The organism is Kitasatospora sp. NPDC008050 (assembly GCF_042957465.1).
GTDB lineage: Bacteria > Actinomycetota > Actinomycetes > Streptomycetales > Streptomycetaceae > Kitasatospora.
The window spans coordinates 133,439-190,366 of sequence record NZ_JBIBIJ010000013.1; the positions used below are offsets into that span (position 1 = coordinate 133,439).

Genomic DNA, 56,928 nt, shown 5'->3' on the forward strand with positions numbered 1-56,928 from the left:
GTTGGACGCGCCGTCCTGGTTCACCGCGCTGCCGCGCACCACCGCCAACACCTCGTGCCCGTTGCGCCGGGCATCCGAGAGCCGCTCCAGCACCAGCACGCCGACACCCTCGGACCACCCCGTGCCGTCCGCCGCCTCCGCGAACGCCTTGCACCGGCCGTCCGAGGCCAACCCGCCCTGCCGGGTGAAACCCGAGAAGCTCATCGGGGTCGAGAGCACCGTCACGCCACCCGCCAGCGCCAGCGTGCACTCGCCGGACCGCAGCGAGTGCGCGGCGAGGTGCAGAGCGACCAGGGAGGACGAGCAGGCCGTGTCCAGCGTGACCGCCGGGCCCTCCAGACCCAGCGCGTAGGAGATCCGGCCCGACAGCACGCTCGCCGTGAGCCCGGTCGTGGCGTGGCCTTCGACGTCCTCCAGGGAGTTCATCACCACACCGACGTAGTCCACCCCGGCTGTGCCGACGAAGACACCGGTCCGGCTGCCGCGCAGCGTCACCGGGTCGATGCCGACCCGCTCGAAGGCCTCCCACGAGGTCTCCAGCAGCAGCCGCTGCTGCGGGTCCATCGCCATGGCCTCACGCGGCGAGATCCCGAAGAACTCCGCGTCGAAGGCACTCGCGTCGACGAAGCCGCCCTCCAGCGCCGCGCTGCTGCCGTCCCCGTCACCGGCCAGGGCCGCCAGGTTCCAGCCGCGGTCCGTGGGGAACGCCGCGACTCCGTCCCGCCCCTCGGCGAGCAGCTGCCAGAGGTCCTCCGGGGAGCCCACCCCGCCCGGCAGCCGGCACGCCATGCCGACGATGGCGATCGGCTCCTGCTTGCCCGACTCGACCTCCAGCAACCGTTGGCGGGTCTGGTGCAGGTCCGCCGTGACCCACTTGAGGTAGTCAACGAGCTTGCTGTCGTTCGGCATGGTGGAGAGGAACCTTCCTGTGGTGGTGAGGACCGGATCAGCGGTCGCTCAGACGGCCGAGCTCGTTGTCGATGAATGCGAGAACCTCGTCCGCGCTCGCGGACTCCATCCGTTCGGCGACGCTGCTCGCCGAGGTGTCCAGCTCGTTGCCCTGCAAGCTCTCCAGCATCCGGCGCAGGCGGACGGAGAGCGCGGCCTTGGTCACCTCGTCCGGCACCTCTGCCGTCAGCGCGGCGCTCAGGCGGTCGAGTTCCGTCAGTACTGCGTACTCGTCGGCCGCGCCGTGCTCGTTCAGCAGACCGGCGAGCAGGTGCTCGGCGAGGACGGCGGGGGTCGGGTAGTCGAAGACCAGGGTGGCCGGCAGGCGCAGCCCGGTGACCGAGGTCAGCCGGTTGCGCAGCTCCACAGCCGTCAGCGAGTCGAAGCCCAGGTCCCGGAACTCGCGTGCCGGGTCGACGGACTTGGCGGAGGCGTGCCCCAGGACGGAGGCGCCCTCGGTCCGGATCAGGTCGATGACAGCGCGAAGGCGCTCGCCCTCCCGCATGCCGCGCAGCCGGGCCGCGAGGGCCACGGACGTCGCGGCCCCACCTCCCCCGCTCGCCGCCGTCCGCCGGGTACCCCGGACCAGGCCGCGCAGCAGCGCGGGGACCGGCCCCTGCATGCGCACGGCGCCGGAGGCCCGGCCGATCGCGACCAGGTAGGGCTCGTCGGTTGCGGTGGCGGCGTCGAGGAGGGCCAGGCCCTGCGCGACGGTGAGCGGCGGGACACCGGAGGCAGCGATCCGCCGCATCTCCGCCTCGGAGAGCGTCCCCGTCATACCGGCGGACTGAGCCCAGGCACCCCAGGCCAGCGACTGCGCCGCCAAACCACGCGAGGCACGGAACTGCGCGAGCGAGTCCAGGAAGACGTTACCCGCCGCATAGTTCCCCTGACCCGCACTGCCCATCACCCCCGAAACCGAGGAGAACAACACGAACGCCGACAGGCCCAAGTGCTCCGTCAACTCGTGCAGATACCAGGCCGCATCCACCTTCGGCCGCAGCACACCCGACAACCGCTCCGGAGTCAACGAGGTCACCACCCCGTCGTCCAGCACACCCGCGGTGTGCACCACCGCCACCAGATCACCCACCTCTGCCAGCACCCCGGCCAACGCCCCACGATCCGCCACATCACACGCGACCACCGCCACCCCCGCACCCAACCCCGACAACTCCGCCCGCAACCCCACCGCACCCGGCGCCTCCAACCCCCGCCGAGACACCAACAACAACTTCCGAACCCCGTGCTCGACCACCAGATGCCGGGCCACCTCACGACCCAGACCACCCGTCCCACCCGTCACCAACACCGTCCCCGGCACACCCCACACCGACACCCCCGCATCACCGGCCGCCAGCCGAGCCAACCGACCCACCCGCACCACACCACCACGCACCACGAACTGCGACTCACCGGCAGCCAGCAGCGGAGCGAGGCCCTCCAACAGGCCCGCCACCTCCGCCTCCGTCTCCTGCTCGACATCCACCAGCACGAACCGCTCAGGATTCTCCGACTGCGCCGACCGCACCAGACCCCACACCGCACCAGCCGCCAGATCCCGCACCACCTCACCCGCCCCAGCCGCCACCGCACCACGCGTCACGAACACCAACCGCTCCCCCGCAGCCCCCTCCCCCGCCAGCCACTCCTGCACCAACCCCAGCACCCGCACCGTGAGTTCATGCACACCACCCGGAACCTCCAGCTCCGCCCCCGACACCGGAACCACCACCAGCGACGGCGACTCACCACCCGGCACCCCAACACGCACCACCCCGGACGCGGCCGGACGCGACACGGCCGGCACCCACTCCAGCCGCAGCAACCCGTCGCGGCTGCCATCGGTGGCGGAGCCAACCGTGGCCGCTGGTGCGGACAGTGCGAGCGACGCGACCGACAGCACCGGAGCACCGTCGGCGTCGACCGCCGCCACGGCGACCGAGTCCTCGCCGAGCTTCACCACGCGGAGCCGGAGCACGGACGCACCGGTCGCATACAGCTCCACCCCGGCCCAGGCGGAGGGCACCAGGCGCTCGCTGTCGTCGACTCCGGCGAAGCCCACGGCCTGCACGGCCGCCTCCAGCAGAGCCGGGTGCAGACCGAACGCCCGCGCCTCGTCCGCCCGGCCGGACAGCGCCGCCTCGACGAACACCTCGTCACCGCGTTGCCACACCGACCGCAGCGTCCGGAATGCCTCTCCGCTCTCCGTCGGCTCGTAGAAGCCCTCCAGGTCCACCGCTCGGGCATCGTGGGGCGGCCAGACCGAGGCGTCGAAGGCCGATGCCGGCAACGCGTCCGGGGCCATCTGCGCGTCCGGGGCCAGCGCGCCACTGGCATGGCAGATCCACGGAGCGTCCGGCGCGCCGTCCGGGCGCGCGTAGCACCGCAGCGCACGGAGACCGGCCTCGTCGGGGGCTGCGACCGAGACCTGCAGCACGGTGGCCGCGTCCTCGGAGAGCAGCAGCGGCTCGGCCAGGGTCAGCTCCTCGACCCGGTCGCAGCCCACCTGGTCACCGGCCCGGATCGCCAACTCCAGGAAGGCGGTGGCCGGGAGGGCCATCGCCCCGCCGAGCCGGTGGTCACGGAGCCAGGGCTGAGCGTCGACCGACAGTCGGCCGGTCAGCAGCACGGCCTGCGTGTCGGCCACCGAGACCGCCGCCCCGAGCAGTGGGTGCTCGGCCGGGGTGAGACCCGCACCGCTCACATCGCCGCTCCGTGCGGCCGGGACGGGCCAGTAGCGCTCGCGCTGGAAGGCGTAGGTGGGCAGACCGACCCGGCGGGCGCCGGTGCCGGTGAAGAACGCGGTCCAGTCGACGGCCACACCCGCCACGTGCAGGCGGGCCAGGCCCGTGACCAGAGCCGCCTCCTCACCGGTGTCCTTGCGCAGCACGGGGACGGCCAGCTCCTCCTGATCGAGCGTCAGCTCGGTCAGGCCGGTCAGCACCCCGTCGGGGCCGAGCTCCAGGAACGCCGAAGCGCCCGCGTCGGCCAACGCCCGCACCCCGTCCGCGAAGCGGACCGTCTCCCGGACATGCCGCACCCAGTACTCCGGCGAACACACCAGCTCGGGCGACGCGATGGCACCGGTCACGTTCGACACCAGCGCGATCCCCGGCGCGCCGAACGACAGGCCCTCGACGACCGCGCGGAACTCCGCCAGCATCGGATCCATCAACGGCGAGTGGAAGGCGTGGCTCACCGCGAGACGCGTGGTCCTGCGACGCTTGCTCTCGAAGTACGCGCGGATGGTCTCCACCGCGTCGCCGGCGCCGGAGACGACCACGGACGACGGTCCGTTGACGGCCGCGACCGAAACGAAATCCCCGAGCAGCGGCAGGACTTCGTCCTCGGTCGCCTGCACCGCCAGCATCGCGCCACCGGTCGGCAGCGCCTGCATCAGGCGACCACGCGCGGCCACCAGCACACACGCATCCGCCAGCGAGAAGACCCCGGCGACGTGCGCGGCAGCGACCTCGCCGATCGAGTGCCCGGACACGAACTCCGGCCGGACGCCGAGGGATTCGACCAGCCGGAAGAGCGCCACCTCGACCGCGAACAGGCCCGTCTGAGCATGCACCGTCCGGTCCAGCAGTTCGGCGTCCGTGCCCCAGACCACCTCGCGCACCGACGCGAACCCCGGCTCCGCGCAGACCGCGTCGAAAGCTTCGGCGAACACCGGGAACCGGGCGTACAACTCCCGCCCCATGCCGAGGCGCTGCGCACCCTGGCCCGAGAAGAGCACGGCCGGCGAACGCTCGCCGCGCCGGCCGCGCGCCACCTCGACGCCGTCCAGGAGCACCGCCCGGTACTCGAAGGCCGTGCGCCCCGCCAGCGACAACCCCACGTCGAGCGGCGACAGTTCGGTCAGGGCAGCAGCCCGCGCCAGCTGGGCGTCCAGGGCCGCCTCGGACTTTCCGGACACCACCCATGGCACTGCCGGAACCACCGGCACCAGCGACGCCACGACGCCCTCCGCCGCCGCCTCCACGACGGGCGCCTGCTCGACGATCACATGCGCGTTCGTCCCGCTCAGCCCGAACGAGGAGACGCCCGCTCGCCAGGGCCGGTCCACCGCAGGCCACGGGGTCGGCTCGGTCAGCAGGGCGACCGCGCCCTGGACCCAGTCGACGTGCGAGGACGGCGCGTCCACGTGCAGCGTCTTCGGCAGCACCCCGTGCCGCATCGCCATGACCATCTTGATCACACCGGCGACACCGGCCGCCGCCTGGGTGTGCCCGATGTTGGACTTGATCGAGCCCAGGTGGAGCGGCCGCTCCCGCTCCTGACCGTAGGTCGCCAGCAGCGCCTGGGCCTCGATCGGGTCACCCAGCGGCGTCCCGGTCCCGTGCCCCTCCACCGCATCGACATCCACCGCCGCCAGGCCGGCACCGGCCAGCGCCTGCCGGATCACCCGCTGCTGCGAGGGCCCGTTCGGCGCGGTGAGGCCGTTGGACGCGCCGTCCTGGTTCACCGCGCTGCCGCGCACCACCGCGAGCACCGGATGCCCGTTGCGCCGGGCGTCCGACAGCCGCTCCAGCACCAGCACACCCACACCCTCGGACCACCCCGTGCCGTCCGCCGCCTCCGCGAACGCCTTGCACCGGCCGTCCGAGGCCAGCCCGCCCTGCCGGGTGAAACCCAGAAAGCTCATCGGCGTGGAGAGCACCGTCACGCCGCCCGCCAGCGCCAGCGAGGACTCACCGCTGCGCAGCGACCGGGCGGCCAGGTGCAGCGCGACCAGGGAGGACGAGCAGGCCGTGTCCAGCGTGACCGCCGGGCCCTCCAGGCCGAAGGTGTAGGAGACCCGTCCCGAGATCACGCTGTTCGCAAGTCCCGTGCTGGCGTGGCCTTCCACGTCCTCACGGGAGTTCAGCACGAGCGAGGCGTAGTCCTGGCCCGTGCTGCCGACGAAGACACCGGTCCGGCTGCCGCGCAGCGTCACCGGGTCGATGCCCGCCTGCTCGAACGCCTCCCAGGACGTCTCCAGCAGCAGCCGCTGCTGCGGGTCCATCGCCAGCGCCTCACGCGGCGAGATCCCGAAGATGTCCGCATCGAACTCGGCCAGCCCGGTGAGGAATCCACCGCGCCGGGTCGCGCTGACACTGCGGCTGTCCGCACCGGCACCGCCGAAGAGCGCGGCCAGGTCCCAGCCCCGGTCGGTGGGGAAGTCCACCATCCCCTCGCGACCGTCGAGCAGCAGCTGCCACAGCTCTTCGGGAGTCTCCACGCCACCTGGCATCCGGCAGGCCATTCCGACGATGGCCACCGGCTCGTCGATCTCCTGCGGAACCCCCTCATGCGTGTTCGACTCCCCCTGCTCGTCGAGCAGTTCGGCGAGCAGGTGCTCGGCGAGGACGGCGGGGGTCGGGTAGTCGAAGACCAGGGTGGCCGGCAGGCGCAGCCCGGTGACGGAGGTCAGCCGGTTGCGCAGCTCCACGGCCGTCAGCGAGTCGAAGCCCAGGTCCCGGAACTCGCGCCCCGCGTCGACGGCCTTGGCCGAGGCGTGCCCCAGCACGGACGCGGCCTCGGTGCGGACCAGGTCCGCGACGAAGCGGTCCCGCTCCCCGTCCCGCAGTCCCCGCAGCCGGGCCGCCAGGGCGGCAGCCGTGCCGGCCCCGCCCACCGTGGTCGCCGACCGCCGCCGCGCACCACGGACCAGGTTGCGGAAGAGCGAGGGCACCTCGCGGTGCGGCTGCGCGGTTCCAGTGAGCCGCCCCAGGGGCACCAGGAAGGGCTCGTCGGTTGCGGTGGCGGCGTCGAGGAGGGCCAGGCCCTGCGCGACGGTGAGCGGCGGGACACCGGAGGCGGCGATCCGCCGCATCTCCGCCTCGGAGAGCGTCCCCGTCATACCGGCGGACTGAGCCCAGGCGCCCCAGGCCAGCGACTGCGCCGCCAAACCACGCGAGGCGCGGAACTGCGCGAGCGAGTCCAGGAAGACGTTACCCGCCGCATAGTTCCCCTGCCCCGCACTGCCCATCACCCCCGAAACCGAGGAGAACAACACGAACGCCGACAGGCCCAAGTGCTCGGTCAACTCGTGCAGATACCAGGCCGCATCCACCTTCGGCCGCAGCACCGCCGACAACCGCTCCGGAGTCAGCGCGGTCACCACACCGTCGTCCAGCACACCCGCCGTGTGCACCACCGCCACCAGATCACCCACCCCCGCCAACACCCCGGCCAACGCCCCACGATCCGCCACATCACACGCAACCACCGCCACCTCGGCACCCAACCCCGACAACTCCGCCCGCAACCCCACCGCACCCGGCGCCTCCAACCCCCGCCGGGACACCAACAACAACTTCCGAACCCCATGCTCGACCACCAGATGCCGGGCCACCTCACGACCCAGACCACCCGTCCCACCCGTCACCAACACCGTCCCCGGCACACCCCACACCGACAACCCCACATCACCGGCCGCCAGCCGAGCCAACCGACCCACCCGCACCACACCACCACGCACCACGAACTGCGACTCACCGGCAGCCAGCAGCGGAGCGAGGCCCTCCAACAGGCCCGCCACCTCCGCCTCCGTCTCCTGCTCGACATCCACCAGCACGAACCGCTCAGGATTCTCCGACTGCGCCGACCGCACCAGACCCCACACCGCACCAGCCGCCAGATCCCGCACCACCTCACCCTCCCCAGCCGCCACCGCACCACGCGTCACAAACACCAACCGCTCCCCCGCAGCCCCCTCCCCCGCCAGCCACTCCTGCACCAACCCCAGCACCCGCACCGTGAGTTCATGCACACCACCCGGAACCTCCAGCTCCGCCCCCGACACCGGAACCACCACCAGCGACGGCGACTCGCCACCCGGCACCCCAACACGCACCACCCCGGACGCGGCCGGACGCGACACGGCCGGCACCCACTCCAGCCGCAGCAACCCGTCCTGCGCGGAAGTCCGCCCTCCCGACCGGACACCCAGCGTGAGCGATTCCACCGAGAGCACCGGCGCGCCCTCGACATCGACCACCGCGAGCGAGACCGCATCCTCACCGGCCCGGACGATCCGCGCCCGCACCACCGGCGCACCCGCCGCATGCAGCGACACACCGCCCCACGCCACCGGCGCCAGTTCGCCGCAGACCTCCCCGAGCACCACCGCCAACAGCGCCGGATGGACGCCGTACCGGCCCGCGTCGCGCGCGGCCGCACCCTCCAACGCAGCCTCGACGAAGGTCTCCTCACCCCTCCGCCAGACCGACATCGACGCACCGTCGGACACGGCGACCGCACCGCGCGGCGGCCATACCGACGCGTCGAAGTCGGCGATCCGCTCCCCCACCGCCAGGGTTCCCGAGGCATGCTCGGTCCAGGGGCCGTCCAGCGCCCCCTCGCCGCGCGAGTAGAAGCTCAGCGTGCGCGCACCCGTCCCATCGGGTGCGCCCACCCGCACCTGGACCATCACGCCGTCGCGCTCCGGGAGCACCAGGGGTGCGGTGAGCGACAGCTCCGCGACCCGGTCGCAGCCGACGTGGTCGCCCACGCGGATGGCCAGCTCCAGGAAGCCGGTGGCCGGGAAGGTCACCTCGCCGTCCACGGCGTACTCCGCCAGCCATGGGTGGGTCCGGGAGGAGAGCCTGCTGGTGAACACCACCGCGTCGGACCCGGCCAGCGGGATCGCCGCACCCAACAGCGGGTGCTCGGCATTGAAGAGTCCCACGGCCGTCACGTCGCCCACGGCCGGCGCCAAGGTCGGCCAGTGGCGCTCGTGTTGGAAGGCGTAGGTGGGCAGGTCGACCCGGCGCGCGCCGGTGCCGTCGAAGACCCGGGCCCAGTCGACGGCCACGCCCGACACGTGCAGCCGGGCCAGAGCCGTGACCAGGGCGCTCTCCTCGGCGCGCCCCTTGCGAAGGACCGGTTCCGCCACCGTGTCCTGGTCCAGCGTCAGCTGCACCAGGCCGGTCAGCACCCCGTCGGGGCCGAGCTCCAGGAACGCCGAGGCGCCCTCAGCCGCCAACGCCCGCACGCCGTCCGAAAAGCGAACGGCCTCCCGGACATGCCGCACCCAGTACTCCGGCGAACACACCAGCTCGGGCGTCGCCAGCTCACCCGTCACATTCGACACCAGCGCGATCCCCGGCGCACTGTACGACAGCCCCTCGACCACCGCACGGAACTCCGCCAGCATCGGATCCATCAACGGCGAGTGGAAAGCGTGACTCACCGCGAGACGAGCCGTCTTCCGCCCCTGCGCGGCAAATCCCTCAGCGATCCGCAACACCTGCGCCTCGGCACCGGACACGACCACGGACAACGGACCGTTGACAGCCGCGATCGACACCACCTCACCCAGCAGCGGCAGCACCTCCTCCTCGGTCGCCCGCACCGCCACCATCGCACCACCAGCCGGCAACGCCTCCATCAACCGACCACGCGCAGCCACCAACGCACACGCATCCGCCAACGAGAAGACCCCGGCCACATGCGCGGCCGCCACCTCACCAATCGAATGCCCACCCACGAACTCCGCCCGCACACCCAACGACTCGACCAACCGGAACAACGCCACCTCGACCGCGAACAACCCCGCCTGGGCATGCACCGTCCGCTCCAGCAACTCGACGTCCGCGCCCCAGACCACCTCCCGCACCGACGCGAACCCCGGCTCCGCACACACCGCATCGAACGCCTCGGCGAACACCGGGAACCGGGCATACAACTCCCGCCCCATCCCCAGACGCTGCGCGCCCTGCCCCGAGAACAGCACCGCCAACGAACGCTCACCGGCCCGCCCCCGCGCCACCTCCACACCGTCCACCAGCACCGCCCGGCACCAGAACGCCGTCCGCCCCGCCAACGACAACCCCACATCCACCGGCGACCGCCCGGCCAGCGTGGACACCCGCCCCAACTGCGCGTCCAACGCAGCCTCCGTCCGGCCCGACACCACCCACGGCACCACCCCCGGCGCTGCGGCAACCTCCGTATCCACCTCCCCGACGACCGGCGCCTGCTCCACGATCACATGCGCGTTCGTCCCACTGATACCGAACGAGGACACCCCGGCCCGCCGCACCCGACCCACCTCGGGCCAAGCCCGCGCCTCCCGCGTCAGCAGCTCGACCGCACCGGCCGACCAGTCGACGTGCGAGGACGGCGCGTCCACGTGCAGCGTCTTCGGCAGCACCCCGTGCCGCATCGCCATGACCATCTTGATCACACCGGCGACACCGGCCGCCGCCTGCGCATGACCGATGTTCGACTTGATCGAGCCCAGATAGAGCGGGTGTTCGCGCTCCTGGCCGTAGGTCGCCAGCAGCGCCTGCGCCTCGATCGGGTCACCCAGCGGCGTCCCCGTCCCGTGCCCCTCCACCACATCGACATCCGCCGCCGTCAGACCGGCACCGGCCAGCGCCTGCCGGATCACCCGCTGCTGCGAGGGCCCGTTCGGCGCCGTGAAGCCGTTGGACGCACCGTCCTGGTTCACCGCGCTGCCGCGCACCACCGCCAACACCTCGTGCCCGTTGCGCCGGGCATCCGAGAGCCGCTCCAGCACCAGCACACCGGCACCCTCGGACCACCCCGTGCCGTCCGCCGCCTCCGCGAACGCCTTGCACCGGCCGTCCGAGGCCAACCCGCCCTGCCGGCTGAACTCCAGCAGGGAGCCGGGCGTCGACATGACGTTGACGCCGCCGGCCAGCGCGAGCGAGCACTCGCCGGACCGCAGGGACTGCACCGCCCAGTGCAGGGCGACCAGGGAGGACGAGCAGGCCGTGTCGACCGTGACGGCGGGGCCTTCGAGCCCCAGCTCGTAGGAGATGCGGCCGGAGGCGGCGCTGGCCGCGATTCCGGTGCCGATGTCGCCGGTGGCGTCGTCCAGGCCCCGGACCAGGAGGTAGGCGTAGTCCTGGCCGTTGGTGCCGACGAAGACACCGGTCCGGCTGCCGCGCAGCGTCACCGGGTCGATCCCGGCCCGCTCGAAGGCCTCCCACGAGGTCTCCAGCAGCAGCCGCTGCTGCGGGTCCATGGTGACGGCCTCGCGCGGCGAGATGCCGAAGAAGTCGGCGTCGAAGCCGGCCACGGAGTCGAGGAAGCCGCCGCGGCGGCTGACGCTGGTGCCCCGTTCGTCGACCCCGGCCGTGCGGAGGGCGTCGAGATCCCAGCCTCGGTCGGCCGGGAAGCCGGACATCGCGTCGGTGCCGGCCGCCACCAGCTCCCAGAGGTCCTCCGGGGATGCCACCCCACCGGGGTACCGGCAGCCGATCCCGACCACGGCGATGGGTTCGGTCGCCGCGGCGACGAGGCTCCGGTTCTGGCGCCGGAGCCGTTCGGTCTCCTTCATCGAGGACCGGAGGGCTTCGACAACCTTGTCGGTGGGTGTGGTCATGGTTCCGCTCCGTCAGTCCTGCTCGTGGTCAGAGGTGTGCTGCAGGGCCGCCTGCACCAGGTCCTCGACGTCCATCGCGTCGATCGACTCGTCGAAGGCGTCCTCGGCCCCGGAACCGTGCCCGGCGCCCTGCCCGGAACCGTGCCCGGCGCCCTGCTCGGTGTCCTGGGTGGCGGCCAGTTTCAGCAGCGGTTCCAGCACTCCGATCCGGCGCAGTTGGGCGACGGAGACCGAGGCGAGCAGGGTCCGGATCCGCGCCTGGTCGAGTTCCTCGACCTGCCCGGGCTGCTCCTCCCGGCCGCCCGGCAGCAGCTCCCGCAGGATGTGCTCGGCCAGTTCGGCCGGTGTCGGGTGGTCGAAGACGAGCGTCGCGGACAGGCTCAGCCCGGTGGCGGCGTTGAGCTGGTTGCGCAGCTCCACCGCCCCCAGCGAGTCGAAGCCGAGGTCGCGGAACGCCTTGTCCGCGCCGACCAGGTCCGCGGTCGGGTGGCCCAGCACCTCGGCCGCCCGGCCACGGACCAGCCGGAGCACGACCGCGGATCGGCGGGCCCGGGAGAGCCCGGCCAGCTCCTCGCGCAGGGCGGGCCCGGCCGACGGTCCGCCGTCACGCGGTCCGGCCCCGGAAGCCGGCAGCCCGGCCTGGCCCGGGAGTTCGGCGAGCAGCCGGCTGGGCCGCACGGCCGTGAACGCGCGCAGGAACACCGCCGGTTCGACGTCGGAGACGACCGTCGTCGGCTCGGGGTCCATGACCGCCTGCCGCAGCGCCAGCACCGCCAGGTCGGGGTCGAGCGGCCGGATCCCGGTCCGCTGGGCCGCGCCGGCCGCCCGGTCGGTGGCGGCCATGCCGTCCCCGCCCCAGGCGCCCCAGGCGATCGAGGTGGCGGCCAGGCCCTGGGCCCGGCGCCGCTCGGCCAGCGCGTCCAGCACGGCGTTGGCCGCCGCGTAGTTGCCCTGCCCGGGGTTGCCGACCGCCGCGGAGGCGGAGGAGAAGAGGGCGAACACCGCCAGGTCCTGGTCCCTCGTCAGTTCGTCCAGCAGCAGCGCGGCTGCGGCCTTGGCCCGGAAGACCGGTTCGAAGCGGGCCGGGGTGAGGCTGTCGAGCACGCCGTCGTCGACCACGCCGGCCGCGTGCACGACCGCGGTGAGCGGCGCGTCCGCGGGGACGGCGGCGAGCACGGCGGTGAGCGCGTCGCGGTCGGCGGCGTCGCAGGCCGCGATGGTGACGCGGGCCCCGGCGGCGGTCAGCTCGGCCCGCAGCTCCGCCGCCCCGGGGGCGGCCGGGCCGCGCCGGCCGAGCAGCACCAGGTGCCGCGCGCCCTGCTCGGCGAGCTTCCGGGCGACGTGGGCGCCGAGGGCGCCGGTGCCGCCGGTGATCAGGACGGTGCCGGCCGGGTCCCAGGTGCGCACCGGCGCACCGCCGGCGGGCAGTTGGCCGAGGCGGCGGCCGTAGAGCGCCGAGGGGCGCACCGCGACCTGGTCCTCCCCGTCGGGGTTCGCCAGGAAGCCGGCGAACCGGGCGCCCGAGCGCCGGTCGAGCTCCTCGGGCAGGTCGATCAGACCGCCCCAGCGCTGCGGGTACTCCAGTGCCGCGACCCGGCCCAGGCCCCAGACCCCGGCCTGGCGGAGGCCGGTCACCGGCTCATCGGGCGACACCGCCTGCGCGCCCCGGGTGACGCACCACAGGGGTGCGGCGATCCCGGCGTCGCCGAGCGCCTGCAGCAGGGTGGCCGTGCCGGACACGCCCACCGGCGCCGTGCCGTCCGCCGGTGCGGCAGCGGAGACGGAAACGGAAACGGCAGCGGCAGCGGCAGCGGCAGCGGCAGCGGAAACGGCGGGCGACTCGTCGAGCGCGAGCAGCGAGACGACTCCGGCGAAACCACCGGCCTCCTCGGCCGCTTCGCGCAGCCGCTTGGCCAGGGCCTCCCGGTCGGTGTCGGCGTCGGCCGTCAAGCGCACGGTGTCGGGCCCGAGCAGGCCGACGGCCGCGGCGATCCACTCCTCCTCGGCGCGCTCCGCCGGGATGACGGCGAGCCAGGTCCCGGACAGGGCACCGGCGTGCGCGCCGTTCAGCGGCCGCCAGCCGATCCGCTGGCGCCAGCCGTCCACCGTGGCCTGCTCGCCACGCCGGCTGCGCCAGTCCCGCAGGGCGGGCAGCACCTTGGCGAGCGCGTCACCGTCCACGTCGAGGGTGCCGGCCAGGGTGTCGAAGGCCTCGGCGCCGACCGCGGTCCAGAACTCCTCGTCCTCGGAGCGGACTTGAGTGGCGGTGTCGGCCTCGGCGGCCTGCAGCCAGAAGCGCTCGTGCTGGAAGGCGTAGGTCGGCAGGTCGACCCGGCGGGCGCCGGTGCCCTCGAAGACCCCGGACCAGCGCGGGTCCAGGCCGTCGGCCTGCAGTCGGGCCAGCGCGGTGAGCACGCAGGCCTCCTCGCCGCGGTCCCGGCGCAGGGCCGGTACGGCGAGCACGGGCCGGTCCGTCGGCTCGGACTCGGCGCCGAGGCAGTCCGCCACCATCGCGGTCAGGGCGCCGTCCGGGCCGAGTTCGAGGAACCGGGTCACGCCGTGTGCGGCCAGGGCGCGCACGCCGTCGCCGAAGCGGACGGTCTCCCGGACGTGGCGCACCCAGTACCCGGGGGCGCCGACCAGCTCGGCCGTGGCCGGCTCACCGGTCACGTTGGACACCAGCGGCACGCTCGGGGCGTGGTAGGCCAGGCCCCGGGCGACCCGCTCGAAGTCCTCCAGCATCGCGTCCATGTGTACGGAGTGAAATGCATGGCTCACCCGCAAACGCCTAGTCTTGCGCCCGGCCGCCTCGAAGTCGGCGGCGATCCGCAGGACCTCGGGCTCGTCACCGGCGATCACCACGGCCTGCGGGCCGTTGACCGCCGCCAGCGAGACCCCGCCGGTCAGGCGGGCGAGCGCCTCCTGTTCGGTGGCCCGGACGGCGACCATCGCGCCGCCGGCGGGGAGCGCGGCCATCAGCCGGGCCCGGGCCGCCACCAGGGAGCAGGCGTCCGCCAGCGAGAACACCCCGGCCAGGTGGGCCGCCGCGATCTCGCCGACCGAGTGCCCGGCCAGGAAGTCCGGCCTGATGCCCCAGGACTCGACGAGGCGGAACAGCGCCACCTCGATGGCGAAGAGGGCGGGCTGGGTGCAGCCGGTGTCGTCGAGCAGCGCGGCCTCGGCCGTGCCGGCGGGCGCGAACAGCACGTCCCGCAGCGGGCGGTCGAGCAGCGCGTCGAAGTGGGCCAGCACCGCGTCCAGGGCCTGCCCGAACACCGGGAACCGGCCGTACAGTTCCCGGCCCATGCCCACCCGCTGAGCGCCCTGCCCGGAGAACAGGAAGGCGGTCCGGCCGCGCCGGGCCGCCCGGCCCCGCACCAGGTGCGCCGCGCCTCGGCCGTGGGTGAGGGCGGTGAGACCGCGCAGCAGCTCCGCGCGGTCGCCGGCCAGCACGGTGGCCCGGTGCTCGAAGGCCGATCGGGTGGTGGCCAGCGAGTGCCCGAGGTCGGTGACGGCCAGGTCGGGGTGTGCGGCCAGGTGGGCGACCAGCCGGCCGGCCTGGGCACGCAGCGCCTCGGGCGTGACGGCGGACAGCGTGACCGGCAGCACCGCGGGGGTGACCGGAGCCGGCTGCGTCGCGGCCTCGGGCTCGGTCGCCGGGGCCTGTTCCAGGATCACGTGCGCGTTGGTGCCGCTCGCCCCGAAGGCCGAGACCCCGGCGCGGCGCGGCCGGTCGGTGGCCGGCCACGCGGTCTGTACGGTGAGCAGTTCGACCGCGCCCGCCGACCAGTCGACGTGCGAGGACGGCTCGTCCAGATGCAGCGTTCCCGGCAGCACGCCGTGCCGCATGGCCAGCACCATCTTGATCACACCGGCGACGCCCGAGGCGGCCTGGGTGTGGCCGATGTTGGACTTGATCGCGCCGAGCAGCAGCGGACGCTGCGGGTCCCGGTCGCGGCCGTAGGTGGTCAGCAGGGCCTGGGCCTCGATCGGGTCGCCGAGCGTGGTCCCGGTCCCGTGCGCCTCGACGGCGTCCACGTCCGCGGCCGTGAGGCCGGCGTTGCCCAGGGCCCGGCGGATGACGCGCCGCTGTGACGGGCCGTTGGGCGCCGTGATGCCGTTGGACGCGCCGTCCTGGTTGATCGCCGAGCCGCGCAGCACCGCGAGCACCTGGTGCCCCTGGCGGCGGGCCTGCGAGAGCTTCTCCAGGACCAGCACGCCGACGCCCTCGGACCAGCCGGTGCCGGTCGCCGAGTCGGCGAAGGCCCGGCAGCGCCCGTCCGGCGAGAGCGCGCCCATCTCCCCGAACTCGATGAAGCCCACCGGGGTGGACATCACGGTCACCCCGCCGGCCAGCGCCATCGAGCACTCCCCAGCGCGCAGCGCCTGGGCGGCCAGGTGCAGCGCCACCAGCGAGGAGGAGCAGGCCGTGTCGACGGTCACCGAGGGCCCTTCGAGGCCGAGGGTGTAGGAGAGCCGACCGGACAGCAGGCTGGCCGACTGGGCGGTCTGCACGTGGCCGAGCTGGCCGGCGGCGGGCCGGTAGTCGCCGCTGCCGCCGCCGATGAACACACCGGTGCCGCCGCCGCGCAGGCCCACCGGGTCGATCCCGGCGCGTTCCAGCGCCTCCCAGGCGGTCTCCAGCACGATCCGCTGCTGCGGGTCGACCACCAGCGCCTCGCGCGGCGCAACACCGAAGAAGGCGGCGTCGAAGTCCGCCACGTCGTAGAGGAATCCGCCGTGGCGGGTCACGCTGCGGCCGCGCCCGTCCCGGTCGCCCCGGGCCAGCCGGTCGAGGTCCCAGCCGCGGTCGGTCGGGAACGAGCCGATCGCGTCGACCCGCGCGAGCAGCAGCTCCCACAGGTCCTCGGGCGAGCGGACGCCACCGGGATAGCGGCAGCCCATGCCGACGATCACGATCGGATCGTCGGCGTCGTCGGCCGAGCCGGGCTCCGCCGGGGCTCCGCTCTCCTGCTCTTCGGCGCCGAGCAGTTCGGCCCGCAGGTGGGCGGCGAGCGCCGCCGGGGTCGGGTAGTCGAAGACCAGCGTGGCCGGCAGGGCCAGACCGGTGGCGGCCTTGAGCTGGTTGCGCAGGTCGACGGCGGTCAGCGAGTCGAAGCCGAGGTCCTTGAACGCGTGAGCCGCCGGGATGTCGCTGGTGTCCGGGTGGCCGAGCACGGCGGCCACCTCGGTGTGCACCAGCGACAGCAGCGCCTCGGCCTGGTCGGCGGTGGAGCGGGCGAGCAGCTCGGCCCGCAGGGTGCCGGCGGTGGACGCCTGCTCCCGCGCGCCGTCCGCCGCCCGGGCCAGGGCCGCGCGCGCCTCGGGCAGCTCCGCGAGGAACGGGTTCGGGCGGCCCTGGGTGAAGGCCGGCGCGAACCGGTCCCAGGCCACGTCGACCACCGTGGCGGTGGGCGCGCCGTCCGTGACGGCCCGGCGCAGCGCCGACAGCGCCCGCCCGGCGTCCATGACGGGCAGTCCGCTGACCCGCAGGTGCTGGGTGAGGGAGGCCGGGGTGTTCTCCGCCCAGGCGCCCCACGCGACGCAGAGGGCGCTCGCCCCCCGTGCGTGGCGGCGCTCGGCCACCGCGTCCAGGTAGGCACTGGCCGCCGCGCCGGCCTCCTGGCCGCGGACGCCCCAGATCCCGGAGATCGACGCGAACAGCACGAACGCGTCCAACGGCCGGTCCCCGAGCGCCGCTTCCAGGTTGTCGACACCGTCCCTCAGCCGGGACAGCTCGGTGCTGTGGCCGGCGTGGACCACCGCGGTGAGCGGGAGCCGTTCCGGGACGGCGGCGAGGATCGCCGCCAGCGCCTCGGGGTCGGCGGGGTCGCCGGTCGCGAGGGTGAACCCGACTCCACGCTCGGCCAGTTCGGCGGTGAGCGCGGTCGGCTCGGCGGCCTGCGGGTCGGCCGGGCCGAGCAGCAGGACGTGCTCGGCGCCTTCGCCGGCGAGCCAGCGGGCAACCTGCCCGCCGAACCCGGCGGCTTCGCCGATCACCAGCACGGTGCCGTGCGGCCGCCAGTCGGTGGCCGCCGGGTCGCTCGCGGCCCGGACCAGCCGCCGGGCGAAGACGCCGGAGGGGCGCAGCGCGAGCTGGTCCTCGGCGTCGCCGCGGGCCAGGGCAGCGCACAGCCGGCCCGCCGACCGCTCGTCGAGCTCCTGCGGCAGGTCGATCAACCCGCCCCACAGGCCGGGGTGTTCCAGGGCCGTCACCCGGCCCAGGCCCCAGACGGCGGCCCGGGCCGGGTCGGCGGGTGCATCGGAGCGCCCCACCGACACCGCTGCCCGGGTGGCGCACCACACGGGAGCGTCCAGGCCGGCCGCGGCCACCGCCGCGGCCAGCGCGTCCGGCCGGGCCAGGCCACCGGGCAGCGGTTCGTCGGCGGTGGCGAGCAGCGACAGCACGCCCGCCGCGCCCGTGCCGAGCTCCACCAGGCGGGCGACCAAGGCGTCGTGGTCGGTGGGATCGGTCTCGACGCACACCGCGTCCGCGCCGAGCGCGGTGACCAGGGCGGCCGTCCACGCCTCGCCGGCGCGGCCCGCCGGGACCAGCACCAGCCAACCCCCGCTGCGGGGAGCCGCGGTGGCCGCCGGAGCGGCCAGCGGCTGCCAGACCACCCGGTAGCGCCAAGTGTCGACGGTCGAGTGCTCGGAGCGCTTGCGGCGCCAGGCGGACAGGGCCGGGAGCAGCGCCGACAGGGCGCTGCCGTCGCCGAGTTCCAGCGTGGCGCCGAGCGCGTCGAGGTCCTCGCGCTCCACCGCGGACCAGAAGGCACTCTCCACCGGGTCCGCGGCCGCGGTCGGTGCGGGCGCGCGGTCCGGCCAGTACAGCTCGCGCTGGAAGGCGTAGGTCGGCAGGTCCACCCGGCGGGCGCCGGTGCCCTCGAAGACCCGGGCCCAGTCGGCCGCCACGCCCGCGACGTGCAGCCGGGCCAGGGCGGTGACCAGCGCGGCTTCCTCGGCGCGGTCCTTGCGCAGCACCGGGGCGGCCACCACCTGCTGGTCCAGGTTCTGCTGGACCAGGGCGGTCAGCACCCCGTCGGGGCCGAGCTCCAGGAAGGCGTTCGCACCAGCGTCGGCCATCGCCCGCAGGCCGTCGGCGAAGCGGACGGCCTCCCGGACATGGCGCACCCAGTACTCCGGCGAGCACACCAGCTCGGGCGTGGCGAGGCCGCCGGTCACGTTCGACACCAGCGGTATCGACGGCCGCTCGAAGGTCAGGCCCGCCAGCACGGCGCGGAACTCGGCCAGCATCGGCTCCATCAGCGGCGAGTGGAAGGCATGGCTCACCCGCAGGCGGGTGGTCCTGCGGCCGCGCGCCGCGAACTGCGCGGTGACACGCAGGACCTCGGCCTCGGCGCCGCCCAGCACGAGGGACTCGGGGCCGTTGACGGCGGCGATCGACACCAGGTCCCCGAGCAGCGGCAGGACTTCGTCCTCCGTCGCCTGGAGAGCCGCCATCGCGCCGCCCTCGGGCAGCGCCTGCATCAGGCGGCCGCGCGCGGCCACCAGCGCGCAGGCGTCGGCGAGTGAGAGGACGCCGGCCACGTGCGCGGCCACGACCTCGCCGATCGAGTGCCCGGCGACGAACTCCGGCCGGAGGCCGAGGGATTCGACCAGCCGGAAGAGCGCCACCTCGACGGCGAAGAGCCCGGCCTGGGCGTGCACGGTCCGGTCCAGCAGTTCGGCGTCGGTGCCCCAGAGCACCTCGCGCACCGACTCGAAGCCCGGCTCCGCGCAGATCGCGTCGAAGGCGTCCGCGAACACCGGGAAGCGGTCGTACAACTCCCCTCCCATGCGGAGGCGTTGCGAGCCCTGCCCGGAGAAGAGCACGGCGGTCGAACGCCGTTCGGCCACCCCGCGCGCCACCTCGGCCCCGTCCAGCAGCACCGCCCGGTGCCCGAAGCCCGCCCGCCCGGTGGCCAGCGAGTAGCCGACGTCCAGCGGCGAGAGCTCGCGCACCGCGGACACCCGCGCCAGCTGCGCGTCCAGCGCCGCCGAGGACTTGCCCGACACCACCCACGGCACCACCGAGGGCACCGCCACGGGCGGCTCGGCCGGCTCCTCGGCGCCCGGGGCCTGCTCGACGATCACGTGCGCGTTGGTCCCGCTGACGCCGAAGGCGGACACACCCGCCCGGCGCGGCTCCCCGGTGCGCGGCCACGGCCGCGCCTCGCGCAGCAGCGTGACAGCGCCGCCGGACCAGTCCACGTGCGAGGACGGCTCGTCCACATGCAGCGTCCTGGGCAGCACGCCGTGCCGCATCGCCATGACCATCTTGATCACCCCCGCGACACCGGCCGCCGCCTGGGTGTGCCCCAGGTTGGACTTGACCGCACCCACCAGCAGCGGGCGCTCGCGCTCCGGCCCGTAGGCCGCGATCAGCGCGTGGGCCTCGATCGGGTCGCCCAGGGTGGTCCCGGTGCCGTGGGCCTCCACCGCGTCGACCTGCCCCGGTGCCAGGCCGGCGTCGGCCAGCGCCTGGCGGACGACGCGTTGCTGCGCGCGCCCGTTCGGCGCGGTCAGCCCGTTGCTCGCACCGTCCTGGTTGACGGCCGCGCCGCGCAGGACGCCCCAGACCTGGTGGCCGTTGCGACGGGCGTCGCAGAGCCGCTCCAGCACCAGCACGCCCGCGCCCTCCGACCACGCCGTGCCGTCCGCCGCATCGGCGAACGCCTTGCAGCGGCCGTCGGGGGCCAGCCCGCCCTGGGCGGTGAACTCGATGAACGCGTCGGGGCTGGACATCACCGACACGCCGCCGGCCAGGGCGAGCGAGCACTCGCCGCTGCGCAGCGTGCGCGCGGCCAGGTGCATGGCCACCAGGGCGGAGGAGCAGGCGGTGTCGACGGTGACGGCCGGGCCCTGGAGGCCCAGCAGGTAGGAGAGCCGTCCCGACATCACGCTGGCCGCGTTGCCCGTGGCCACGTGCCCCTGGACGTCGGCGGTGCCGCGGCGCAGCACCGAGGTGTAGTCCTGGCCGTTGGTGCCGACGAAGACGCCGGTGGCGCTGCCGCGCAGCGAGTCCGGCACGATGCCGGCCCGCTCCAGCGCCTCCCAGGAGGTCTCCAGCAGCAGCCGCTGCTGCGGGTCCATCGCGATCGCCTCACGCGGCGAGATCCCGAAGAAGCGGGCGTCGAACCGGCCCACGCCGTCCAGGAAGCCGCCCTGCAGGGTGGCCGAGGCGCCGTGCCCCAGGACGTCGAGGTCCCAGCCGCGGTCGGCGGGGAAGGTCGAGATCACGTCCTGCTCCCGCATCAGCACCTGCCACAGGTCCTCGGGGGATTCCACCTGGCCGGGGAAGCGGCAGCCGATGCCGACGATCGCGATCGGGTCGTCGTCCACGGCCCTGGGGGCCGGTGCGACGGATTCGTGGCCGGGCCGCGAGCCGGGCAGCGAGCCCAGCGGTAGTGAGCCCAGCAGTTCGGCGAGCAGGAACTCGGCGAGCGCCCGCAGGTTGGGGTGGTCGTAGACGAAGGTGGTGGGCAGGCGCAGGCCCGTGGTGGCCGTCAGGGCGTTGCGCAGTTCCACGATGGTCAGCGAGTCGAAGCCGAGGTCGGTGAAGGCCTGGTCGGCCTCGATGGCCGCGGGGTCGGCGTGGCCCAGGACGGCAGCCACGTGGGCGCGCACCAGGTCCTGGACCAGGCGCCCGCGCGCCGAGCCGGTGAGCTCGGCCAGTCGCCGCCGCAGCTCGGACTCCTGACCCGTCGTCGCCTTCCCGGCTGTCGGGCGGGACCCGCGCAGCTCGGGCAGGTCGGCGACCAGCGGGTTCGGCCGCACGGCGCTGAACACCGTGGCGAACCGCTGCCAGTCGATGTCCGCCACGGTCACCACCGGGTCGTCGGACCCGAGCGCGTGCCCGAGCGCGGCGAGGGCGAGTCGCGGTGCCATGGGCGCGAATCCGCCCCGGCGCACCCGCGCCTCGACGCCCGCGCCCTCGGCGGCCATGCCGGCCTGGGCCCAGGGGCCCCAGGCGATGGAGGTCGCGGGCAGGCCCTGGTCCCGCCGGTGCTGCGCGAAGGCGTCCAGGAACGCGTTGGCGGCGGCGTAGTTGGCCTGCCCGGCGGCGCCGAAGGTGGCGGTGGTGGAGGAGAACAGCACGAAGGCCGACAGCTCGGCCTCGCGGGTCAGCTCGTGCAGGTGGACCGCGGCGTCGAGCTTGGGGCGCAGCACGGCCGCGAAGCTCTCGGCGGTCAGCGAGTCGAGGACACCGTCCGCGACCACGCCGGCGGTGTGGAACACCGCGGTGAGCGGCAGTTCCTCGGGGACGGCGGCCAGCACGGCCGCCAGTTCCTCGCGCTCGGCGGTGTCGCAGGCCACCACGGTGACCTGGGCGCCCAGCGCGGTGAGGTCACGGTTCAGCTCGTCCGCGCCCGGTGCCGCCGGGCCGCGGCGGCTGACCAGCAGCAGGTGCTCGGCGCCCTGACCGGCCAGCCAGCGGGCGACCTGCCCGCCGAGGCCGCCGGTGCCGCCGGTGACCAGCACGGTGCCGGTGGGGGTGAACGCCCGCGCCGCGGGCCGCTCGCCGACCGGCTGGTGGGCGAGCCGGCGGGCGAAGGTGCCGGCGGGCCGCAGGGCCAGCTGGTCCTCGCCCGCGCCGCCGGCCAGGGCGGCCGCCAGTCGGCGCACGACGCTCTCGTCGACCGTCTCCGGCAGGTCGACCAAGCCGCCCCAGCGCTGCGGGTGTTCGAGCGCGACGCTGCGGCCCAGGCCCCAGACCGCGCTCTGCGCGGGGTCGGTGAGGCGGTCGGCGCCACCGGTCGTGACCGCGCCGCGGGTCAGGCACCACAGCGGTGCCTCGATCCCGGCGTCGCCGAGCGCCTGCACCGCGGTGACGGTCGCGGGCAGCGCCGCCTCGCCCGGCGGGAGTGGGGCCAGCACGCCGGTGAACTCGTGGCCGGCGGCGCCGAGTTCACCCAGGCTCGCGGCCAGCGCGGCCCGGTCCCGGCCGGTGACCGCCAGGCGGACCGAGCCGGCGAAGAACGAGTCGAGCCACTCCTGGCCGACGGCCTCGCCGGCCGGGAGGAGGAGCAGCCAGGTCCCGGCCGGGCGCCCGGTGGGCGCGCCGCTGAGCGGCTGCCAGGTGACCCGGTAGCGCCAGCCGTCCACGGTCGAGCGCTCGCGCCGCCCGCGGCGCCAGGTCGACAGCGCGGGCACCATCGCCCGCAGCGTGTCGTCGTCCAGACTGAGGTCGGCGCCGAGCGCCGACAGGTCGGCGCGCTCCACCGCCGACCAGAACTCCGCGTCCGCCTGGTCCGGTTGGCCGGCGGTCCGGACGGCGTCGGCCGTCGGCCAGTACCGCCGGCGCTGGAACGGATAGGTCGGCAGCTCGACGCGGCGGGCGCCGGTGCCGGCGAGGACCGCGTCCCAGTCCAGCCGCACACCGTTCGTGTACAGGCCGGCGAGTGCGCCGATCAGTGTCGGCTCCTCGGCGCGCCCGGCCCGCAGGGCCGCGATCGCGGTCGACCGCGCCGCGTCACCGAGGCCGAGGGTCTCCCGGGCGGCGCCGGCCAGCACGCCGTCGGGGCCCAGCTCCAGGAAGGTGGTGGTGCCCTGCTCGGCGAGCAGGCGCACGGCGTCCGCGAAGCGCACGGTGCGGCGGACCTGGTCCACCCAGTAGTCGGGCGAGCGGAGTTGCTCGGCGGTGGCGAGTTCACCGGTGACGGTGGAGACCAGCGGGATCACCGGCGCGTGGTAGGTCACCGTGGCGGCGACCTCGGCGAAGGCGGCGAGCATCGGGTCCATCAGCGGCGAGTGGAAGGCGTGCGAGACGCGCAGCCGCTTGGTCCGGCGCCCCTGGGCCGTGAAGCGGTCCACCAGCGCCTGGACGGCCGGCTCCTCGCCCGCGACGACCAGTGCGGTCGGCGTGTTGACCGCGGCGATCGAGACCGCCGCGTCGAGCAGCGGCCGCACCTCCTCCTCCCCCGCCTCCAGCGAGGCCATCGCGCCCCCGGCCGGCAGCGCGGCCATCAGCCGGCCGCGGGCCGCCACCAGGCGGCAGGCGTCCGCAAGCGAGAGCACGCCGGCCACGTGGGCGGCGGCGAGCTCGCCGACCGAGTGCCCGACCAGGTGGTCGGGCCGCAGGCCCCAGGACTCGACCAGCCGGTAGAGCGCGACTTCGAGTGCGAACAGCGCGGGCTGGGTCCAGCCGGTGTCGTCCAGCAGCGCGGCCTGCGGCGTGCCCGCCGCGGCGAACAGCACCTCCCGCACCGGGCGGTCGAGTTCGAGGTCGAAGCGGCTCAGGACGGCGTCCAGCTCCTCGGCGAACACCGGGTAGCGCTCGTAGAGCTCGCGGCCCATCGCCGGGCGCTGGCTGCCCTGCCCCGTGAAGAGGAAGGCCAGCCGGCCCCGGGCGGCCCGGCCGGTGGCCAGGGCGCGGTCGGGCAGGCCGTCGCGCAGCGCGGCCAGGGCCCGGACCAGCTCGGCGCGCTCCGCGGTCACCACGGCCGCCCGGCGCTCCAGCGCGGAGCGGGTGGTGGCGAGCGAGAGGGCCAGGTCGGTGAGCGGCAGTTCGGGCCGGGCGTCGAGCAGGGAGAGCACCCGCTCGGCCTGGGCGCGCAGCGCGGCGTCGGTGCGGGCGGACAGCAGCACGGGCACGGCGGCCGGCACGGCGGCCGGCGCGGCAGGCTCCACCGAGGCCGGCTCCGCCACCGGCGGTGCCTGTTCCAGGACGAGGTGCGCGTTGGTGCCGCTGAGCCCGAAGGAGGAGACGCCCGCGCGGCGCGGACGGCCGGTCCGCGGCCAGGCGCGCTCCTCGGTCAGCAGCTCGATCGCGCCGGCCGACCAGTCGACGTGCGAGGACGGCCGGTCGACGTGCAGGGTGGCCGGCAGCACACCGTGCCGCATCGCCAGCACCATCTTGATCACCCCGGCTACGCCGGAGGCCATCTGGGTGTGGCCGATGTTCGACTTGACCGAGCCGAGCAGCAGCGGGCGCTCCCGGTCCTGGCCGTAGGTCGCCAGCAGCGCCTGGGCCTCGATCGGGTCGCCCAGCCTGGTGCCGGTGCCGTGGCCCTCCACGGCGTCGACCTCGGCGGGGCTCAGCCGGGCGTTCGCCAGCGCCTGGCGGATCACCCGCTGCTGCGAGGGGCCGTTCGGCGCGGTCAGGCCGTTGGAGGCGCCGTCCTGGTTGACGGCGCTGCCCCGGACCAGGGCCAGCACCCGGTGGCCGTTGCGCAGCGCGTCGGAGAGCCGCTCCACCAGCACCAGGCCGACGCCTTCGGCCAGGCTCATGCCGTCGGCGGCCTCGGCGTAGGCCTTGCAGCGGCCGTCGGCGGCCATCGCCCGCTGCCGGCTGAAGCCGACGAACGCGTTGGGCGTGGCCATGATGCTCACCCCGCCGGCCAGGGCCAGCGAGCTCTCGCCGTTGCGCAGCGACTGGCAGGCCAGGTGGAGCGCGACCAGCGAGGAGGAGCAGGCGGTGTCCAGGGTGACGGCCGGGCCCTCGAAGCCGAAGGTGTAGGAGAGCCGTCCGGACAGCACGCTGGGGATGGTGCCGGTGATCAGGTGCCCCTCGTCGCCGTCCTGGCCGGAGCCGCCGGAGCTGTAGTCCTGGTAGCTCGCGCCGATGAAGGTGCCGGTCAGGCTGCCGCGCAGGGTGGCGGGGTCGATCCCGGCCCGCTCCATCGCCTCCCAGCCGGTCTCCAGGAGCAGCCGCTGCTGCGGGTCCATCGCGAGCGCCTCGCGCGGCGAGATGCCGAAGAACGCGGGGTCGAACTCGGCCGCGTCGTGCAGGAATCCACCGCGGGTCGAGTAGGTGCGGCCCGGGCGGTCCGGGTCCGGGTCGTACAGCCCCTCGGCGTCCCAGCCCCGGTCGAGCGGGAACTGCGAGATGGCGTCGGCGCCTTGCGAGACCAGCTGCCACAGGGCCTCGGGCGAGCCGGCCTCGCCGGGGTAGCGGCAGCTCATGCCGATGATGGCGATCGGGTCCTCGTCGGTGGCGGCGCCGCCCGCCTGCTGCGGCGTGGCGGCCTCCAGTGGCACGCCGGCGATCCGGGTGCGCAGGAACTCCACCAGCGCGAGCGGGTTCGGGTAGTCGAAGACCATGGTGCTCGGCAGTGCCAGCCCGGTCACGTTGGCCAGCCGGTTGCGCAGGTCCACGGCGGTCAGCGAGTCGAAGCCGACCTCGCGGAACGCCCGCTGCTCGGACAGCACCTCGGGCGAGGCGTGCCCCAGCACGGTGGCCGCCTCGGCGCGGACCAGGTCCAGCAGCAGCCGGCCCTGCTCGACCGCCGGCAGCGCCCGCAGCCTGGCGGCGAACTCGCCGTCGGATGCGGGCCGTTCGTCCACCGCCAGGAGCCGCTGGACCTCCGGGAGCTGCTCGAAGAGCGCGGTCGGCCGCACCGAGGTGAAGACCGGGTGGTAGCGGTCCCAGTCGATGTCGGCGACGGCCAGCACGCCCTGCTCGTCGATGGCCTGGCGCAGCGCGGACAGGGCCAGTCGCGGGTCCATGAAGACCAGGCCGCTGCGGCGGATCTGGCCGGGGTCGACCCGGCCGAGCTCGATGTCGTCGGACCAGATGCCCCAGGAGATGGCGGTGGCGTGGGCGCCGCGGGCCCGGCGGTGCTCGGCCAGCGCGTTGAGGTAGGCGTTGGCCGCGACGTACGCGGCGTGCTGCCCGCTGCCCCACAGGCCGGCGGTGGAGGAGTAGAGGACGAAGGCGTCGAGCTCCTGGTCGTCCAGGAGTTCGTCCAGGTGCCGGGCGCCGGCGACCTTGGCGTGCACGACCCTGGCGAAGGCCTCGGGGCCGGTCTCGTCCAGCGAGGCGAGTTCGATGACGGCGGCGGTGTGCACCACCGTGCGGACGGTGTGGCCCTCGGCCTTCAGCTCGGCCAGCAGGCGGGCGACCGCCGCGCGGTCGGTGAGGTCGCAGGCCACCACGGTGGCCTGGCAGCCGCGCTCGGCGAGCTCGGTCAGCAGGTCGGCCGCGCCGGGCGCCGCCATGCCCCGGCGGCTGGTCAGCACCAGGTGCTCGGCGCCCTGGTCGGCCAGCCAGCGGGCCAGGTGCGGGCCGAGGGTGCCGGTGCCGCCGGTCACCAGGGTGGTGCCGCGCGGTGTCCACCCGGTGGCGGGCCCGGCGGGGGCCGGGGCCGGGGCCCTGACGATCCGTCGGGCGAGCGCGCCCGAGGGCCGGATGGCGACCTGGTCCTCGCCGGTGCCGCCCGCGAGGACGGCGGCCAGCCGCTCGCCGGCCCGGCGGTCCAGGGTCGCGGGCAGGTCGACCAGTCCGCCCCAGCGCTGCGGGTGCTCCAGCGCGACCGTCCAGCCGAGGCCGTGGATCTGCGCCTGCACGGGGTTGGTCAGCCGGTCGGCCCGTCCGGTGGAGACGGCGCCGCGGGTGACGCACCACAGCGGGGCGTCGATGCCCGCGTCGCCCAGGGCCTGGACCAGCGCGAGGGTCAGCGCGAGACCGCCGGACAGCGCCGGGTGGCACTCGCCGGGCGCCTCCTCGGCGGCCAGCGCGGACACGATCGCGGTGAACTCCCCAAGGCCCGCGAGGCGTTCGGCCAGGGTGGCACGGTCGGTGGCGGCGTCCAGCACCAGGCGCTGGACCTGCGCGCCGTGCGCCGTCAGCGCCTCGGCGACGTCCTGCGCCCCGGCAGCTTCCTGCGCGCCGTGCACCCTCGGCGCCCCGGCGGCTTCCTGCGCGTCGGCGACGCGCTGCGCGTCGTCGGCCCGGCTCGTGACGAGCAGCCAGGTGCCCGCGAGGGCGACCGTGCCCAGCCCGCCGAGCGGCTGCCAGGCGGCCCGGTAGCGCCAGGAGCCGACCGTGGAGCGGTCGCGCCGGCGGCGGTGCCAGTCGGAGAGCGCGGGCAGCACGGGGGCCAGCGAAGTGCGGTCGAGCCGCAGGCTGGCGGCGAGCGACTCGACGTCCTCCCGCTCGACCGCCGTCCAGAACGCGGCGTCCGCCGGGTCCGCCGCACCGGCGCTTCGCGGTGTCACGGGGACGGCCCACAGGTGCTCGCGCTGGAAGGCGTAGGTCGGCAGGTCGACCCGGCGGGCGCCGGTACCGGCGAAGGCCCGGGTCCAGTCCACCGGGAGGCCCTGGACGTGGGCCTCGGCGAGCGAGGTCAGGAAGCGGTCCAGGCCGCCCTTGTCGCGGCGCAGCGTGCCGACCACGCTCGCGCGCGCACCGGCGTCCTCGGCGGTCGCCTGGACGGTCATGGTCAGCACCGGGTGTGGGCTGACCTCGACGAACACCGTGTGTTCGTGTGCGAGCAGTTCCCGCACGGCGGGGTCGAAGGCCACGGTCCGGCGCAGGTTGCGGTACCAGTACCCGGCGTCCAGCCCGGTGGTGTCCAGCCAGTCGCCGGTCACGGTGGAGAAGAACGGCACCTCGGCGGTGCGCGGGCGCACCGGCGCCAGCGCCGTCAGCAGTTCGTCGCGCAGCAGCTCCACCTGGGTGGAGTGCGAGGCGTAGTCGACCGCGATCCGCCGGGCCCGCACGTTCTCGGCGGCGAGGTCGGCGATCAGCGCGTCCAGCTGCTCGGGCGCACCGGCCACCACGACGGTGCGCGGCCCGTTGACGGCGGCGACGCAGAGGTCCCCGCCCCGGGCCCGCAGGAGCTCCTCGGTCTCGGCCGCCGACAGCGGGACGGACACCATGCCGCCGGAGCCGGCCAGCCCCCGGGCGATGGCCCGGCTGCGCAGCGCGACCACCCGGGCGGCGTCCTCCAGGGTCAGCGCCCCCGCCACCGCGGCGGCGGCGATCTCGCCCTGCGAGTGCCCGAGGACGGCGTCCGGCCGGACGCCGTACGACTGCCACAGGCGGGCCAGCGACACCATCACCGCGAACGAGGCGGGCTGGACGACGTCGACCCGCTCCAGCGAGGGCGCGCCCTCGGCCTGGCGCAGCACGTCCACCAGCGACCAGTCGACGAAGGCCGACAGCGCGGCGGCGCACTCGTGCAGACGCTCGGCGAAGACCGGGGACTCCTCCAGCAGCCGTGCGCCCATGCCGGCCCACTGGGAGCCCTGGCCGGGGAAGACGAAGACGGTCCTGCCGGCGGCGCCTTCGACGCCCTGGACGACGGCCGGCGAGGACTCGCCCGCGCCCAGGGCCGCCAGCCCCTCGCGCAGGCTCGCGCCGTCGGTGCCGAGGACCACCGCGCGGTGGTCGAACAGGGCGCGCGAGCCGACCAGGGAGCACCCGACGTCCACCGGGCGCAGGTTCGGGTCGTGGGCGGCGAGGTTCGCGGCCTGGGCGCGCAGCGCGCCCGGCGTCCGCGCGGACAGCACCCACGGGACGAGGCCGGCGGCCGGGGCCCCCGACCGCTCCTCCTCGGCCGCGACCAGGCGCGGCGCCTCCTCCAGGACCGCGTGCGCGTTGGTCCCGCTGATGCCGAAGGAGGAGACCGCGCAGCGGCGGGTCCGCTCGCCCTCGCGCCACTCCACCGGGTCGTGGAGCAGCGAGACCGCCCCCTGGGTCCAGTCGATGTGCGAGGACGGCCGGTCGGCGTGCAGGGTGCGCGGCAGGGTGCCGTGCCGCAGCGCCAGGACCATCTTGATCACGCCGGCGACGCCCGCCGCCGACTGGGTGTGGCCGATGTTCGACTTGACCGAGCCGAGCAGCAGCGGACGCCGCGGGTCCCGGTCGCGGCCGTAGGTGGCCTGCAGGGCCTGTGCCTCGATCGGGTCACCGAGCGAGGTACCGGTGCCGTGCGCCTCGACCGCGTCGATGTCGCCCGTGCCGAGCCCGGCGTTGGTCAGCGCCTGCCGGATCACCCGCTGCTGGGCGGGCCCGTTGGGCGCGGTGAGCCCGTTGCTGGCGCCGTCCTGGTTGATCGCCGAGCCGCGCACCACGGCCAGGATCCGGTGGCCGTTGCGCTGCGCGTCCGAGAGCCGCTCCAGGACGAGCACCCCGACGCCCTCGGCCAGGGTCATGCCGTCGGCCTCCTCGGCGAACGACTTGCACCGGCCGTCGGCGGCGAGCGCCCGCTGGCGGCTGAAGGCGATGAAGGACGCCGGGTTGGTCATCACGGTCGCACCGCCCGCCAGGGCCAGCGAGCTCTCGCCGTTGCGCAGCGACTGGCAGGCCAGGTGCAGGGCGACCAGCGAGGAGGAGCAGGCGGTGTCCACGGTGACGGCCGGGCCCTGGAGGCCGAACAGGTAGGCCAGCCGCCCGGACAGCACGCTCGGGCTGCTCCCGGTCACGGCGTGCCCGGCGGAGCCGTCGGCCATGCCGAGCCCGTACTCCTGGTAGGTCGAGCCGATGAACGTGCCGGTGGGGCTGCCGTGGACCGAGGCCGGGTCGATGCCGGCGGCCTCGAACGCCTCCCAGGTGGTCTCCAGCAGCAGGCGCTGCTGCGGGTCCATGGAGAGCGCCTCGCGCGGCGAGATGCCGAAGAAGCCCGGGTCGAACTCCCCGGCGTCGTGCAGGAACCCGCCCTGCGTGGTGTAGGCCTTGCCGGGCGCGTCCGGGTCCGCGTCGTACAGGTCGGTGATGTCCCAGCCGCGGTTGACCGGGAACTCGGAGATGGCGTCGGCACCTTGGGAGACCAGCTCCCAGAACTGCTCGGGCGAGCGGACCCCGCCGGGCAGCCGGCAGCCCATGCCGACGATCGCGATCGGCTCGTCGAAGCGGCCCGCGACGGCGGCCGCCGAGGTCGCCGCCTCGGCCTCGGCCAGGCCCAGCAGCCGGCCGCGCAGGAAGCCGGCCAGGGCGAGCGGGGTCGGGTAGTCGAAGGCCATGGTGCTCGGCAGCGCCAGACCGGTCAGCGTGGCCAGCCGCTTGCGCAGCTCGACCGCGGTCAGCGAGTCGAAGCCCGCCTCGCGGAAGGCCCGCTTCTCCGCCACCCCTTCGGCGGAGGCGTGCCCGAGGACGACGGCCGCCTCGCGGCGGACCAGCTCGACCAGCACCCGCTGCTGCTCGGCCTCACCCAGGCCCGCCAGCCGGCGGGCGAAGTCCGAGCCGGCATCGCCCTGCTGACTCTCCGTCAGAAGACTCCGCACCTCGGGCAGCCCGGTGAGCAGCGCGCTCGGACGGGCGGCGGTGAAGACCGGCGCGTAGCGTTCCCAGTCGACGTCGGCGACCGTCACGGTCACCTCGCGCTGCAGCACGGCGCGGCGCAGCTCGGCGATCGCCGACTCGGGTGCCAGGTACCGCAGTCCCTGCCGCCGCAGGCTGTCCGCCACGGCTTCGTGGCCGGCCATGCCCGCTCCGGCCCACGGGCCCCAGGCCACCGAGGTGGCGGCCAGTCCACGGGCCGCGCGGTGCTCGGCCAGCGCGTCGAGGTAGGCGTTGGCGGCGCCGTAGGCGCTCTGCCCGGCGCTGCCCCAGATGCCGGCGACCGAGGAGACCAGGACGAAGAAGTCCAGCTCCCGGTCGCCGAGCAGTGCGTCGAGGTTGGCCGCGCCGCGCAGCTTCGCCGAGGTCAGCTCCTCGATCTCGGACAGCTCCGTCACGGCCAGCGGTGCGGCCTGGCCGACGCCCGCCGCGTGCACCACGCCGGTCAGCGGGTGCTCGGCCTCGATGGTGGCCAGCAGCGCGGCCAGCTGCTCCCGGTCGGCGACGTCGCAGGCCGCGACGGTCACCCGGGCGCCCGACTCCGCCAGTTCGGCGACCAGTTCGCGGGTGCCGGGGGCATCGGGGCCGCGCCGGCCGGTCAGCACCAGGTGCTGTGCACCGCTGCGGGCGAGCCAGCGGGCGGTCTCGGCACCGAGCGCGCCGGTGCCGCCGGTGATCAGCACCGTCCCGGTGGCGGTGAAGGCGTCGGCCTGCGGCAGTTCGGCGCCGGGGTGGCGCACCAGGCGCCGGCCGTGGGCGGTGCCCGCGCGCAGCGCGAGCTGGTCCTCGGCGCCCTCGCCGCCGCGGCTCGCCAGCGCGCTGACCAGCCGCTGCACGGTGGGGGTGTCGAGCACGGGGGGCAGGTCGATCAGCCCGCTCCACTGCTGCGGGCGCTCCAGCGCGGCCACCCGTCCCAGGCCCCAGGCCGCGGCCTGGACGGGGTTGCCGAGCAGGTCATCGGCCCCGGTGGAGACCGCGCCGCGGGTGAGCGTCCACAGCGGGGCACTCAGGTCGGCGTCGCCCAACGCCTGGGCGAGCAGCGCGCTCAGCGCGAGCCCGGTGGGCAGCCCGGTCAGGGTGAGGCCGGGCCGGTCGGCCAGCGGCAGCAGCGACAGGATGCCGGCGAGTCCTTCGAACGCGCCGAGCCGGGCGGCGAGTTCGGCCCGGTCGAAGCCGTCCTCGGCCAGCACCAGCCGCTCGAACCGCGCCCCGTGACCGCGCAGGGCCTCCAGCAGCTCGCCGTCCTCGATGCCGCCGGTGGTGACCACCAGCCAGCTGCCGTCCAGCACCGGGGCCGCGCTCGCGCGCACCGGCTGCCACACGACCCGGTAGCGCGCGCCGTCCAGCCGGGCCTTCTCCTGCCGGTTCTGGCGCCAGTTCGACAGGGAGGGCAGCAGGGCGCAGAGGCTGGCGTGCTGCTCGTCGCGCAGACCGAGCAGCGCGGCCAGCTCGCCGGCGTCCCCGCGCTCCACCGCTCCCCACAGCGCGGTGTCGGCCGGGTCGGCCGAAGTCGCGGTGCCGGGGACGGCCGTGCTCTCGGGCCAGTAACGCTCGTGCTGGAAGGCGTAGGTGGGCAGGTCGATGCGGCTCGCGCCGGTCCCGGCATGGAACTGCGCCCAGTCCACCGGGATCCCGCGCACGTGCAGCCGGGCGAGCGCCGTGGCCGCGGCCTGCTCCTCGGCGCGGTCGGCGCGCAGCAGCGGCACCAGGTCCAGGCCGGGCTCGTCGCCCAGGGTGTCCTGGGCGAGCGAGCAGAGCATGCCGTCCGGGCCGAGCTCCAAGAAGGTGGTGGTGCCCGAGCTGCGCAGGCTGCGCACCCCGTCCGCGAAGCGGACCGTACGGCGCACCTGCTCGACCCAGTAGTCGGGGTCGGCCAGCTCCTCCCCGGTCGCGGGCCGGCCGGTCACGCTCGACACCAGGGTGAGCCGCGGCTCCTGGAACGTGAGCGCACCGACCACCTGCCGGAACTCCGCCAGCATCGGCTCCATCAGCGGCGAGTGGAACGCGTGCGAGACGCGCAGCCGCCGGGTCCTGCGCCCCTGCGCGGCGAACAGCCCGGCGATCCGCACGACTTCGTCCTCGTCCCCGGCGATCACCACGGCCCGCGGGCCGTTGACCGCCGCCACCGAGACGTCCGCCGCCATCAGCGGCAGCACCTCCTCCTCGGTGGCCTGCAGGGCGAACATCGTGCCGCCGGTGGGCAGCGCCTGCATCAGCCGGGCCCGGGCCCGGACCATGGCGGCCGCGTCCGGCAGCGAGAGCACGCCCGCCACATGGGCGGCGGCGATCTCCCCGACCGAGTGGCCGAGCAGCGCGCCCGGCCGCACGCCCCAGGACTCGACCAGCCGGTGGAGCGCGACCTCGATCGCGAACAGCGCCGGCTGCGCACAGCCCGTCTGCTCCAGCAGCTCGGCCTCGGGCGTGCCCAGGGCGGCGAAGAGCACCTCGCGCAGCGGCCGCTCGGCACCGGCGTCCAGCTGCGCCAGCACCTCGTCCAGGGCCTGCGCGAACACCGGGAAGCGGTCGCACAGTTCACGCCCCATCCCGATCCGCTGCGAGCCCTGGCCCGCGAAGAGGAAGGCCGGCCGGCCGGCGCCGCCCCGCTCGCCCTCGATCAGGGCGGGGTCGCAGGCACTCGCGGCCAGCGCGGCCAGCGAGCGCAGCAGCTCCGGCCGGGAGCCGACCACGACCGCGCGCTGCTCGAAGCCGGACCGGGTGGTCGCCAGCGAGAGGCCGAGGTCGGCCGGCCGCAGCTCCGGACGCTCCGTCACGAAGGCGAGCAGCCGCGCCGCCTGGTCCCGCAGGGCCGCCCGGCTACGGCCGGCCAGCGGCCAGGCGGCCACGCTCGGCGTGATCACGGCCTCGGGCGACGCGCTGCTCGGCCGCGGTGCCTGCTCGACGATCAGGTGCGCGTTGGTGCCGCTGAAGCCGAACGAGGAGACGCCGGCCCGGCGCGGCCGGCCCGTCCGCGGCCAGGGCAGCTGCTCGGTGACCGGCTCCACCGCTCCGGCCTCCCAGTCCACGTGGGAGGAGGGCCGCTCGGCGTGCAGCGTGCTCGGGATCACGCCGTGGCGCATCGCCATGACCATCTTGATCACGCCCGCCACGCCGGCCGCCGCCTGGGTGTGGCCGATGTTCGACTTGATCGAGCCGAGGTAGAGCGGGGTCTCCCGGTCCTGTCCGTAGGTCGCCAGCAGCGCCTGCGCCTCGATCGGGTCACCGAGGGTGGTGCCCGTGCCGTGTCCCTCCACCACGTCCACGTCGGCCGCGCGCAGCCCCGCGCCGGCCAGCGCCTGGCGGATCACCCGCTGCTGCGATGGGCCGTTCGGGGCGGTGAGCCCGTTGGAGGCGCCGTCCTGGTTGACGGCGCTGCCGCGCACCACGGCCAGGATCCGGTGGCCGTTGCGCCGCGCGTCGGAGAGCCGCTCCAGGACGAGCACGCCGACGCCCTCGGACCAGCCCACCCCGTCGGCGCTGTCCGCGTAGGCCTTGCACCGGCCGTCCGGGGAGAGTCCGCGCTGACGGGAGAACTCGATCAGCGAGGTCGGGGTGGACATCACGGTCACGCCGCCGGCCAGCGCCAGCGAGCACTCGCCGGCCCGCAGCGCCTGCATCGCCCAGTGCATGGCGACCAGCGAGGAGGAGCAGGCGGTGTCCACGGTGACGGCCGGGCCCTCCAGGCCGAGCACGTAGGAGACCCGCCCGGAGGCGATGCTCGGCGAGGTGCCGCTGCCCTGGTAGCCCTCGTACTGGCCCCCGGTCAGGTGGGCCGCGTAGTCGTTGTACATCACGCCCGCGAAGACGCCGGTCCGGCTGCCGCGCAGCGAGAGCGGGTCGATCCCGGCGCGTTCGATCGCCTCCCAGGAGGCCTCCAGCAGCAGCCGCTGCTGGGCGTCGGTGGCCAGCGCCTCGCGCGGGCTCATGCCGAAGAACGCGGGGTCGAACTCGGCGGCCTCGTGCAGGAATCCGCCGCACCGGGTGTAGGCCGTGCCGAGGTGGTCCGGGTCCGGGTCGTAGAGCGCCTCCAGGTCCCAGCCGCGGTCGGTGGGCAGGCCGGAGATGGCGTCGGTGCCCTCGCTGACCAGGCGCCACAGGTCCTCGGGCGAGGCGACGCCGCCCGGGTAGCGGCAGCCCATGCCGACGATCACGACCGGATCGCCGGCCGCGGCGGCGCGCGGGGCACCGGCCTGCCGGTCGCCAGGAGCACCCTGGGCACCCCGGCCGTCCTGGAGATCGGTGAGCTGGTCCAGCACGTGACCGGCCAGTGCCGTCACGGTCGGGTAGTCGAAGACCACGGTGGCCGAGGTCCGCAGGCCGGTGGCGCTGCTGAGCCGGTTGCGCAGCTCCACGGCGGTGAGCGAGTCGAAGCCGAGGTCCTGGAACCGCCGCAGCGGGTCGACGTCCGCGGCGCCGGAGTGCCGCAGCACGGCGGCCACCTGAGCGCGGATCAGCTCGACGACGGCCTCGGTGCGGGCCGCCTCGTCCAGCCGGGAGAGCCGCTGCGCCAGGCTCGCGGCCGCCTCCGAGCCGGTCACCACCGAGCGCCGGACCGGGGTGCGGATCAGCCCGCGCAGCAGCGGCGGCACCTCGCCCCGGGCACGCAGCGCCGCGAGGTCCAGGCGCACCGGCAGCGGCGCGGGGGTGTTCAGGGTGAGTGCGGCGTCGAAGAGCGCCACGCCCTCGTGCTCCTGGAGCGCGGGGGTGCCCAGGCGGGCCAGCCGCGCCAGGTCGGCCTCGGTCAGGCCCCCGGTCATGCCGCCCGACGGCGCCCACGGGCCCCAGCCCAGTGAGACGCCCGGCAGGCCCTCGGCACGGCGCAGCCGGACCAAGGCGTCGGCGAAGGCGTTGGCGGCGGCGTAGTTGCCCTGCCCGGCCGCACCGACGGTGCCGGAGAGGGAGGAGAAGACGACGAAGGCGGCCAGGTCGAGCCCACGGGTCGCCTGGTGCAGGTTCCACAGCGCGTCGGCCTTGGGCCGCAGCACCGCGCTGATCCGCTCCGGGGTCAGCGCGTCGAGCACGCCGTCGTCCAGCACGCCGGCCGTGTGCACCACCGCTGTGACCGGGTGGGCGGCCAGCAGCCGTTCGACCGCCGCGCGGTCGACGAGGTCGCACGCCTCGACGGCGACCTGTGCGCCCAGGCCGCGCAGCTCCTCGGCCAGCTCGACGGCTCCTGCCGCCGCCGCTCCCCGACGGCTCGCCAGCACCAGCTGCCGGACGCCGTGTTCGGTGACCAGATGACGGGCCATGACCTGGCCGAGCCCCCCGGTGCCACCGGTGATCAGCACCGTGCCCTCGGGGTGCCACGAGAACGCCTGCGGCGCGGCGGGACGGACCCGCGCCAGCCGGGCGACCAGCACCGCGCCGTCCCGGATCGCCAGCTGCGGCTCCGCGGAGCCGAGCGCCTGTGCCAGGGCCAGGGCCACCGTGGGGGCTGCGGCCGGATCGAGGTCCAGCAGCCCGAACCGGCCCGGGTGTTCGGCCTGCGCGGAGCGCACCAGGCCCCAGACCGCGGCCGCCGCCGGGTCCGCCACACCCTCGTCCTCGGCGGCGGCGACCGCGCCTCGGGTCACGACGACCAGACGCGAGTCGGCGCACGCCTCGTCCGCCAGCCAGGACTGCAGCTGACCGAGCACCCGCGCGGTCAGCGCGTGGGCCGAGGCGAGGAGGTCGTCGCCGGTGCGGCCCACGACGGGGGCCAGGACGACCGCGGGCAGCGGAGCGGCGCCGTCGACCGGCCCGAGGCCGAGCCCGAACGGGTCCTCGCCGAGCACCGCGACCGCTCCGGGCTCCCCCGCCGCCCTACCGCGCAGGCGGGGCCAGCGCAGCTCGAACATGGCCTCCCGGACCACCGGCACCGTACTGCCCGGCAGCTGATCGGGCATCGCGCGCAGCACCAGCGACCCGATCGAGGCGACCGGCCCGCCCTCGGTGTCGGCGACGGTGACCGACACCGCGTCCTCCCCCGCCCAGGAGAGCTTGACCCGCACCGCCGAGGCGCCACCGGCGTGCAGCGTGACGTCCTGCCAGGAGAACGGCAGGCCGCCGAGTTCCAGGAACGCGCAGGCGTGCAGCGCGGCGTCGAGCAGCGCGGGGTGCAGGCCGAAGGCGGCGGCCTCGGTGGCGGCGCCGCCCGGCAGCGCCACCTCGGCGAACACCTCCTCGCCCCGCCGCCAGGCGGCGCGCAGGCCCTGGAAGACCGGTCCGTATCCGAAGCCGCTCCGCGCGAGCCGCTCGTACAGCCCGTCCAGGGCCAGCGGCTCGGCATCGGCCGGTGGCCAGGCCTCGGTGGTGAGCTGCTCGAACGCGGCCGGCTCCGCGCCGGTGGCGAGCATGCCGGTGGCGAGGATGCCGGTGGCGTGCTGGGTCCACGGCTGCTCCTCGGCCCCGTCCGGGCGGGAGTGGATGCCGAGCGTGCGCCGGCCCGCCTCGTCGGGGCTGCCGACCCACACCTGCACCTGGACCCCGCCCTGCTCGGGCAGGGCCAGCGGGGCGGTCAGGGTCAGGTCCTCGACCAGCTCGCAGCCGACCTCGTCCCCGGCGTGCACGGCCAGCTCCAGGACGGCGGTGCCGGGCAGCAGCACGGTGCCCCGGACGGCGTGGTCGGCCAGCCAGGGGTGCGTCCGCACCGAGAGCCGCCCGGTCAGCAGCAGGCCCTCCGAGTTCGCCAGCGAGACGGCGGCGGCCAGCAGCGGGTGGTGCGCCGCGCCGAGTCCGGCGGCGCGCACGTCACCGGCACGGCTGAGCACGCTCTTCGGCCAGAACCGGCGGTGCTGGAAGGCGTAGGTCGGCAGGTCGACCGCCCGGGCGCCGGTGCCGGCGAAGTACGGCTGCCAGCGGACCGGGACCCCGCGCACGTGCAGGCCGGCCAGCGCCGTGGTGAGGGTCTCGGTCTCCGGACGCCCCGGGCGCATCGCCGGCAGTGCCACCGGCCCGCGCTCGCCGGTCTCCGCCAGGCATGCCTGGGCCAGCGCGCTGAGCACCCCATCGGGTCCGAGTTCCAGGAAGGTCCCGGTGCCGTGGCCGTGCAGCCAGGAGACGGCGTCGGCGAACCTCACCGTCCGGCGGGCGTGGTCCACCCAGTAGGCGGCGGAGGTCAGTTGCCCGACCGTGGCGGGCAGACCGGTCAACGTCGAGATCACGGGCAGGACCGGTGCCTGCGGCGACAGGCCCTCGACCACCGCGCGGAACTCCGCCAGCATCGGCTCCATCAGCGGCGAGTGGAAGGCGTGCGAGACGCGCAGCGGGCGGACCTTGCGGCCGAGCGCGGTGAAGTGCTCCGCGACGGCGGCGGCCGCCTCGGCCGTGCCGGCGATGACGACCGCGTCGGGGCCGTTGACGGCAGCGATCGAGACCTGCTCGTGCCGGGCCTCGACCAGCGGCGCGACCTCGTCCTCGCTCGCCCGGAGCGAGATCATCACGCCGCCGGCCGGCAGCGCCTGCATCAGCCGGCCGCGCGCCAGCACCAGGGTCGCGGCGTCGGCGAGCGAGAACACCCCGGCCACGTGGGCGGCGGCGATCTCACCGATCGAGTGCCCGGCCAGGGCGTCCGGCTTGACGCCGCAGGACTCGACCAGCCGGTGGAGCGCCACCTCGATCGCGAAGAGCGCGGGCTGCGCGTACGCCGTCTGCTCCAGCAACTCGGCCTCGGGCGTGCCCTCGGCGGCGAACAGCACCTCGCGCAGCGGCCGTTCGAGACCGGCGTCCAGGTGCGCCAGCACCTCGTCCAGGGCCTGCGCGAACACCGGGAAACGGTCCCGCAGTTCACGCCCCATCCCGATCCGCTGCGAGCCCTGGCCGGCGAACAGGAAGGCCAGCTTGCCCCGGCCCTGGGTGCTGCCCCGCAGCAGGCCGGCCGGCATCGGCTCCCCGGCGGCCAGGCCCCTCAGGGCGGCCAGCGCCTGCGTCCGGTCGGCGGCGACCACGGCCGCGCGGTGCTCCAGGCCGGACCGGGTGGTGGCCAGCGAGAACGCGGTGTCGGTGTTGCCGGGCGCAGCAACGGAGTCGTCGGCGGAGTCGGACTCGGCGTCGTCGGCGGCGGAGGAGGCGCACTCGGAGTCGTCGGAGTCGGAGTCGGAGTCGGAGTCGAGGAAGGCGACCAGCCGCTCGGCCTGGGCGCGCAGCGCCTCGGGGGTCCGGCCGGACACCAGCCAGGGCAACTCCCGCGCGCCGCCCAGGGCCAAGGCCGCTGACACCTCATCGGGTTCCGGCGCGGGCGCCTGCTCGATGATCGCGTGCGCGTTGGTGCCGCTCAGCCCGAAGGAGGAGACGCCCGCCCGGCGCGGCTCGGAGTGCTGCGGCCACGCGGTCTGCTCGGTCAGCAGGCGCACCGCCCCCGCCGTCCAGTCCACGTGCGAGGACGGCGCGTCGACGTGCAGCGTCCTCGGCAGCACACCGTGCCGCATCGCCAGCACCATCTTGATCACACCGGCGACACCGGCCGCGGCCTGGGTGTGGCTGATGTTCGACTTGATCGAGCCCAGCAGCAGCGGGCGCTCGGGGTCGCGGCCCTGTCCGTAGGTGGCCAGCAGTGCCTGCGCCTCGACCGGGTCACCGAGCGTGGTCCCGGTGCCGTGCGCCTCGACCACGTCGACCTGGTCGGCCGAGAGCCGGGCGTTGACCAGCGCCTGCTCGATCACCCGCTGCTGGGACGGGCCGTTGGGCGCGGTCAGGCCGTTGGAGGCACCGTCCTGGTTGACGGCGGTGCCCCGGACGACGGCGAGCACCTGGTGCCCGTTGCGGCGGGCGTCGCAGAGCCGCTCCAGCACCAGGACGCCGACGCCCTCGGCCCAGCCGGTGCCGTTCGCGGAGTCGGCGAACGAGCGGCAGTACCCGTCGGCGGCCAGCCCGCCCTGGCGGGCGAACTCGACGAAGGTGGTCGGGCTGGACATGACCGTCACGCCGGCGGCCAGCGCCAGCGTGCTCTCCCCCGCCCGCAGCGACTGGGCGGCCAGGTGCAGCGCCACCAGCGAGGAGGAGCAGGCGGTGTCCACGGTCACCGCGGGGCCCACGGCCCCGAAGACGTACGACAGCCGGCCGGAGATGATGCTGGTGGCGTTGCCGGTCAGCACGAAGCCCTGCACGTCGTCGTCCGGGCCCACCCGGTAGTCCTGGGGCATCGCGCCGACGAAGACACCGGTCCGGCTGCCGCGGATCGAGGCGGGATCGATGCCCGCCCGTTCGAAGGCCTCCCAGGAGGATTCCAGCAGGACGCGCTGCTGCGGGTCCATGGACAGGGCCTCGCGCGGCGAGATGCCGAAGAAGTCGGGGTCGAAGCGGGCCGCGCCGTCCAGGAACCCGCCGCGGACCTCGGTGGGCCCGTCCTCGGCGGCGAACTCCCAGCCACGGTCGGCCGGGAAGCCCGAAATACCGTCCGCACCGTTGACCAACATGGTCCAGAGGTCCTCCGGACCGGTCACCCCACCCGGGTAGCGGCAGCTCATCCCGACGATGGCGATCGGCTCGTTCGCCGCCGCCTCGAGCTCGTTCACCCGCTGCCGTGAGCGCTGGAGGTCCGCGCTCGCCCGCTTGAGGTAGTCCCGGAGCTTCTGTTCCTTGTCCATATCAACTCAACCCATCTGGAAGACCGGCGGACGGCAGGCGATTCGATGTGGACAGCCGGCGTGGACCGCACGTGCAGCGCTCGCATTCCTGCACACCAGCGATCAGTCTCGGGTCGGCCCGGCCAGGAAAATCCCTAGGGTCTGGCCGGGCCGTCGGGCCGACGGGGCGTCAGGAGGAGGTCGCGGCCTCGGTCCGGCCGCGCACGGCGGTGGCGTACAGCGGCCACCCGTACTGGTCCAGGTGGCCGGTCACCTCCGTGAAGCGCGGGTCGGCGCCGAGCAGGTCGGGCACCGCCGCCGCGTGCAGGTGGCCGTGCTCGACCACCAGCGTGCCGCCGGGCCGCAGCAGTGCGGCCGCCGTCCGCACCGCGTGCCGGATCACGTGCAGTCCGTCCGGACCGCCGAAGACCGCCTGCCGGGGCTGGTACACGCCGAACTCGGCGGGCACCTCGGCCTCGTCGGGCATGAAGGGGGGATTGGTCAGCACCAGGTCCACGGTGCCGGCCAGCTCGGCCAGCAGCCCGGGCTCGGTCACGTCGCCCTGGTGCAGCTCGATCGGCGTGTCACCGAGCGCGGCCCGCAGCGCGCTGTTGCGACGGGCGAACTCCAGCGCCACCGGATCGCAGTCCACCGCGTGCACCGTGGCCTGCGGCAGCTGGTGCGCCACCGCGAGCGCCATCGCCGCGGAGCCGGCGCAGAGGTCGACCACGAGCGGTCGTCGGATGCCCTTGAGCGCGACCAGGCCGTCCGCGACCACCGCCTCGCTCTGCACCCGCGGCACGAACACGCCCGGCCCGACCGCCACCTCCACACCCGCGAGCTCGGCCACCCCGGTCAGGTGGCCGAGCGGAACCCCGGCGACCCGGCGGGCCACCAGCTCCAGGTACCGCTCGGCCTCCCCGTCGCCCGGAACGCCGTCCCACTCCAGCTGGGCCAGGCCCGTGCCGAACAGGTGGGCGGCCAGCGCCTCGGCGTCCGGGCGCGGACCGATCACCGTCCCGGTGTCGGCCAGCGTCCGCACCGCGTCCTCGACCAGTTCTCTGATCGTCGTCCTCACATCAGCCTCCGTGTCGTCCGTACCGCCCGAGCAGCCGCCGGGTGGCACCGCGCGGTCCGTTCCCGCGGGTCGAGCGGCAACTATGCGGCAGGAGCAGCTAGGGCTTGTCTCATAATTCGCGTCGGATCAGCGCGCGGCGGTGGGCGCCCGGCGGGAATGATGAGACAAGCCCTGGGGGAGACCCGAGACTTTTCCCCGAGCCGGAGGCCTTGCCAGCGGGGCGGCCAAGTGGCCCGCGAGACTAGTGATTTGCCGGGCGGTCCGGCGGGACGATCGCTGCACGCGAGCCATCGGGCCCCGGGACCCCTCCCGGCCGCCGACTTCGACGAGGATGTCTCCCATGCCCGAACCCGTTCTGCGCGGTGACCCCCCGGTGCCTGCGGCCTCCCTCGACGAGGGCACCGCGGAAGGTGCCGCCGAGCGCTCCGAGCTGGCCGAACGCGCCGACCTGGCGGAGCTGGAGGAACTCGACGAGCAGCTCATCTCGCAGCTGCTGCGGCGAACCCGGTGCGCCCGCGCCTACCAGCTGAACCGGCGCGCCGCGAACCTGCCGGCCAGCAGCCTGTGCCAGGAGAACGCGATGCTGAGCCAGTACACCAGCCGCCTCGGGCGGCCGGGCGCCGAGATCGCGCTGCTGATCCTCGCCCTGTCCCACCCGCCGGGCGCCGGCCGCCAGGGCCGCGAGGCCGACCGGCAGTAGTGACCCGGCGGTAGTGACGCAGCGGGGACGCAGCAGCAGTGACCCGGCCGCAGTAACGCAGCGGGCCCGTCGGCCCCCGGTGGTTCCACCGGGTGGCCGACGGGCCCGTGCGCGTCGCGCGGCGATCGCCGGCCGGTGCCCCGCTACCAGCGCACCATGGAGAGCGCCGAGCCGTACTCGTGCACCAGCCGTGCCTGGTCGAGGTCCGACTCCACCATCATCTGGATCAGTCCGGTGAAGTCCACCTCCGGCTTCCAGCCCAGCGCCTTGCGGGCACTGCTGGAGTCGGCGCAGAGCGTCTCCACCTCCGCGGGCCGGACCAGCCCGGGGTCGATGACCACGTACTCCTCCCAGTTCAGTCCGGCGCACTCGAAGGCGACCCGCGCCACGTCGCGCACCGTGTGCATCTGCCCGGTGCCCACCACGTAGTCGCCCGGCTCGTCCTGCTGGAGCATCAGGTGCATCGCGCGGACGTAGTCCCCGGCGAAGCCCCAGTCGCGCTCGGCGTCGAGGTTGCCCAGGCTCAGCTTCCCCTGGAGCCCGAGCTTGATCTGCGCCACCGCCAGTGAGATCTTCCGGGTCACGAACTCCGCACCGCGGCGCGGCGACTCGTGGTTGAACAGGATCCCGGAGACGCCGTACATCCCGTAGGACTCGCGGTAGTTCCGGGTGATGTAGTGCCCGTACGTCTTGACCACACCGTACGGGCTGCGCGGGTGGAACGAGGTCGTCTCGCTCTGCGGCGTCTGCGCCACCTTGCCGAACATCTCGGACGAGGAGGCCTGGTAGAAGCGGATCTGCCCGTTGGTCCCGGCATGCGCCGCCGGCTTGTTGAGCCCGCTCACCATCCGGATCGCCTCCAGCACCCGCAGCACTCCGGTCCCGTTGACCTCGGTGACCAACTCCGGCTGCTGCCAGGACATCGGGACGAAGGAGATCGCCCCCAGGTTGTAGACCTCGTCCGGCTGGACCGCGTCCACCGCGGACACCAGACTGCCCTGGTCCATCAGGTCGCCGTCCACGAACCGTAGTTCGGGGATCAGCCGGCTGATCCGGTCCTTCCGCGGGTTCGCCTGCCCCCTGGTCAGCCCCCAGACCTGGTACCCGAGGGAGATCAGGTGCTCGGCCAGATACGATCCGTCCTGCCCCGTGACCCCGGTGATCAGTGCGCGCTTGGACATCATTCCCCTTTCGCCACCATGGATGAGCCCGTCGAGCGGTCGCAGCCCTCAGCGCGGCACGCCGTTCTCGGCACAGTCAGCGAAGCAGAAAGAAGCTAAGGAATTTTCGAGACTTCGGCGGACCCACCGGCGTCCGGAGCCTCGCCCCCCGCACCGTGAGACCCTCGCCCCCGAGCCGGTGCACCCCCTCGGACCAGTGAGAACACCACGGATCGACGACGAACGTCAACACCGTGTCAGGAGACCGGCGGCCGGGATCAAGATGGCGTCAGGCCCTTCCACTCCACCCCCGCCACGGCCATAGCGTCGCCGCGGGCGCTCTCCCCCTTGCGCCTGCCCGAAGGGCCGATGGAACTCACCCCTCCGTCCCCTCTCATCCGCGCACGGGCAGTCGGCCCGTGCGTCGCCGTGCCGTTCGAATTGAGTTGCGAGTTGAGCGTCGAGAACGTCGTGGGCCTGGTGGTCGCGGTGGTCCTGGTGGGCTACCTGGTCCTCGCCCTGAAGCACCCGGAGAAGTTCTGATGGCCGCCGTCACGCCGGTCACCGACCGGCCCGACCCGGCCCCCAAGACGCCCGTCCGACCGCCTGATCCCGCCGGCCCCCGCAAGGTGGGCGCCGGGATGCTCGACCCCGAGCAACTGTGGCGCGCCCTCCCCGAGGCGCTGCGCAAGCTCAACCCGGTCACCCTGGTGCGCAACCCGGTCATGTTCGTCACCGAGATCGGCGCCGTGCTGACCACCGGGCTCGCCGCCGCGCACCCCTCGCTCTTCGCGGTGCTGATCACCGGCTGGCTCTGGTTGACGGTGGTCTTCGCGAACCTCGCCGAGGCGGTGGCCGAGAGCCGGGGCAAGGCGCAGGCCGACTCGCTGCGCCGCACCCGCCGGCAGACCACCGCCCGCCGCCTGACCGACTGGCCCGCCGACCGGGCCGCAGCCTCCCACGGCGAGGAGCGGGTGGCAGCGAGTGAGCTGCGGCGCGGCGACTTCGTGATCGTCGCGGCCGGGGAGCTGATCCCCGGTGACGGCGACGTGGTCGAGGGCGTCGCGAGCGTGGACGAGTCCGCGATCACCGGCGAGTCCGCGCCCGTCATCCGCGAGTCGGGCGGCGACCGCTGCGCCGTCACCGGCGGCACCCGGGTGCTCTCCGACCAGGTGATCGTGCAGATCGGCCAGGAGCCCGGGGACAGCTTCCTGGACCGCATGATCGCCCTGGTCGAGGGCGCCAACCGGCAGAAGACGCCGAACGAGCTCGCCCTCAACCTGCTGCTGACGATGCTCACCTTCGTCTTCCTGATGGCCGTCATCACGCTCCAGCCGATGGCGATCTTCTCCAAGCACTACAACGCCGCCGCCCACGACACGGCGGTGGTGAACGGCAACGGCGTCACCGGCATCGTGCTGGTCTCGCTGCTGGTCTGCCTGATCCCCACCACCATCGGCGCGCTGCTCTCCGCGATCGGCATCGCCGGCATGGACCGCCTGGTGCAGCGCAACGTGCTCGCCATGTCCGGGCGCGCGGTCGAGGCGGCCGGCGACGTCAACACCCTGCTGCTGGACAAGACCGGCACCATCACCTTCGGCAACCGTCAGGCCGCCGCCTTCCTGCCGGTGGAGCAGCTCCCCGCGCAGCGGCTCGCCGAGGCCGCACTGCTCTCCAGCCAGGCCGACGAGACCCCCGAGGGCCGGTCGGTGGTCACCTTCGCCCTCGACGAGTACGGCCTGGCCGAGCAGGACACCACCGGCGCCGCGTGGGTGCCGTTCAGCGCCACCACCCGGATGTCCGGCGTGGACCTGCCGACGGGCCGGTGCCTGCGCAAGGGCGCCGCCTCGGCCGTGGCCGCGTGGGTGACCGAACGCGGCGGCACCGTGCCGCCCGCCCTGGACGCCGCGGTGGACCAGGTGTCGGCCGCCGGCGGCACCCCGCTGGCCGTCGCCGAGCACGACGACAGCGGCGCCCCGGCGCGCGTGCTCGGCGTGATCCACCTCAAGGACGTGGTCAAGCCCGGCCTCAAGGAACGCTTCGCCGAGCTGCGCCGGATGGGCATCCGGACCGTGATGATCACCGGTGACAACCCGGTGACCGCCCGAGCGATCGCCGCCGAAGCGGGCGTGGACGACTTCCTCGCCGAGGCGACGCCGGAGGACAAGCTCGCGCTGATCAAGAAGGAGCAGGCCGGCGGTCAGCTGATCGCGATGACCGGCGACGGCACCAACGACGCACCCGCGCTCGCCCAGGCGGACGTCGGGGTGGCGATGAACACCGGCACGTCGGCCGCCAAGGAGGCCGGCAACATGGTCGACCTCGACTCCGACCCGACGAAGATCATCGAGATCGTCGAGATCGGCAAGCAACTCCTCATCACCCGAGGGGCGTTGACCGCCTTCTCGATCGCCAACGACATCGCCAAGTACTTCGCGATCCTGCCGGCCATGTTCGGCGCGGTCTACCCGAGCCTGCACACGCTCGACATCATGCACCTGCACTCGCCGATGTCCGCGATCCTCTCCGCCGTCATCTTCAACGCGGTGGTCATCGTCGCCCTGATCCCGCTCGCCCTGCGCGGGGTGCGCTACCGGCCGGCGTCCGCCTCCGCGCTGCTCACCCGCAACCTCTGGGTCTACGGCCTGGGCGGCGTGCTGGTGCCGTTCGCGGCGATCAAGCTGATCGACCTGCTCTTCGTCCAGTTCGTCCCGGGGATCTGACCATGACTCGACTGACTCGACTGCCCCACTGGGTCTCCCGGCATCTCGCCGCGCTCCGGGTCGTCCTGGTGCTCACCCTGACCGTCGGCCTGCTCTACCCGCTCGGCATGACCGCCCTCGCCCACCTCCCCGGCCTGCGGGCCCCCGCCCAGGGTTCCCTGCTCACCGCGGCCGACGGCAGCGAGCTCGGCAGCTCGCTGATCGGCCAGAACTTCACCGACGACCAGGGCAACCCCCTGCCGCGGTACTTCCAGCCGCGCCCCTCCAACGCCGGCGCCGGCTACGACCCGACCGCCTCCGGCGCCGGCAACCTCAGCCCGCAGAGCATCGTGGACACCCTGGCCACCGGCAACGACCCCAAGACCTTCAAGCCCAGCCTGCTCACCCAGGTCTGCTCGCGCAGCAAGGCCGTCGGCGACCTGGAACACGTGGACGGCTCCCGGCCCTACTGCACCGGCGACGGTGTCGGCGCGGTCCTCGGCGTCTCCTACGACGGCGGCACCAGCGGCACCGTCACCAAGGTGGTCAGCCTCAACCAGGCCTGCCCCGCCAAGCCGTTCCAGGCCTCCTACCAGGGAGTCCCGGTCGTCTGCGCCACTCCCGGCGAGGACTACAGCGCCACCGTGGCGGTGCCCGTGCGCGGTGACGCGCCCGCCCACCCCGCCGTCCCGGCGGACGCGGTGACCGCGAGCGCCAGCGGCCTCGACCCGCAGATCAGCCCCGCCTACGCCGCCCTGCAGATCCCCCGGATCGCCCGCGAGCGGCACACCACCGAGGACGCCGTGCACAAGCTCGTCGAGAAGTACACCAGCGGACGGACGCTGGGCGTCCTCGGCGATCCGGGCGTCAACGTCCTCCAGCTCGACCTGGCCCTCGACCGCACCTACCCGAAGCAGGGGGCCTGATCATGGCAGCCTGGATGCAGGCCCTCCTCGTCATCGCCGTCGTCGTCGCACTCCATGTCCCGCTCGGCGACTACATGGCCCGCCAACTCGACGGCGGCCGCCACCTGAAGCTCGAAAGAGCCTTCTACCGCCTCTGCGGCATCGACCCGGACCGCGAGCAGAACTGGAAGCACTACCTGCTCGCGCTGCTGGCCTTCACGGTCATGAGCATCGCCGTGCTCTTCGGACTCCTCGTCGGTCAGGGCCACCTGCCGTGGTCACGCGGGATCGGCGGGATGCCGTGGCGCACCGCCCTGCACACCGTGGTCAGCTTCACCACCAACACCAGCTGGCAGAACTACGTCCCGGAGACCGGCACCGGCCACTTCGTCGTGATGGCGGGCCTGGGCGTGCAGGCCTTCGCCTCCGCCGCGGTCGGCATCTGCGCCGCCCTCGCGCTGATCCGCGGCCTGGTGCGGCACGACACCGAGGAGCTGGGCAACTTCTGGGTCGACCTGGTCCGCACCGTCTTCCGCGTCCTGGTCCCCATCGCCGTCGTCGCCGGCCTGCTGCTGATCGGCCTCGGCGTCGAGCAGAACCTCGGCGGCAACCACACCTTCACCACGGTCACGGGCGGCCAACAGACCCTGATCGGCGGGCCGGTCGCCTCCTGGGAACCCGTCAAACTCTTCTCCGGCGACGGTGGCGGCTTCTTCAACGCCAGCAGCGCCCACCCCTTCGAGAACCCGACGCCGCTCAGCAACCTCGTCGAGATCGTGCTGATGCTGCTGATCCCGACCGCGTTCATCCGCACCTACGGCCGGATGATCGGCAGCCTCAGGCAGGCCTGGACCCTGCTCGCCGTGGTCGGCATCCTCTTCGCCCTGCTGCTCGGCGCCGGCGCCCTCGCCCAGTCCGGCACCCACAGCACCGTCGCGGCCGCCGTCGGCGGGCAGAACGAGGGCACCGAGACCCGGATCGGCGTCCCCGGCAGCACCCTGTTCGGCGTCTCCGCCACGGCCAGCGCCGACGGCGCGGGCGCCGCCTCCTACGACAGCTTCTCCAGCCTCGGCGGCGGCGTGCTGCTCGCCGCCATGATGCTCGGCGAGATCGCCCCCGGCGGCACCGGCAGCGGGCTCTACGGCCTGCTGATCGCCGTCCTGATCGCCGTCTTCGTCGGCGGCCTGATGGTCGGCCGCACACCGGAGTACCTGCGCAAGCGGATCGGCTTCGGCGAGATGCGCTACGTGGTGATGTACGCGCTGGTCGCGCCCACCGTCATCCTGGCCTGCACGGCGATCTCCATCGCGCTGCCCCAGGACGGCGCCGCCAGCATGGGCAACCCGGGCCCGCACGGCCTCACCGAACTCATCTACGCCTACACCAGCAACACCCAGAGCAACGGCAGTGCCATGTCCGGCTTCAACGGCGCCACCGACTTCCACAACGGACTGATGGTGGTCGCCATGCTCCTCGGGCGGTACGTGCCGATGGCCTTCGTCCTCGCCCTCGCGGGACGCCTCGCCAAGCAGCGCCCCGGCGTCGTCACGGTCGGCACGCTGCGTGCCTCCGGCATCAACTTCATCACCCTCGCCACCGGCGCCGCGCTGATCCTCGCGCTGCTCAACTTCCTGCCCGCGCTGGCCCTCGGCCCGCTGGCGGAGGGGCTGATGTAGCGCTGTCACGGCAGTTGCTGCGGCCCGGCCCCCAAGGACCGGGCCGCAGCGGCGTTTTCGGGCGCCGCACCGTGCACCGCGCGAAGGATCCGTCAGTAATCCGGCCGCGGGCATCAGCCCGGCGTCAAGGCCGCTCCGTTCCCCTGCCGCACCTGCTGAGCTGGGAACCGTGCGCTGGTCACTGCCGGAACGACCCGGATTCGACGCGATGGATGCCCATGTCCGTACCACCGGCGTCGGTGGTCGGCTGACCGACCGGCCGACGCATCCGCGCGTCGAGGCGATCCACTGCGCGGGCCACCGCCTGCTGCGCGGGGATCCGCAGCGACTCGACCCGGAACGACTCGCGTCGCTGGCACACGGCCAGTTCACCGCGCCCGAACGCTTCCTCCCGCTGCTCGGGCGCACCTTCGCCCTGGTGAGCCCGTGGGTGCGGACGCTCAGCGTCCAGCAGTACCGTCCGCACCGGCCGCGCGCCCCGCAGGACGTCCAGGTGCGGGCGATCACGCCCGGCGATGCCCGACAGCTGGCAGCACTGGCACCAGCACTCCGCTGGATCACCGAGACCTGGGGCGGCGCGCACGGCCTCGCGGCGAGCGGCCGGGCCTGGGGCGCCTTCGCGGACGGTCGCCACCTCGCCGCCGTCGCCTGCACCTTCTGGCAGGGCCGGGCCCACGAGGACGTCGCCGTCCTGACGCTGCCCGCCTTCCGCCGCTCGGGCCTGGCACTGGCCTGCGTCAACGGCCTCACCCTGACCATCCGCGCCCGGGGCCGCGTCCCCACCTGGTCGGCTCCGCGCAGCAACGAGGCGAGCCAGGCACTCGCCCGCGCCGCCGGCTTCCGACCGGTCCGCACCGAGGTCTGCTACTACGTGGGACAGGCACGCGGGCCCCTCCTCCCCCGGATCCCCCTGCAGTCCGCCTCCGGATGTCGCACACCGTGACCACCGTGAGAAAGGCCGGCGGCTCAAGCCCGGAAGCTAGCGTTGCCCTGTCTCCGGAGTCCAAGACCCTCCGGAATTCAAGACGTGGAGTCCTGATGCGCGTTCACCCACCCGCCCTCGCGGACCTGCACGGTGTATGGCGGCGCACCCTGGTGCGCGAGGCGGACGGCTCGACGGACAGCACCACCAGCACGACCTGGCTGCAGGGCCTGGCGCTCTTCACGGATCTGCGCCAACCACCGGGGCTCGAAGAGACGGTCCGCGGCAGGGGTCCGGCCGAGCTGGACCGCCCGCAGCTCCTGGCGCTGAGCGCGCAGAAGGCGTTCGCCGGCCTCCTGCGGCAGGACGGCGAGGTGTTCAGCTGGGTCCGTCTGATCGACCTGCACCCGCCGGCCCCGCTGGCCGACGCGGGCACCCTGCGCTTCGAGGACGGCGCGCTGATCGAGCACGGCGTGCACGAGGACTACCTGGAACACTGGGAACCCGCCGAGCGAGCCGCGGATGCACTGGCGGGCGCGGTGCTGGAGGATCCCGCGGACGGCTGTGCGGGCCAACTCGTCAGGATGGGCTCCTGGTTCGGGTATGCCCGGGACCGCGCCGACCCGCTCCGAACGGTCGGGTCGCCGTCGACACCGCTCGCCGAGCGGATCCTCGGCTGCGCCGGCCGCGCGGAGGCTGCCGCGCTCCTGGACTGTGAGGTGTCGCTCGGCCGGATCCGCGCCGGCCGCTGGGAGATCATCCGCTCCACCCTGCCGCACCGGGTCGGCGCCGAACTGCGGCCCGAATCGACCCGCGCCGGGGACGCGCTGCGCATCCTCGACGCGGATCCGCACGGCCGGGCCCGCTCGCGCGAATGGCGGCTCACGCGGGTCGAGGGACCGCCGTCGCTACTCCTGGGGTGACCTGCCGGCCACCCACGGCACCTGGTGCGGAAAGAAGTTGGGCAGCGCCCTGGTCGGCTCGTAGCGGCGCTGCCAGACCGGGGTGGTCGAGCCGCTGGTGGCCGGCACGATGGCGGACCAGTCAGCGGGGCAGCCGCGGCCCTGCTTGAGCTCGCGTTCCTCGTGGCGCACGAACTGCTTGGTGGCGAAGTGGTGGTCGATGATGGACACCCCTGCCTGGTCGTAGGAGTGCAGCACCGCCGCCGTGAGCTCCAGCAGCGCGCGGTCACGCCAGAGCGTGCGGTCGCGGCCGGTGTCCAGACCCATGCCGCGGGCGACCTCGGGGAGCTTGTCGTAGCGGTTGGTGTCGGACAGGTTGCGGGCACCGATCTCGGTGCAGGTGTACCAGGCGCTGAACGGGGCCAGCGTGTAGCGCAGGCCGCCCAGTTCCAGGACCTGGTCGGAGATCGTCGGGAACGCGTGCCAGCGCAGGCCGAGGCCCTCGAACCACGGGTACGCGGGGTGGCTGATCCGCACCTCGGGTACCGCGTCCGGCGGCAGCTCGAACCACCTCGGCTCGTGCCCGGGCCGCTGGACGACCAGCGGCAGCACGTCGTACTCGGTGCCCTGCCCGCGCCATCCCATCCGCAGCACGGCCTCGGTGAGATCGACCGTCCCGGGGTCGCCGAGCACCGACCCGTCCTGCCGCCGGTAGCCGGCGTAGCGGATGAGCTGGCCGTTCCACACCCTGGGCCCTGGCCTACCGGGCTCGGCCGGGGCGAACGCACTCAGCAGCAGGCGGACCTTGCCACCGTTCCAGGCCAGTCGGAGATGCTCGACCAGCGCCTCGAACAGGTCGCTCTCGTCGCCGAGGACGCCGACCTCGCGGCAGTCCCGGACCTCCAGTCCCTTCCAGTAGAACTTGCCGATGCACTGCGGGTTGTTGCGCCAGGCGATGCGCGTCCCCGCCAGCAGCTCCTGCCCGCTCTGCCGGTAGGTACCCGTGGCGGCGAGCTCCGCCGCGATCTCCCCGATCCGATGCTCAACGGCCTCGGCCGACAGGATCCCCTCCGCGCCGAGCTGCCGCACCAGGTCGGCGGCCTCGGCGGCCTCGGCGGCCACCGGACCGATGGGCAGCGCGCAGGGCGCGGGCGGAACGTACGGAACGGACGGTGCTACGCACAGGTGCGAGGTCTTCACGACGAACCCCTTGTCAACGGCGAGAGGCAGGAACCCAGTTCACACGCTCGAAACATCCAGCCGTGATCGGACACTACGCGAGAGGCACGGCGGACCCGCATCCCCCTGAGCCCGATTTGACGAAACCCATGCGGCGGCGAAGGGAGTTGGGATCAGCGCAGGGTACCGTCGTGGATCTCGGCGGTGAAGCCTCCGGGGAAGCGGACCATGGCGCTGTGTCCGCCCTGGCCGGCGTAGTAGCCGTCGGTGGTGGAGATGACGACCGTACTGCCGTACTCCGAGGTGATCGCGACGCGGTGGTAGGTGGTGCCCGGCGCGCCGATCTGGGCGCCGTCGGCGTGGGGGTCGTCCAGGACCACGCGTCCCTGGGTGAAGGCCGCGGACCGGTGGGCCGTCGGGCCCGATGGGGCGTCAGATCTGACGGACGGTCAGGCCTGGTAGGCCGCGGAGATCTGGCCGACCAGGACGGCGAACGGCATGTCGAGGGCGGCGTAGAGGGCGCCGGACTCGGGGGCGGCGTTGTCGGCCAGGGCCTCGACCATGAGGGTGGCGTAGTCGGAGACGATGACCCCCGCCTGCTGCATGCGCAGCAGTCCGGCCTCCCGCTTGGCCTGGCTGAAGGTGCCGGAGGCGTCCACGGCGACGTACGCGTCGTACCCGGCGGCCGTCGCGGCGAGGGCGGGCAGGGCCGCGCACACCTCCAGCGACACGCCGGCGATGATCAGCTTCTGCCGCCCGGTGGCCTCGATGGCCTCGCGGACCCGGTCGTCGTGCCAGGCGTTGACCGTGCTGCGGTCGATGATCTTCTGTCCGGCCGGCAGCGCCTCGACCAGCTCGGGCGTGGTCGGCCCCCACATGCTCTCGGCCGCGGTGGTGGTGACGACCAGCGGGATGTCCAGCACAGCGGCCGCCCGGGCCAGCGCCACCACGTTGTGCTTCAGCTCGCCGAGCGGGATGTCCCGCACGCCGGACAGCAGGCCGACCTGGTGGTCGACAAGCACCACGGCGGCGTTCTCCCGGGTGATCGATTCCAGGAACTTGCTGCGCTCAGTCATGTCCGCTCCTTCGGGTCGAGCCACAGCTCTCTCATTGGTCACCAATCTTGATAGTCAAGTTCAGTGACTACTTTGACGCTATACCCCGACCCCCCGGTGCGCAAGCACCGACTAAACTCGCTGGTCACATGGCAGAGCGGCGGACGACCAGCACGACCAGCACGACCACCACGATCACCATCGAGACGACCAGCACGACGGGAGCAGCATTGACCGGGCATCAGAGCGCTGAACCGGACCTCGGTGTGCTCGCGGCGCAGGTCCTGTTCTCCGTGCAACGCGAGCTGTTCACCGCGCTCGCCGAGCAGGGCTTCGACGACATCCAGCCCCGCGCCGGCGCCGTCCTCGCCTATCTGCGGGCCGACGGCATCCGGGCCAGCGAACTGGCCCGCGTCTCCGGACAGCACAAGCAGGTCATCGGCACCCTCGTCGACGACCTCGAACGCCTGGGCTACGTCGAGCGCCGACCCGACCCCGCGGACCGCCGTGCCAAGCTGGTCTGCCCCACCGAACGCGGGCTGCTACAGATGGCGGCCGCCACCGCCATCATGCGCGCGATCGAGGAACGTCACGCCGAGGCGCTGGGCAAGCAGGAGTACGCCGCCTTCAAGACCACCCTGCACCGCGTGGCCGGCCTCCAGCACGAGGCCCAGCGCGACCGTCAGGACGGCAGCCAGGGCAGTAGTCAGGGCGCGGGCACCCGGACAGGGCACCCGAGCGGCGAGGGCAACTGAGCGACCGGCGAACCCGGTTGACCGAGCGGTGCGGTGCCGTGCGCGGTGCCGTGCGGTGCGCGGTTCCGTACCCGGCTCCCACCGCGCAGCCGCCCAGGAGCCCGGCGCAGAACGAGGTGCGCACGCCCCGCCACGGGATGCCGCTGCCCCGTCGGCTGCCACTGGCCCGTTGGCCACCACCGGCCCGTCGGACGCCGGGCAGTCGCGGCCGCATGCGGGACGGCTCGAACGCCTTGCCGCTGAAGGAAGTTGACACGCATGTCCACACCGCCCCCGATCACGCTCCACCGTCGCCGCACGGACTCGTCCAGCGCCCTCCGCGACCAGCACCCGTGCTGCCGGCAGAACGACACGTCCTGGACGAACACCATCCGCGACGACGGCCGCCCGACCGCCTGACCGGCTGCCGCGCCGGGTTGCTCAGGCAGGCCCGGGCCGGCGACGGCACACGGTCGGCTTGGCCGCACGAGGGGAGGGCCAAGCCGACCGCAGCCCGGCCGGCGAACTGCTGGAGATTGTTGTCTGACAAGCCCTAGGGAGCCGAGTTGGGCACCTTCGGGTTCTCCGCGAAGGCCTTGATCGGGGAGCCGAACGGCGTGGTGTCCTCGGTGCTGACCTTGGCGCAGCTCTGCGAGCCGCCCGCGTTGTCCGCGCTCGCGTCGCTGGGCGCGGCGACCGGCGCGGTCGGCGCGGGCGTCTGGGAGCCGGCGGAGCTGCCGCCTGCGGCCGCCGTGGAGCCGCCGAAGGTGGTGCCGCTGGGCCAGTCGGAGCCGATGTACAGGTGCAGGGTGGCCGACGTACCGGTCGCGTGCAGCGCCGTGGACGGCAGCCCGAGCGTGCTCGCGACGGCCTGGGCATCGGCGGCGTGGCTCGGCGCGTAGACCAGTTCGGTGGCGCTGACCGGTGCCGCGTTGCCGCTCTCCACCGCGTCCGTGTAGCCCTTCTGCTGCAACGCGGTGGCCACCGCCAGCGCACGGCCGGAGGTGGAGCTGGCGTTGGAGACGTCCAGGTGCACGGCAGCGGCGTCGATGGCGGGCGCGGCCGGCGCGGCCGCACTGGAGGCGGGGGCCGGCGCCGGCGCGCTGGAGGCCGGGGCCGGGGCGCCCGAGGGCGAGGCGGACGGGACACCGCCGGAGAACGACTGGTCGTTCTGGATCGCCGTGAAGATCTGCGGGGCGTCGGGGCCCAGCACCACGTCGTCCTTGAGGCCCACAACGGTTCCCGGATACGGCAGGTTGGGGGTGGTCATGAAGGTGATCTTGTCGGGCGGCACATCGTTCAGCTGGCCGGCCAGCGAGGTGAGATTGGTGATGCCGTCCAGGGCGGTGTCCACGGTGAGCGCCTTGGTCGCGGCGTTGGCCAGCGAGTAGAGCGCGGCCGGGTTGGTCAGCGTGTTGGCGCTCTTGAGCTTCTGGATCATCGCGGAGAGGAAGAGGTGCTGGGCCCCCTCGCGTCCGATGTCGCTGCCATCGCCGAAGCCGTGCCGGGTGCGCAGGAACTCCAGGGCCGACAGGCCCTGCAGGGTGTGGTTTCCGGCGGTCAGCTTGAGGTGGGAGTAAGGGTCGTAGACGTTGTTGTCGACGCAGATGTTCACGCCGCCGACCGCGTCCGACATGTTCACCACGCCACCGAAGTCGATCATCATGAAGTGGTCGATGGTGATCCCGGTCAGCTGGTGGACGGCAGCCACCGTGCAGCCGGGGCCGTACTGCAGGCTGCTGGTGATCTGCACCTGTCTTGCCCCCGGGTGGAGTTGCCCGGTCGTCGGGTCCTTGCAGTCGGGCAGGTCCGTCACGGTGTCGCGCGGGATGCTGAGCACCGTCGCGTTGGTGCGGTTGGCGGCCAGGTGGACGAGCATCTCGACATCCGCGTTGGCACCGGCACCACCATCGGCGCAGTCACCGCCGATCTGGCAGTCCGTCGCGGTGGAGCGGGTGTCCGAGCCGATCACCAGGATGTTCTCCGGGCTGTTGCCCGCGGCATCCTTCTTCTCGGGGGCCTGGGTCGCGGTGCCGGTGTACAGCGCGCTGCTCTTGATGTTGCCGTCGAGCTGGAAGTACACGTACGTGCCGCAGCCGGCCAGCAGGACCAGCACGACCGCCAGCGACAGCAGGACGATCCGCCAGGTACGCCCGCGCCTGCGGCGCGCCTTCCGCCGCCCGGCTCGCCCCTCGGCAGCCGCACCCGTGGCCGCCGAGGAGGCGTCACGGTCGCCTGCGCCGTGCCGGCGCTCGGGCGGCTCGGGGGATATTCGATGGTCAACCATGCGTGTCCTGTCCCAGGTTCCATGTCACAGCCGGAGCAGAGGCCCGGCTGCCGCTGCACCGGTCCTCGGAGCCCGCTCCGAACATCGGGCTCCCCCGTCACCAGAAACGCGGCGAAGGCGGGCACAGTCGCACAGTTGCAGAGTCCTGCAAGTGAAATCAAGATCCGTGCCGCCCCCGGTGGACCCGTGACGCGGTCGATCATCGCATTCCCCCAGCTCAGCGGGCCGTGACCGCCGCCACAACCGGCCCGCCTCCCAGATGAGAATTCCGTTGACGGGCACCGCGTCGGGCGCTGCGCCGGGCACCGGCATGTGCGGCGAGATGTGGCGCCACGCCTCGCTCGGGCGATCCCGCGCGCGAGCGGGCGTGGGCCGATCTGTCCATCGGCTGTTGATCGGCAACCGGCCTACTGAGAGTCAGAGTTCCGTTCGCGCTCTTGGAGGACCATCGTGCTCAGACGGGTAGTTCGAGTTGTGGTCGGTGTGGCGGCAGCCGTGGTGCTCGGCCTCGCGGGCACGCAGGCCTCCGCAGGTTCGACCCCGCGCACCGCGGTGGAAGCCGCAAGCCCGCTGCCCCCCGAGGCCTGCAACGGCAGCCCGATGGGCTGTCTGTGACAGCCACGGTTCCGGCTTCGAGAACCGACATGCGAGGGGAGGGACGGATGACCGACATCGTGACGCGTCGGCTTCGGCTACGGCGGTTCAGCCGTGACGATGCGCCGGCGCTGGCCCGGTACCGCTCCGATCCCCGCGTCGCCCGCTACCAGAGCTGGCGCTCGCCGCTCGATCAGGCGGAAGCGGTGGCGATCATCACCGACTACCTCACGGAGAATCCCGACGGGCCCGGCTTCTTCCAGTACGCGATCGAGCTGGACCAGCGGCCCGGCTTGATCGGTGATCTCGCTGTCGCGATCGAGACCGGCCGCAGTCGAGCGGTGATGGGCATCACGCTGTCGCCGGACATGCATCATCAGGGCTACGCCACCGAAGCGATGATCGCTGTGGCGGATCGCCTCTTCACCACGGGCGTGGAACGGATCACGGCCACCTGCGACGCCCGCAACTCGGCGTCCGCGAGGCTCCTGCGACGCGTGGGCTTCGAACAGCAGGGCCGGGAGAACCAGTACGTGGAGCAGCGTGGCCGCCACGCCGATGTTCTGGTGTTCAGGATGTCGGCGGAGCAGCTGCGCCCCCTCAGGAACCTGCCGGGAACCAGCCGGGTTCCAACGGCGATCACCGATCGCACTCACGCGCGATCAGAACAGGAGAACAGCATGGATCCAGCCCGCCCGGGAGACCGTAGCGTCAAGCCGGCCGACGAGAGCGAGGCCCGCGTCGACTCTGTGACCACACCGAGTCAGCTGGATGAGTCGGGCGACTCGGGAGAGCCCGAGGCATAGTCCTCGGATCCCTCCCGTCGAAGGCGGCGGCGTTCTCGGTGGTGCTCTCACCGAGAGGGCCGCCGCCTGCCGCAAGGGGCTCGCCGAGGACCGGACCGGCGACGGCCGACGACGCCGCCCGAGAGCCCGGCAGAACGGCAGCGCCGTGACCGATACGTGAGCCGATCCCGCCGAGCCCGCCGAATCCCATTTCCCTTCGTCGCCGAAGTGCCGTACGGTTCAGAACACGACGCGGGGTGGAGCAGCTCGGTAGCTCGCTGGGCTCATAACCCAGAGGTCGCAGGTTCAAATCCTGTCCCCGCTACGCAGGACGTGGGGCCGGCCCCCAGGGGCGGGGCCCCCGGCGTTTCGGGGGGGGGGAGAGGGTGAAACAGTTAGTGAAAAAAT

Annotated in this window: 19 protein-coding genes and 1 tRNA gene (1 of these 20 running past the window's edge); 11 read left to right on the forward strand and 9 right to left on the reverse strand. The window is 74.1% G+C overall.

From position 1 onward, the window contains the following. The 4 genes from ACFZB9_RS24645 to ACFZB9_RS24660 all read right to left on the reverse strand — a co-directional run. Positions 1–909, reverse strand: the start of a protein-coding gene (locus ACFZB9_RS24645) for a type I polyketide synthase (protein ID WP_391450483.1). The gene continues 14,841 nt to the left of window position 1, outside the view; the window shows 909 of its 15,750 coding nt (coding positions 1–909); it begins with the start codon at positions 907–909; its stop codon lies off the left edge, out of view. A 37-nt stretch (positions 910–946) separates the two neighbouring features. Continuing rightward, positions 947–11,296, reverse strand: coding sequence for an SDR family NAD(P)-dependent oxidoreductase (locus tag ACFZB9_RS24650; protein ID WP_391450486.1), 10,350 nt, complete (start codon positions 11,294–11,296; stop codon positions 947–949). 12 nt (positions 11,297–11,308) lie between these two features. Then, a complete protein-coding gene (locus tag ACFZB9_RS24655; protein WP_391450488.1) occupies positions 11,309–39,862 on the reverse strand; it encodes a type I polyketide synthase in 28,554 nt (9,517 codons plus the stop codon). A 169-nt stretch (positions 39,863–40,031) separates the two neighbouring features. Next, the gene (locus tag ACFZB9_RS24660; RefSeq protein WP_391450489.1) at positions 40,032–40,919 is read right to left on the reverse strand and encodes a N5-glutamine methyltransferase family protein; all 888 of its coding nucleotides are present in this window, start codon (positions 40,917–40,919) and stop codon (positions 40,032–40,034) included. A gap of 340 nt (positions 40,920–41,259) precedes the next feature. Between ACFZB9_RS24660 and ACFZB9_RS24665 the strand changes: the two genes are divergently transcribed. Further along, the gene (locus ACFZB9_RS24665) at positions 41,260–41,619 is read left to right on the forward strand and encodes a hypothetical protein (RefSeq protein ID WP_391450491.1); all 360 of its coding nucleotides are present in this window, start codon (positions 41,260–41,262) and stop codon (positions 41,617–41,619) included. Between the two features lie 143 nt (positions 41,620–41,762). Here the strand turns inward: ACFZB9_RS24665 and ACFZB9_RS24670 are convergent, their stop codons facing one another. Continuing rightward, positions 41,763–42,800 carry a GDP-mannose 4,6-dehydratase gene (locus tag ACFZB9_RS24670; RefSeq protein ID WP_391450492.1) on the reverse strand — a complete coding sequence of 346 codons (1,038 nt, stop codon included), beginning with the start codon at positions 42,798–42,800 and terminating at the stop codon, positions 41,763–41,765. A gap of 432 nt (positions 42,801–43,232) precedes the next feature. On the opposite strand from ACFZB9_RS24670, the gene kdpF reads away from it, so the two are divergent. The 6 genes from kdpF to ACFZB9_RS24700 all read left to right on the forward strand — a co-directional run bounded on the left by kdpF (position 43,233) and on the right by ACFZB9_RS24700 (position 49,907). Next, positions 43,233–43,322 carry a K(+)-transporting ATPase subunit F gene (gene kdpF / locus ACFZB9_RS24675; RefSeq protein WP_391450493.1) on the forward strand — a complete coding sequence of 30 codons (90 nt, stop codon included), beginning with the start codon at positions 43,233–43,235 and terminating at the stop codon, positions 43,320–43,322. Continuing rightward, positions 43,322–45,502, forward strand: coding sequence for a potassium-transporting ATPase subunit KdpB (gene kdpB, locus ACFZB9_RS24680; RefSeq protein WP_391450494.1), 2,181 nt, complete (start codon positions 43,322–43,324; stop codon positions 45,500–45,502). Before kdpF ends, kdpB begins: the two co-directional genes overlap by 1 nt. Positions 45,503–45,504: 2 nt before the next feature. Then, on the forward strand, positions 45,505–46,407 hold the full coding sequence (locus ACFZB9_RS24685) for a potassium-transporting ATPase subunit C (protein WP_391450496.1): 903 nt from the start codon (positions 45,505–45,507) through the stop codon (positions 46,405–46,407). 2 nt (positions 46,408–46,409) lie between these two features. After that, positions 46,410–48,062 carry a potassium-transporting ATPase subunit KdpA gene (gene kdpA / locus ACFZB9_RS24690; protein ID WP_391450497.1) on the forward strand — a complete coding sequence of 551 codons (1,653 nt, stop codon included), beginning with the start codon at positions 46,410–46,412 and terminating at the stop codon, positions 48,060–48,062. A 208-nt stretch (positions 48,063–48,270) separates the two neighbouring features. Further along, the gene (locus ACFZB9_RS24695; protein WP_391450499.1) at positions 48,271–49,005 is read left to right on the forward strand and encodes a GNAT family N-acetyltransferase; all 735 of its coding nucleotides are present in this window, start codon (positions 48,271–48,273) and stop codon (positions 49,003–49,005) included. Between the two features lie 95 nt (positions 49,006–49,100). Beyond that, positions 49,101–49,907, forward strand: a complete 807-nt coding sequence (locus tag ACFZB9_RS24700) for a hypothetical protein (RefSeq protein ID WP_391450500.1) — start codon at positions 49,101–49,103, stop codon at positions 49,905–49,907. Here ACFZB9_RS24700 and ACFZB9_RS24705 read toward each other — a convergent pair. From ACFZB9_RS24705 to ACFZB9_RS24715, 3 genes are all read right to left on the reverse strand, one after another. Then, positions 49,893–51,086: a nitric oxide synthase oxygenase gene (locus ACFZB9_RS24705; RefSeq protein WP_391450502.1), complete on the reverse strand. Its 1,194-nt coding sequence runs from the start codon at positions 51,084–51,086 to the stop codon at positions 49,893–49,895. The two genes, ACFZB9_RS24700 and ACFZB9_RS24705, sit on opposite strands and share 15 nt — an antisense overlap. A gap of 152 nt (positions 51,087–51,238) precedes the next feature. Next, complete coding sequence (locus ACFZB9_RS24710; RefSeq protein WP_391450504.1) at positions 51,239–51,445, reverse strand: hypothetical protein; 207 nt, start codon at positions 51,443–51,445, stop codon at positions 51,239–51,241. A 69-nt stretch (positions 51,446–51,514) separates the two neighbouring features. Then, positions 51,515–52,141: an isochorismatase family protein gene (locus ACFZB9_RS24715; protein WP_391450506.1), complete on the reverse strand. Its 627-nt coding sequence runs from the start codon at positions 52,139–52,141 to the stop codon at positions 51,515–51,517. Between the two features lie 128 nt (positions 52,142–52,269). On the opposite strand from ACFZB9_RS24715, the gene ACFZB9_RS24720 reads away from it, so the two are divergent. Both ACFZB9_RS24720 and ACFZB9_RS24725 read left to right on the forward strand, forming a co-directional pair. Further along, positions 52,270–52,875, forward strand: a complete 606-nt coding sequence (locus tag ACFZB9_RS24720) for a MarR family winged helix-turn-helix transcriptional regulator (protein ID WP_391450508.1) — start codon at positions 52,270–52,272, stop codon at positions 52,873–52,875. 258 nt (positions 52,876–53,133) lie between these two features. Then, on the forward strand, positions 53,134–53,274 hold the full coding sequence (locus ACFZB9_RS24725; RefSeq protein WP_391450510.1) for a hypothetical protein: 141 nt from the start codon (positions 53,134–53,136) through the stop codon (positions 53,272–53,274). A gap of 133 nt (positions 53,275–53,407) precedes the next feature. Here ACFZB9_RS24725 and ACFZB9_RS24730 read toward each other — a convergent pair whose 3' ends face one another. After that, the gene (locus ACFZB9_RS24730) at positions 53,408–55,141 is read right to left on the reverse strand and encodes an LCP family protein (protein WP_391450512.1); all 1,734 of its coding nucleotides are present in this window, start codon (positions 55,139–55,141) and stop codon (positions 53,408–53,410) included. Positions 55,142–55,803: 662 nt separating this feature from the next. On the opposite strand from ACFZB9_RS24730, the gene ACFZB9_RS24735 reads away from it, so the two are divergent. After that, a complete protein-coding gene (locus tag ACFZB9_RS24735) occupies positions 55,804–56,541 on the forward strand; it encodes a GNAT family N-acetyltransferase (RefSeq protein WP_391450514.1) in 738 nt (245 codons plus the stop codon). Between the two features lie 230 nt (positions 56,542–56,771). After that, positions 56,772–56,845: transfer RNA gene (locus ACFZB9_RS24740), tRNA-Met, on the forward strand. Positions 56,846–56,928: the final 83 nt, after the last annotated feature.

Bases quoted from the DNA above. Each gene is read 5' to 3' on its own strand.
- ACFZB9_RS24665 (WP_391450491.1), top strand. From the start codon at position 41,260: ATGCCCGAACCCGTTCTGCGCGGTGACCCCCCGGTGCCTGCGGCCTCC.
- ACFZB9_RS24715 (WP_391450506.1), bottom strand. From the start codon at position 52,141: ATGACTGAGCGCAGCAAGTTCCTGGAATCGATCACCCGGGAGAACGCC.
- ACFZB9_RS24735 (WP_391450514.1), top strand. From the start codon at position 55,804: ATGACCGACATCGTGACGCGTCGGCTTCGGCTACGGCGGTTCAGCCGT.
- ACFZB9_RS24720 (WP_391450508.1), top strand. From the start codon at position 52,270: ATGGCAGAGCGGCGGACGACCAGCACGACCAGCACGACCACCACGATC.
- ACFZB9_RS24655 (WP_391450488.1), bottom strand. From the start codon at position 39,862: ATGGACAAGGAACAGAAGCTCCGGGACTACCTCAAGCGGGCGAGCGCG.
- ACFZB9_RS24695 (WP_391450499.1), top strand. From the start codon at position 48,271: ATGGATGCCCATGTCCGTACCACCGGCGTCGGTGGTCGGCTGACCGAC.
- ACFZB9_RS24650 (WP_391450486.1), bottom strand. From the start codon at position 11,296: ATGACCACACCCACCGACAAGGTTGTCGAAGCCCTCCGGTCCTCGATG.
- ACFZB9_RS24685 (WP_391450496.1), top strand. From the start codon at position 45,505: ATGACTCGACTGACTCGACTGCCCCACTGGGTCTCCCGGCATCTCGCC.
- ACFZB9_RS24725 (WP_391450510.1), top strand. From the start codon at position 53,134: ATGTCCACACCGCCCCCGATCACGCTCCACCGTCGCCGCACGGACTCG.
- ACFZB9_RS24670 (WP_391450492.1), bottom strand. From the start codon at position 42,800: ATGTCCAAGCGCGCACTGATCACCGGGGTCACGGGGCAGGACGGATCG.
- ACFZB9_RS24700 (WP_391450500.1), top strand. From the start codon at position 49,101: ATGCGCGTTCACCCACCCGCCCTCGCGGACCTGCACGGTGTATGGCGG.
- ACFZB9_RS24730 (WP_391450512.1), bottom strand. From the start codon at position 55,141: ATGGTTGACCATCGAATATCCCCCGAGCCGCCCGAGCGCCGGCACGGC.
- kdpB (WP_391450494.1), top strand. From the start codon at position 43,322: ATGGCCGCCGTCACGCCGGTCACCGACCGGCCCGACCCGGCCCCCAAG.
- kdpA (WP_391450497.1), top strand. From the start codon at position 46,410: ATGGCAGCCTGGATGCAGGCCCTCCTCGTCATCGCCGTCGTCGTCGCA.